This is a genomic window from Ruegeria sp. CDSC085 (assembly GCF_059610465.1).
On the sequence record NZ_JBXWNR010000024.1, the window covers coordinates 1 to 47,670 of the forward strand.

44 protein-coding genes, 1 tRNA gene and 2 pseudogenes are annotated in these 47,670 nt (G+C 53.1%); 27 read left to right on the forward strand and 20 right to left on the reverse strand.

The features are described 5' to 3' along the window. Nucleotides 1-210 (reverse strand): annotated as a pseudogene (locus AC2FJB_RS20765) (hypothetical protein); the annotation flags it as partial. 266 nt (nucleotides 211-476) lie between these two features. Here AC2FJB_RS20765 and AC2FJB_RS20770 point away from each other — a divergent pair. The 3 genes from AC2FJB_RS20770 to AC2FJB_RS20780 all read left to right on the forward strand — a co-directional run bounded on the left by AC2FJB_RS20770 (nucleotide 477) and on the right by AC2FJB_RS20780 (nucleotide 4,371). Then, nucleotides 477-1,757 (forward strand): tetratricopeptide repeat protein, encoded by a 1,281-nt coding sequence (locus tag AC2FJB_RS20770; protein WP_496727531.1) that lies wholly within the window; start codon nucleotides 477-479, stop codon nucleotides 1,755-1,757. Nucleotides 1,758-2,142: 385 nt separating this feature from the next. Further along, the gene (locus AC2FJB_RS20775) at nucleotides 2,143-3,789 is read left to right on the forward strand and encodes a hypothetical protein (RefSeq protein ID WP_496720543.1); all 1,647 of its coding nucleotides are present in this window, start codon (nucleotides 2,143-2,145) and stop codon (nucleotides 3,787-3,789) included. 186 nt (nucleotides 3,790-3,975) lie between these two features. Continuing rightward, nucleotides 3,976-4,371 carry a rhodanese-like domain-containing protein gene (locus tag AC2FJB_RS20780; RefSeq protein ID WP_496720541.1) on the forward strand — a complete coding sequence of 132 codons (396 nt, stop codon included), beginning with the start codon at nucleotides 3,976-3,978 and terminating at the stop codon, nucleotides 4,369-4,371. A 55-nt stretch (nucleotides 4,372-4,426) separates the two neighbouring features. Here AC2FJB_RS20780 and AC2FJB_RS20785 read toward each other — a convergent pair whose 3' ends face one another. Next, on the reverse strand, nucleotides 4,427-5,323 hold the full coding sequence (locus tag AC2FJB_RS20785) for a LysR family transcriptional regulator (protein WP_496819004.1): 897 nt from the start codon (nucleotides 5,321-5,323) through the stop codon (nucleotides 4,427-4,429). A gap of 159 nt (nucleotides 5,324-5,482) precedes the next feature. Between AC2FJB_RS20785 and AC2FJB_RS20790 the strand changes: the two genes are divergently transcribed. Continuing rightward, nucleotides 5,483-5,893, forward strand: coding sequence for a GFA family protein (locus AC2FJB_RS20790; protein ID WP_496720537.1), 411 nt, complete (start codon nucleotides 5,483-5,485; stop codon nucleotides 5,891-5,893). 31 nt (nucleotides 5,894-5,924) lie between these two features. Further along, on the forward strand, nucleotides 5,925-6,119 hold the full coding sequence (locus tag AC2FJB_RS20795) for a DUF1059 domain-containing protein (protein WP_282170805.1): 195 nt from the start codon (nucleotides 5,925-5,927) through the stop codon (nucleotides 6,117-6,119). A gap of 244 nt (nucleotides 6,120-6,363) precedes the next feature. Here the strand turns inward: AC2FJB_RS20795 and AC2FJB_RS20800 are convergent, their stop codons facing one another. Together AC2FJB_RS20800 and AC2FJB_RS20805 are read right to left on the reverse strand one after the other, a co-directional pair. Next, nucleotides 6,364-8,079 carry an adenylate/guanylate cyclase domain-containing protein gene (locus tag AC2FJB_RS20800; RefSeq protein ID WP_496720535.1) on the reverse strand — a complete coding sequence of 572 codons (1,716 nt, stop codon included), beginning with the start codon at nucleotides 8,077-8,079 and terminating at the stop codon, nucleotides 6,364-6,366. Nucleotides 8,080-8,265: 186 nt separating this feature from the next. Further along, the gene (locus AC2FJB_RS20805) at nucleotides 8,266-9,096 is read right to left on the reverse strand and encodes a class I SAM-dependent methyltransferase (protein WP_496720533.1); all 831 of its coding nucleotides are present in this window, start codon (nucleotides 9,094-9,096) and stop codon (nucleotides 8,266-8,268) included. A gap of 666 nt (nucleotides 9,097-9,762) precedes the next feature. Between AC2FJB_RS20805 and AC2FJB_RS20810 the strand changes: the two genes are divergently transcribed. From AC2FJB_RS20810 to AC2FJB_RS20855, 10 genes and pseudogenes are all read left to right on the forward strand, one after another. Continuing rightward, nucleotides 9,763-10,116 carry a hypothetical protein gene (locus AC2FJB_RS20810; protein WP_299669742.1) on the forward strand — a complete coding sequence of 118 codons (354 nt, stop codon included), beginning with the start codon at nucleotides 9,763-9,765 and terminating at the stop codon, nucleotides 10,114-10,116. Nucleotides 10,117-10,180: 64 nt separating this feature from the next. Further along, entirely contained in the window at nucleotides 10,181-10,945 is a 765-nt protein-coding gene (locus AC2FJB_RS20815) for a hypothetical protein (RefSeq protein WP_496819007.1), read from the forward strand. A gap of 83 nt (nucleotides 10,946-11,028) precedes the next feature. Further along, a complete protein-coding gene (locus tag AC2FJB_RS20820) occupies nucleotides 11,029-12,228 on the forward strand; it encodes an N-acetyltransferase DgcN family protein (RefSeq protein ID WP_496720531.1) in 1,200 nt (399 codons plus the stop codon). Next, the gene (locus tag AC2FJB_RS20825) at nucleotides 12,225-13,346 is read left to right on the forward strand and encodes an alanine/ornithine racemase family PLP-dependent enzyme (protein WP_496720529.1); all 1,122 of its coding nucleotides are present in this window, start codon (nucleotides 12,225-12,227) and stop codon (nucleotides 13,344-13,346) included. Before AC2FJB_RS20820 ends, AC2FJB_RS20825 begins: the two co-directional genes overlap by 4 nt. A 49-nt stretch (nucleotides 13,347-13,395) precedes the next feature. Then, nucleotides 13,396-13,608 carry a hypothetical protein gene (locus AC2FJB_RS20830; RefSeq protein WP_496720527.1) on the forward strand — a complete coding sequence of 71 codons (213 nt, stop codon included), beginning with the start codon at nucleotides 13,396-13,398 and terminating at the stop codon, nucleotides 13,606-13,608. 119 nt (nucleotides 13,609-13,727) lie between these two features. Next, on the forward strand, nucleotides 13,728-14,009 hold the full coding sequence (locus AC2FJB_RS20835) for a hypothetical protein (RefSeq protein WP_282154323.1): 282 nt from the start codon (nucleotides 13,728-13,730) through the stop codon (nucleotides 14,007-14,009). Nucleotides 14,010-14,494: 485 nt separating this feature from the next. Next, nucleotides 14,495-14,588, forward strand: a tRNA-OTHER gene (locus AC2FJB_RS20840). A gap of 19 nt (nucleotides 14,589-14,607) precedes the next feature. Beyond that, a complete protein-coding gene (locus AC2FJB_RS20845) occupies nucleotides 14,608-15,114 on the forward strand; it encodes a hypothetical protein (protein ID WP_496720525.1) in 507 nt (168 codons plus the stop codon). Nucleotides 15,115-15,444: 330 nt separating this feature from the next. Next, a complete protein-coding gene (locus AC2FJB_RS20850) occupies nucleotides 15,445-17,334 on the forward strand; it encodes a TniQ family protein (protein WP_496720523.1) in 1,890 nt (629 codons plus the stop codon). A 433-nt stretch (nucleotides 17,335-17,767) separates the two neighbouring features. Next, nucleotides 17,768-17,875: pseudogene (locus AC2FJB_RS20855) on the forward strand (integrase core domain-containing protein); the annotation flags it as partial. Nucleotides 17,876-18,161: 286 nt separating this feature from the next. On the opposite strand, the gene AC2FJB_RS20860 reads toward AC2FJB_RS20855, so the two are convergent. Together AC2FJB_RS20860 and AC2FJB_RS20865 are read right to left on the reverse strand one after the other, a co-directional pair. Beyond that, nucleotides 18,162-19,259 (reverse strand): Gfo/Idh/MocA family protein, encoded by a 1,098-nt coding sequence (locus tag AC2FJB_RS20860; protein ID WP_299637982.1) that lies wholly within the window; start codon nucleotides 19,257-19,259, stop codon nucleotides 18,162-18,164. A 12-nt stretch (nucleotides 19,260-19,271) separates the two neighbouring features. Next, nucleotides 19,272-19,982: a GntR family transcriptional regulator gene (locus tag AC2FJB_RS20865; RefSeq protein ID WP_299637980.1), complete on the reverse strand. Its 711-nt coding sequence runs from the start codon at nucleotides 19,980-19,982 to the stop codon at nucleotides 19,272-19,274. Between the two features lie 105 nt (nucleotides 19,983-20,087). Here AC2FJB_RS20865 and AC2FJB_RS20870 point away from each other — a divergent pair, with 105 nt between their 5' ends. Genes AC2FJB_RS20870 through AC2FJB_RS20895 form a run of 6 tightly spaced genes read left to right on the forward strand, consistent with a single transcriptional unit; the run spans nucleotide 20,088 to nucleotide 25,664 of the window. Beyond that, on the forward strand, nucleotides 20,088-21,242 hold the full coding sequence (locus AC2FJB_RS20870) for an LLM class flavin-dependent oxidoreductase (RefSeq protein WP_496720520.1): 1,155 nt from the start codon (nucleotides 20,088-20,090) through the stop codon (nucleotides 21,240-21,242). Next, nucleotides 21,242-22,132, forward strand: a complete 891-nt coding sequence (locus tag AC2FJB_RS20875) for an aldo/keto reductase (protein ID WP_496720518.1) — start codon at nucleotides 21,242-21,244, stop codon at nucleotides 22,130-22,132. The genes AC2FJB_RS20870 and AC2FJB_RS20875 overlap by 1 nt, the downstream gene beginning before the upstream one ends. Further along, the gene (locus tag AC2FJB_RS20880; RefSeq protein ID WP_162896908.1) at nucleotides 22,132-22,647 is read left to right on the forward strand and encodes a flavin reductase family protein; all 516 of its coding nucleotides are present in this window, start codon (nucleotides 22,132-22,134) and stop codon (nucleotides 22,645-22,647) included. Before AC2FJB_RS20875 ends, AC2FJB_RS20880 begins: the two co-directional genes overlap by 1 nt. Nucleotides 22,648-22,700: 53 nt before the next feature. Next, nucleotides 22,701-23,288 (forward strand): TRAP transporter small permease, encoded by a 588-nt coding sequence (locus AC2FJB_RS20885; RefSeq protein ID WP_299897877.1) that lies wholly within the window; start codon nucleotides 22,701-22,703, stop codon nucleotides 23,286-23,288. After that, nucleotides 23,289-24,578, forward strand: a complete 1,290-nt coding sequence (locus tag AC2FJB_RS20890; RefSeq protein ID WP_299897880.1) for a TRAP transporter large permease — start codon at nucleotides 23,289-23,291, stop codon at nucleotides 24,576-24,578. 24 nt (nucleotides 24,579-24,602) lie between these two features. Continuing rightward, nucleotides 24,603-25,664 carry a TRAP transporter substrate-binding protein gene (locus tag AC2FJB_RS20895; RefSeq protein WP_496720516.1) on the forward strand — a complete coding sequence of 354 codons (1,062 nt, stop codon included), beginning with the start codon at nucleotides 24,603-24,605 and terminating at the stop codon, nucleotides 25,662-25,664. Between the two features lie 30 nt (nucleotides 25,665-25,694). Here AC2FJB_RS20895 and AC2FJB_RS20900 read toward each other — a convergent pair whose 3' ends face one another. Next, on the reverse strand, nucleotides 25,695-26,165 hold the full coding sequence (locus tag AC2FJB_RS20900; RefSeq protein ID WP_496670467.1) for a tetratricopeptide repeat protein: 471 nt from the start codon (nucleotides 26,163-26,165) through the stop codon (nucleotides 25,695-25,697). Nucleotides 26,166-26,168: 3 nt separating this feature from the next. On the opposite strand from AC2FJB_RS20900, the gene AC2FJB_RS20905 reads away from it, so the two are divergent. Further along, a complete protein-coding gene (locus AC2FJB_RS20905; protein ID WP_496720514.1) occupies nucleotides 26,169-27,452 on the forward strand; it encodes a cytochrome-c peroxidase in 1,284 nt (427 codons plus the stop codon). 799 nt (nucleotides 27,453-28,251) lie between these two features. Here AC2FJB_RS20905 and AC2FJB_RS20910 read toward each other — a convergent pair. Both AC2FJB_RS20910 and AC2FJB_RS20915 read right to left on the reverse strand, forming a co-directional pair. Continuing rightward, nucleotides 28,252-28,629 (reverse strand): hypothetical protein, encoded by a 378-nt coding sequence (locus AC2FJB_RS20910; RefSeq protein ID WP_496720512.1) that lies wholly within the window; start codon nucleotides 28,627-28,629, stop codon nucleotides 28,252-28,254. 22 nt (nucleotides 28,630-28,651) lie between these two features. After that, nucleotides 28,652-29,017, reverse strand: coding sequence for a helix-turn-helix domain-containing protein (locus AC2FJB_RS20915; protein ID WP_496720510.1), 366 nt, complete (start codon nucleotides 29,015-29,017; stop codon nucleotides 28,652-28,654). A gap of 446 nt (nucleotides 29,018-29,463) precedes the next feature. Here AC2FJB_RS20915 and AC2FJB_RS20920 point away from each other — a divergent pair, with 446 nt between their 5' ends. Further along, complete coding sequence (locus AC2FJB_RS20920) at nucleotides 29,464-29,865, forward strand: helix-turn-helix domain-containing protein (RefSeq protein WP_496720508.1); 402 nt, start codon at nucleotides 29,464-29,466, stop codon at nucleotides 29,863-29,865. A 1,675-nt stretch (nucleotides 29,866-31,540) separates the two neighbouring features. Continuing rightward, nucleotides 31,541-32,689 (forward strand): mechanosensitive ion channel family protein, encoded by a 1,149-nt coding sequence (locus AC2FJB_RS20925; protein ID WP_281971843.1) that lies wholly within the window; start codon nucleotides 31,541-31,543, stop codon nucleotides 32,687-32,689. Nucleotides 32,690-32,744: 55 nt separating this feature from the next. Here AC2FJB_RS20925 and AC2FJB_RS20930 read toward each other — a convergent pair whose 3' ends face one another. Further along, nucleotides 32,745-32,978, reverse strand: a complete 234-nt coding sequence (locus tag AC2FJB_RS20930; protein WP_281971842.1) for a hypothetical protein — start codon at nucleotides 32,976-32,978, stop codon at nucleotides 32,745-32,747. 357 nt (nucleotides 32,979-33,335) lie between these two features. On the opposite strand from AC2FJB_RS20930, the gene AC2FJB_RS20935 reads away from it, so the two are divergent. Further along, complete coding sequence (locus AC2FJB_RS20935) at nucleotides 33,336-34,622, forward strand: AI-2E family transporter (RefSeq protein WP_281971841.1); 1,287 nt, start codon at nucleotides 33,336-33,338, stop codon at nucleotides 34,620-34,622. Nucleotides 34,623-34,683: 61 nt separating this feature from the next. On the opposite strand, the gene AC2FJB_RS20940 is transcribed toward AC2FJB_RS20935, so the two are convergent. From AC2FJB_RS20940 to AC2FJB_RS20980, 9 genes are all read right to left on the reverse strand, one after another. Continuing rightward, nucleotides 34,684-35,139 (reverse strand): hypothetical protein, encoded by a 456-nt coding sequence (locus tag AC2FJB_RS20940; RefSeq protein WP_281971840.1) that lies wholly within the window; start codon nucleotides 35,137-35,139, stop codon nucleotides 34,684-34,686. Nucleotides 35,140-35,149: 10 nt separating this feature from the next. After that, entirely contained in the window at nucleotides 35,150-35,449 is a 300-nt protein-coding gene (locus AC2FJB_RS20945; protein WP_281971839.1) for a hypothetical protein, read from the reverse strand. Nucleotides 35,450-35,718: 269 nt separating this feature from the next. Continuing rightward, nucleotides 35,719-36,579 (reverse strand): DUF1269 domain-containing protein, encoded by an 861-nt coding sequence (locus AC2FJB_RS20950; protein ID WP_496720506.1) that lies wholly within the window; start codon nucleotides 36,577-36,579, stop codon nucleotides 35,719-35,721. 39 nt (nucleotides 36,580-36,618) lie between these two features. Continuing rightward, entirely contained in the window at nucleotides 36,619-37,419 is an 801-nt protein-coding gene (locus AC2FJB_RS20955; protein WP_281971837.1) for a transporter, read from the reverse strand. 49 nt (nucleotides 37,420-37,468) lie between these two features. Next, complete coding sequence (locus tag AC2FJB_RS20960; protein ID WP_496720505.1) at nucleotides 37,469-39,172, reverse strand: alkaline phosphatase family protein; 1,704 nt, start codon at nucleotides 39,170-39,172, stop codon at nucleotides 37,469-37,471. A gap of 71 nt (nucleotides 39,173-39,243) precedes the next feature. Then, entirely contained in the window at nucleotides 39,244-39,927 is a 684-nt protein-coding gene (locus AC2FJB_RS20965; RefSeq protein ID WP_496694566.1) for an HdeD family acid-resistance protein, read from the reverse strand. A 41-nt stretch (nucleotides 39,928-39,968) separates the two neighbouring features. Beyond that, a complete protein-coding gene (locus tag AC2FJB_RS20970; protein ID WP_496720503.1) occupies nucleotides 39,969-40,379 on the reverse strand; it encodes a PRC-barrel domain-containing protein in 411 nt (136 codons plus the stop codon). Between the two features lie 90 nt (nucleotides 40,380-40,469). Further along, entirely contained in the window at nucleotides 40,470-40,973 is a 504-nt protein-coding gene (locus tag AC2FJB_RS20975) for a DUF1269 domain-containing protein (protein ID WP_413845006.1), read from the reverse strand. Between the two features lie 134 nt (nucleotides 40,974-41,107). Next, nucleotides 41,108-42,697, reverse strand: coding sequence for an arylsulfatase (locus AC2FJB_RS20980; protein WP_496694568.1), 1,590 nt, complete (start codon nucleotides 42,695-42,697; stop codon nucleotides 41,108-41,110). 303 nt (nucleotides 42,698-43,000) lie between these two features. Between AC2FJB_RS20980 and AC2FJB_RS20985 the strand changes: the two genes are divergently transcribed. Continuing rightward, nucleotides 43,001-43,999: an AraC family transcriptional regulator gene (locus AC2FJB_RS20985; protein WP_496720501.1), complete on the forward strand. Its 999-nt coding sequence runs from the start codon at nucleotides 43,001-43,003 to the stop codon at nucleotides 43,997-43,999. 100 nt (nucleotides 44,000-44,099) lie between these two features. Here AC2FJB_RS20985 and AC2FJB_RS20990 read toward each other — a convergent pair whose 3' ends face one another. After that, on the reverse strand, nucleotides 44,100-44,930 hold the full coding sequence (locus AC2FJB_RS20990) for a YihY/virulence factor BrkB family protein (protein ID WP_496720499.1): 831 nt from the start codon (nucleotides 44,928-44,930) through the stop codon (nucleotides 44,100-44,102). 344 nt (nucleotides 44,931-45,274) lie between these two features. Here AC2FJB_RS20990 and cls point away from each other — a divergent pair, with 344 nt between their 5' ends. After that, the gene (gene cls / locus AC2FJB_RS20995) at nucleotides 45,275-46,696 is read left to right on the forward strand and encodes a cardiolipin synthase (RefSeq protein ID WP_496720497.1); all 1,422 of its coding nucleotides are present in this window, start codon (nucleotides 45,275-45,277) and stop codon (nucleotides 46,694-46,696) included. Nucleotides 46,697-47,670 lie beyond the last annotated feature (974 nt).

A 47,670-nucleotide genomic window follows, 5' to 3' on the forward strand; every position in this document is an offset into this window, starting at 1 on the left:
AATCAATCCAGACAGATGAGCCAGATCCTCTCTTAGATTACGCCGCCATCTGTCCCAAAATCCCTGACGACGGACACTATCGTCATAGGCCACGCCCTTGCCGTTTTCCTCCCTAAACTTCCAGCGAACATCAATGATGCGCAGTTTCGGGTCAGTCAGGTTATTTGCCAACCAAGCCGTATCAATGAGTGGGCGATTGTGTATTACCATCCCTACGTTCTCCTCTAACCGGACGTGGGTCGAGCCGTATGGAATAATCCTCAAAATTGCTTTCGGAGTCCAATTTTGGAAAATCTGGATTTGGTGAAGCAACTATGGTTTGAACGAAATTTCGATGATTTTATGAGGCTTCTGAAAGAAACTGATGCTGAAATCATGGTGCCTCGTAACGTCGATTTCCTTTGACTCGTTTATGGCTAGGCATGCTCATATAGCTCGCTGACGGACAGGTTTGGTACAGATAGTGGAAGGTTTGGATGCTTGAAGATCGATACGAAAGCCCGCTAACGACCACATCACAAGCTGCGCGAGACGCCTACGTTGAAGGCATCGACCGTTTTCTAGGCGCTTTTGATGATGTTGAAGACGCTTACCGTTCTGCAATGCGGGCAGATGATAGTTTTGCTATGCCTCATGTTGGGCTTGCACGCTACCTTGTTACTGTCGGGCGTGGACAAGATGCAAAGCGTGAAATAGCCGTCGCAAAGGAACTCTCGCATGGCGTCAGCCCGCGCGAAGCCGCCCAGATCGACATTATCAGCGATCTCATTGAGGGGCGTGCACCGCAGGCCTACAGGCGCATTCGAGATCACGTCGCAGACCATCCGCGAGATATTTTGCTGGCTCAGACATGTACCAGCGTATTTGGTCTGATTGGGTTTTCAGGTCAGGCAGGACGCGAGGCGGAGCAGCTTGCGTACACAACCATGTTAAAGCCACACTATGGCGACGACTGGTGGTTTCTCTGCCAGCATGCATTTGCCCAGATGGAGGCCGGACAGATTGGCCTGGCCGCTGAAAACATTGAGCGCGCGCTTGAATTGAAGCCAGACAGCGCACACAGTGCACATGTCAAGGCCCATCTCTACTATGAGAACGGGGAGACGGACGCTGGCTACGCTTATCTGCGCGAGTTCTGGCAAGACTATCCCTTCACGGCGTATCTGCACTGCCATCTCAGTTGGCACGTTGCTCTGTGGGCGCTTGAGAGCGGCGATGTGGCGGGTATGTGGAAGCTGTTCGATGATTATGTTTCCCCCGACCGACCTCCTGCGCCACCACTGAACGTTCTGACTGATAGTGTGGCAATTGTTCACCGCGCCTTTTTGGCTGGTGAGCAAATTCCTCAGGAGCGTTGGCAACAACTCAGCGACTATGCTGTTCAGTTCTTTCCTTCACCTGGCTTGGCTTTTGCGGATGTTCACGCTGCTCTTGCGCATGCGATGGCTGGAAACAGAGAGCGTCTGGAAACAACCATTGACGGCGCAAAGGGCCCCGCAGGCCCCACCGTTGCTTCGGTCGCAGGCGCATTCCGTGCGTTGGCGGATGGAAATGCGGATGAAGCGATTGAGAAATTTGTAGGTGTCATGTCTGAGCACGAGCGCCTAGGCGGCAGCCGGGCGCAACGCGACTTAATTGAGTTTTCATTGGCGCATGCGCTGGCAATTTCGGGACAATCGAATGAAGCTCGACGCATTCTCAACATGCATCGACCCCATACCTCTCATGACCATGCAGTTGCCACGCTAGAAGGATAGGGTGCCTGAATCTTTGACGCCCGCAATGAGCCCAAATTACACGTTTTCAACACCACTTAGAACGGAAGCTGTCGCACGACGCTACCAAGCCCCAAAAGTGTTAGTTGGCGGAAAAGACCAATCTGACTGCTGACATCAGCTTTCTCAAAAGCCCGTCTTAGGTGTGTGCGAGCGGTGTTTGTGGTCTTGTCGGTGGGCTACAGTGGAGGGATTGGACGGCGCGTCACTCACGCGGCCGACAAGTTGATCAGTCGCCAAGAAGAGTGCTTCGATCAAATGGAGTTCATATAAGACGGGTCTATGCCTTGGGTCGGCTTTGATGGCGCCAGTATCGAGAAACAGCCCATTGTGGTAACCTCCTACCTTTAATTAGGGGGTTATTGTGATGGAATACTATGATCTCGGTAGCTACAGTCGAAAGATCACAACCTCGTCGGACGAAGCCCAGCTTTGGTTTGATCGTGGTTTGGCTTGGACTTACGCCTACAACCACGAAGAAGCGATTGTATGCTTTCAGAATGCTGTAGCTGCAGATCCAAATTGCGCAATGGCGCACTGGGGCATCGCGTATTGTATTGGGCCGAACTACAACAAGCCCTGGGAAACATTCGAAGAAGACGAAAAGCCTGACTGTATCGCCTTGGCGAAAGCGTCAATCGAGGCTGCTGCGTCGTTAAAGGAGCGGCTGACGCCTGTTGAACGCGCGCTAATCGATGCCATTCCAGCGCGTTATCCATCTTCATCGGATATTGAGGATTTCAGCCCGTGGAATGATGCCTTCGCTGATGCGATGCGAAAGGTTCACACCGAATTCGATCAGGACCTGGACGTGTCTGCGATTCTGGCCGAGTCGCTCATGAACCGGACACCTTGGCAGCTTTGGGATTTGCCGACCGGAAAGCCCGCCGAAGGGGCCGATACGCTCGAGGCAATATCCGTGCTCGAAAATGCGTTCAATACACTTTCCGGAGCATGGGAGCACGCAGGACTATTGCACATGTACATTCACCTGATGGAAATGTCGCCCCACCCCGAACGGGCACTGCGTCACGGCGATGTGCTCAGCACGCTGGTGCCCGAGGCCGGGCATTTGTTGCACATGCCGACCCATATCGACGTGTTGTGCGGAGACTACATGAACGTGGTACTGCGCAATCACAAAGCCATATTGGCAGATCGCAAGTTTCTGAAGCGCGAAGGCCCTGACAATTTCTATTCCGTCTATCGGTGCCACAACTATCACTTTAAAATATACGGTGCGATGTTCTTGGGGCAACCATCGGCAGCAATCGAAGCCGCCGATGAGCTGATCGACACCTTGCCGTCAGACACTCTTCGGCCGATGGCGGACTGGTTTGAAGGCTTCATACCAATGAAGCAACATGTGCTGATCAGGTTTGGTCGCTGGCAGGATATTCTCGATCAGGATCTGCCAGAGGATGAAGAGCTTTACAGCGTGACCATTGCCATGATGCGGTACGCAAGGACGGTCGCCTTGGCCAACCTACACAGGGTCGCCGAAGCCGAGAGTGAAAAAGCCAAGTTCTATGATGCTCTGGCCAGAGTTCCTAAGACCCGAATGCTGTTCAACAACACATGCCGGGACATTCTGAAGGTCGCTGAGCAAATGATGCTGGGTGAGTTGGCCTATCACGCAGGAGAGCACGAAACGGCCTTTGACCACCTGCGAAAGTCAGTCGAGATCGACGACAACTTGCCATACGACGAGCCCTGGGGCTGGATGCAACCCACCCGTCATGCGCTGGGTGCTCTTCTTCTTGAGCAGGGCCAGATGGAGGAAGCCGAAGCTGTTTACCGTGCAGACCTTGGCCTGGATGCAACGCTTAGCCGGGCCTGTCAGCATCCCGGCAACGTCTGGAGCCTGCATGGCTTGCACGAATGTCTCACCCGGCGCGGTGAAACGGTCGAAGCCGCCCATATTAAGCTACAACTGGACAAGGCCACTGCCCGCGCCGAGGTGCCGATCAAGGCATCGTGTTATTGCAGGCAGAAGGCTTTGGCCGCCGAGTAATCACTGATCAACAGCAATGGCTGGGGCATTTGCGAGGCCCGCTTCTGCCTTTGACCGGGACTTGTTTAACTTCGTTGATGGCAACCGCCTGGGCGACCACAAGACTGCCAAGCATCGCTTGGATGCCGTTTTACGGTAAACCAGCCGCATGGTAGCATAGCGCAGGATTTGCAGTCCGGGGGCAATATGGTCTTAACATTCGCACAAATGGAAGCTCGGGAAATATCCAAAGCAGATCCGATTTCAGCAACTGACGCACTGGCAGTACTGATCGAAGACCCCAACGTACTTGTAGTGGACGTGAGGGATAGCGCTGAAATGGCGGCTACAGGTATCAGCCCTAGAGCAATTCTGGCTCCTGGTCGCGCCGTCGCTTGGATGGCAGACCTTGAAAGTGAATACAGATCTCAAGAGTTACAGGATCGTGGAAGGCGAATTTTCACCACCTGTGGCGGCGCTCCTAGCTACCGAGGCGCGGCAGCGGCAAACGTATTGACTGCGATGGGTTTTCAAAACGTGCAGTTTATCGATGGAGGGATGGCGGCTCTGATCGCAGCTGGCTCCTCCACAGAGCAGCCTTAAGAAACGGCGAAACCAACGGTCTTGAGCAAACAGAGCAGGTGGAAATAGATACGTCTCAGCTTCCAGAGTTGTGTCTCGATACGACTTGCGACTGAGATTTTAGCCAGTTGACGAACACCTTAGCCTCGGGACGCTGAAATTCTACCTGCGTCTGGATGTAGTAGACGCCGAAGAGTGGCTCAGAGAACAACTCAATCATCCGACCAGATGACAGATCGTCCTCGAAAAAAGCTCTGGCGGAATACGTGATACCGTCGCCCCGGCGAACCGCTGTCATGATCAGGTTCCCCGGCATGTGATTTATGGTCAATGGCTCGGGAGGTACGACCCCATGATAGGTGAACCAGTCGGCCGCCTCATTTGTGCCCAGTTCCTGCAACCAGGGCAGCTTCGTTAAAGAGGCCGGGTCAGGCAAATCTTGGCCTCCCAACAGTGAAGGTGCCCCGATCACGACCATGTCGGAGACAAGAACAGTATCCTCTTCTTTTCTCGGCATGCGTCTGTCGTGATACCGAATGGCGACATCGATGCCACCTGGCTTTATCTGAACCAGTTCAGAAGTTGGGTTCAGCATCAAAGTGATCTCTGGGTGTTGTTGTTGAAACTCTGCCATTCTCGGCAATAGCCACTCCACCGCGAATGCTGGTGACATTGTCACTTGAACGGGACGGTGCGCTGCATGTTCCGCCAGTCGTTGGACACCCCTTCCGATAATTTCAAAGCCGATACCCAGTTCACGTGAAAGAATGATGCCTGGCTCAGTCAGTTCAATGCTGCGCCCACGTCTGGCAACGAGAGCTACACCCAAATGTCTTTCCAACGATTTCACCTGCTGGCTGACAGCCGCTTGGGTCACGTTCAAGCGTTCAGCCGCCACGGTGTAACTCCCTGCTTCCGCAACTGCTGAGAAAGCGCGCAAAGCGTTCATCGGGGGAAGGTGCAACCAATCCATACTGTAGATTTTCTAATGCTTGGTTAAACTATTTGAGTCGCATGATATCGGCATTCTTGACATTATTCACAGTGAAATCTGAGCGGCTATTATAAAATATTGGAGCGGATGCTTTAGTGCCGATGTCAACCTAGCCGCATGCCAGGAGATCTTGATACGATGGAAAAACTCCAAGGTGGATGTTACTGTGGTGCTGTTAGATACCAGTTAGCGACCCTGCCAGCGTGGTCGGGTCATTGCCATTGCCGTTCATGCCAAATGGCCCTTGGCGGTGCCTTTGTAACTTGGGCTAAGGTAGCCGCCGAAGACTTCGCCGTTATCAAAGGCGAAATCCAACACATTGAGAAAACTCCGGGTATTCGCCGCGGATTTTGTCGGGACTGCGGAACGACGTTGACCTATGCCGCCCTAAATGAAGTTGAGGGCCAAGACTGGAGCGCTGACGCGTGGTTTTCTGCTGTGACGTTGGACGACCCATCGATTACTCAGCCAAAAGCACATGTCTTCGTTTCGCATCAGCAGCCATGGATAAAACTCGACGACGGGCTGCCGACGTTTCTTGAGTTCTAACCAACTTTCCGAGCGCACGGAGGAGAAAGCGATGAACACTGCATACTCATATGCCTGCAAGGATTGCGAAGGCATGGAGGCCTGCCCAGGTAAAGTAGTTGCTGCGACCAAGGACGAAGTCTGGAAGCTCATGGAACTCCACGCGGTGGTCGCTCATGGAGAGGACCCCAGCTCGTGGGACGCCGACACTCGAGAATATCTGGAAACACTGATAAAGCCCGCGTGATCAAATAAATTAGGCCTCAAATTCCTAGGGATAATCGGCCAAAATTTTCGGCTTGGTTTGTTTAACCGCGAAGGGCAACTTTCCTCTGCAACTGGGAAATTGCTGGGCCCATTTGTGAGTATCCGGTTTGGGCTGCGGCCCACCGCCAAGGCACCTAGAAGCGCAAGGCCATCACGAACCCAAATCGGAAATGTGTGAGATCGGTTTCCATCACAAACCAACCTGCTACAGCGAAACCCTGCTCTTATTCAGGCAAACCGGCTAGTCGCAAAGACGCACAGTCTTTCTCCAGCCTTTTTCTGTTAGAGAAAAGTTGAGTTTTCGCCCAGTCCGATATGGAAAACTGAGGGCGGTATTTCATCACATTCCGTGCTTCATCGCGAGCGGCCTCAAAGTTCTCTGTCTCTACATGGACGATTACGAGGTCGAGGTGACCAAAGCCTTCAACCCTTTGACCATATTCGGTGAATGCTTTCTTGGCTTCCTCGTATTGACCGTCAAGTCGAAGGGCTAAACCCAGAACGCCTGCATACCAACCTGGATAGTGAGGGTTCAGGGTAATGGCTTGTTGTGCGACTTGGATCGCTTCATTTGCCTGGCCATTGAAAGCTAGGGTGATTGACAGTCTGGCAGCCACGTCAGCGTGGTTTGGATTTAGCGCTAGTGCCTCGTTGAACTTATCGATAGCCGAAACCAGCTTGCCATCGATTGCATCTGCAAAACCCGCAATAGCGTGAGCCTCTGGGTTGTAGCTGTCTATTTCCAGAGCCCGCTGAGCGCAGTCACGAGCCTCCGCTAGCGCGGCACGCCGGTCAGCAACAAATCCATGTCGTGCTTCGACAGTGCAAATGAATCCCAAAGTACAGTACGGAGCCGAGTAACCCGGGTCGAGTGCAATTGCCTGTTGTGCAAATCGGCGAGCGTCGGCGTGAGCTTCCCTAGTAATTCTGCGCGAAGCCTCCACGGCCTTTAGTTGAGCGGTCCACGCGCCTAGGTTTTTCGTGCCGGATCCTCTGAAACGAGCCATTTCTCCCGCCAAAAGTTCGACTTGTAACTCGGTTGCAATCCTAAGTGCGAGTTCATCCTGAACTTCGAATACATCTTCAATGAGGCGATCATAGCGGTCTGCCCAAATGTGCATACCGGACTTTGCATCGATTAGCTGTGCTGTGATCCTCACCCGGTTCCTGCTTTGACGGACACTTCCCTCAAGAACAAGATCGACACCCTGCTCCAGACCGACCTGTTTCACGTCAACGGAGCGACCTTTGTAAACGAATGTAGAGTTACGCGCGACGACCAGTAAATTCGGGAGTTTTGATAAAGTGGTGATGATCTCTTCGGTAATTCCATCTGCAAAAAACTCCTGATCGGGGTCAGAAGAAAGATTATCGAAAGGTAAGACGCCGATTAGCAGAGACTTTGTATGGCTAGCCGGAGTTACTCGCGGTGGGGCAGAACCTGGCGGCGACCATTGGAAAACTTCTATTGGTGACGGCGCGTTCTTAAACTGTCGCTCTCCAGCGCGATAAAATTGCTCAGCGAGGCGCTCGTCAAGGCTGCGATGGACGACATCTGAAATTAACACAGCCCCTTCGTTGGAAGCCTCTTGTAGACGTGCGGATAGATTGATGCCATCGCCGAAAATGTCATCTTCGTCGAATACGACATCTCCAAGATGCACACCCACTCGTAGTTTCAATGAGGACTGAGTTAACACCTGGCTTTGAAGATCAAGGGCGCATCGTACTGCATCAGATACCGAGTTAAACTCGACTATCCATCCATCACCCATCCTCTTAACGACATTACCGCGATGATCGCTAACTAAAGGATCAAATAACTCTCGACGTAGAACGCGAAGTTCGCCGAGAGTCCTATTTTCATCTGCCTTAATCTGGCCTGAGTAGTTTACTACATCGGCCGAGAGTACTGCGGAAAGTCTGCGGTCTCCATTCATGTCTAATGGTAGCGCAAATTACGCTGCTTGGAAAAGACAACATGATTTCCTGAACGTCGCGCATGTCCTAGTGAATGGCTTGGTGCAAAACTGAAAAGCGTGACTGTGATTGTCTGCTTCGGGCTGCCATCGGCCCATCCGCACACCGCAGAGAATGATTAATTCGAGCCCAGTGCGGACGCAAAGTTAGATGGGCAGACGGGCGTGGATCTCAATCGGGGCTATCAATCCGCCTTCTATGTTTCGCACCATGTTTTGGACCTTTATCGCTGTGTCGTCGCCCATGATCAGATGCAGGCCAAGATGTGGAGGACCATCCGCACGGCTTTGCGCAGCCGCCAAATCTTCAAAGAATTGTTTGGCAAACACGGTGCGGTCGATCCTATCGGTCAATTCGAAACCAACGGACTTCAAAGCCGCCTCATATGTCTCTGGTGGTGCAAGCGCACTCTGATCCGAAGTCGAAGCCCAAGGCGCTGGATAATCCATATTGCCCTCGCCGACTTGCATCACATCGTAAATCGCAAAAATACCCCCTGGTTTAAGCAAACGCATTGCCTCCCGCGCGATGCCAACTTTGTCCACAATATTCATGCCGACGTGGATCATGTAAGCAGCGTCCATCGAGTCAGATTCTAACGGCAGATCAAGTACGCTGCCTTCGATGAGTTGAACCCGATCCGACATGCCCGTCCATTCTGTAAGGGCGCGTCCTGTTTCAACAAACTCGGCGGTTAAATCGATGCCGGTCACATGAGCCCCAGTGGCCGCTGCGACATAGCGGGCAGGACCACCGAGGCCACATCCAAAATCGACAACCCGACTTTGGGGCGAAAGGTCCAAAGCCTTCACAAAAGGTTCGGTCGCAAGGCGTCCGCCAATGTGAAACTCGTCAACCGGCGCCAAAGCGTCGCGAGAAATCGGTGGGGTCAAGTCCAGTGCTGCGCAACCATCAGAAATTCGCTTTAGCAAGTGACCGGTGTGGTAGTGGTGCGCGACTTCATTGGGATCAGTCATGTTGAAGCCTCCCTAACTTATGCCGCTATGGTAGACTCGGTGATCTTGAATGTCAGCTTTGTCCGCAGAGTGGTCGTTCGTACCAACTGCCGCGAATGACCGCTTCGAGCCCAAACTACATGTTTTCTGTGATGCAGCGAATGTCGGCTTCAGAGTGGCATGCTATAGAGGCTACACAAGTGGTCACGAATTTGCCGATACACGAGGCGAAGGCTGGGTTGTAACCAATTCTTTCATCTGTATCGGGGCCGTGAAAAAAGCGTTAAGCCCATGAACGTTGTAATACCGTCGCCAAGTGGTTATATACACCCCACTAAGGTTCTGGTTTTCTGCGGCCTAGGCGTATCGCCTGCCAGAGTAAACTAAGTTCTTCCATCATGAAAATTCAGCTGTCACGTCCTCTACTTGGATCTGATGTTTGGGAAGGTTGCCGATGTTTTCGCGCACAACCACATCGCTTGTGACGTTTGTTGATCCGTTTTGGTGATCAGACGCACCGTCGGTTTGCCAAAGAACCACAACGCAACTGTTGATCAATTGAAATTCCAGTAGCCCGAACTGCGCCTATCGGTCATCACGCCCTGGGTATGGCGCGGGCACGAGATCAATGTTGCGCAAAAAGACACAAAACAGCGCGGCGGCGCTTTCTCCGCCAGAGGATCTAAAATGACATTTCCAGAATGGACGAAACCAGGCATCTACGGTGCTTTGTGTGGTGCGATTGCGGTCTCAATCCTTGGCTTTACCTGGGGCGGGTGGACAACCAGCGGTGGCGCTCAAGAATTGGCGAAGGACCATGCAAGCGAGGAAGTGACGCTCGCGATGGTGCCGGTTTGCCTGAACAGGTCGGCCGCTGACCCTAGGCGCGAAGAAATAATCGTAACCCTCCAAGAGGCCTCTGGCTTCAGTCGCCGCAAGGCTATGATGGATACGGGTTGGGCTACTCTGCCGGGATCGGAAACGCCAAGCCGCGACCTTGCAGATGCCTGCATCGCGGGGCTTGAGCTGGATGGATCATAACTCAAAGGCAATGCCGCAATTCTGCCGGACGATCTGGGGAGTACATCTGTTACCAGGCATTCAGATGATTGCAGCGCTGATTGTGCTCGCAATCTGTGCTCTGCTTCTGTTTTCAACGCCTGCACATGCTCAATCCACATCGCAATCTATGCCTGAAAATGCCACTGCAAAGAGCTACGGTGACGGCTGGAAATGTAACGCCGGGTATAGGCTGAGTGGCGATGTCTGCGCCGTTGTCATAGTGCCAGCAAATGCGTATCCGACCAACCGCACCTATGGCTCTGGTTGGGAATGTCTTCATGGTTTTCGCAAGAAGGATGATACCGCCTGTGTTGCGGTAACTGTACCCGATGGCGGGTTTCTTGATCCATCAGGTGAGCGCTGGCATTGCTCTCGCGGTTTTCAAAAAATCGACGACACGTGCCAAGAAATTGTCGTGCCTGCAAACGCCTACCTGGCAGCTACGACCTATGGGCCCGCGTGGGAATGCAAACGTGGGTTTGAAGCATTGGACGACCTTTGTGTTGCCATTGTAGTCCCGACCAACGCTTATCTGAATTCATCAGGATACGGCCGACCCTGGACATGCGAACGTGGATACTTTGTACAGGATGGATTATGCGCGCCCGTTGTAATCCCTGAACATGCCTTCTTTGACGATGCAAGTTACGGCACGGGATGGAAGTGCGAGCGGGGATACGCAGCCTCAGGTGTGAGCTGTGACGTAATAGACCTTCCTGCGAATGCCCATCTCGACAGGTCCGGAAACCGTTGGGACTGCAACAAGAATTTCAAGTTATCTAAAGGTCAGTGCGTTCTCGATAACTGACCGCGCGGCACGATTATTTCGACCTCATTACCCGATGGTGACGACAACGTTGCCTTCGGTGTCGACCACAAAAAGGAAACATCATGAAAACCGACTTTAGCGCGGCTAACACTATCCGTCGTCCCGTCAGCGGTGCACAAGCGCCGCCATTGACCAGCGATGAACCCATAAGATCAATCTCTACCACTAAGATCGTCTCGCCACCAACTGCGATTGTCTATTGCCAAGGTAACTTCGCCAACATTGATGGCAAAACTGCTAATGGCCTTGTTCGTCATTCAGAGGCCTACAGGATCCTGTCTGTCATTGATAGCAACCACGACGGCGAAGACAGCGGGCAGATTCTTGACGATGCAGTAAACCACATTCCGGTCTTTAGAAGTTTGGACGCTGCTATCGCCCATGAAACCGTCATCCCAGATACCCTCATTTACGGAATGGCACCATCTACGGGGAGACTCTCATCGACAGATCGCGACGTTGTTCTCGATGCGATTTCACTTGGTATGAACATCGTCAGTGGATTGCATGAGTATTTGAGCGATGATCTCGAAATCGCGTCTTTTGCAGTCGAACGCAAAGTCACCATTCGAGATATTCGAAAACCTAAACCCAGCAAGGATATGCGTCTGTTCGACGGAAGTATTGCAGGTGTGAAGGCACTGCGCATAGCGGTTCTTGGAACCGATTGCGCCATTGGAAAACGGACAACAGCGACCGTATTGGCCCGCGCCTTGAATGCAAGGGGCATCAAGACTGTTCTTGTTGGTACGGGCCAAACGGGTTTGATGCAGGGCGCAAAATTTGGAGTGGCAATGGATGCCGTGCCGCCGCAGTTCTGTTGCGGCGAGCTTGAAGGTGCGATTGTTGACGCTTCCGAGGCTGAACAACCCGATGTCATTTTGATTGAAGGTCAAGGAGCGTTGAGCCATCCGGCGTTCTGCACATCCGCCTTTATCCTGCGGGGCAGCCAGCCGGACGCCGTGATCCTTCAACACGCTCCAAAGCGCGCGCATCGCTGTGATTTTCCCAATATGTCAATGCCCAAGCCTGCAAGTGAGATTGCCCTCATCGAAGCGTTTGCTGACACAAAAGTCATCGGCGTCACGCTCAATCACGAGGGGATGTCTGAGGCCGAGATTACCGACACTATCGCCGCACAGTCACAAATGCTCGGGTTACCCGTAACGGATGTGCTCAGCCGGCCGGCATCGCATTTGCTTGCAATGGTTGTCGCCGCCTATCCTGGGTTGCATCAACCCACGCCTGTGGCTGCGATATGAGTACACCCCGCATTGAGGTGCATCTGAGCAAGATACGCCACAATGCAAAGACTGTGATCGGGCGCCTCAAGACACGCGGCATCAGCGTCACCGGTGTGACCAAAGCGGTGTGCGGGCATCCAACCATCGCTCGGGCCATGCTGGACGGTGGCGCTGTGGGACTTGCAGAAGCGCGTCTTAGCAACGTTCGGAAGTTACGCAATGCGGGCATGACATGCCCGATCACCTTGATCCGTACACCAATGCTGAGCCAGGTCGATCAGGTCGTCCAGTACTGTGAGGCAAGCTACAACACAGAAATCCTCGTGATTACTGCTCTAGCCGCCGCCGCAATCCGGAAGGACTGCATTCACGGCATTATCTTGATGGTTGAGATGGGCGATCTGCGCGAAGGGGTCATGCCCAAATACCTCGGTTCAATTGCACGGCAAGTGGTGGATATGCCAGGTGTCGCGCTAAAAGGCATCGGAGCGAACTTCGCATGCCTGAGTGGAATTGCCCCGAATGCAGCAGACATGGACGCCTTGTCTGTCTTGGCGAATGACACAGAGGGGCAGTGTGGCCCCTTCCTTCAGACGGTATCTGGCGGTAACTCGGCCAACCTTCCTTGGGCCTTCAGTGGGCACCCAGCTGGTCGCATCAACGATTTAAGGCTGGGGGAAGCAATACTTCTGGGCGTTGATCCGGTTTCCGGAGATCAGATAGGCGGGATGTATACGGATGCCTTTACGCTTGTCGCCGAGGTCATTGAAACAGGGTCCAAACCTTCATCTTACCCTCAGAGCATCTGCGACCCGGTATTCAAAAGACTTCACCTTGTTCCAAAAAGTGGACAGAGCACACAATTAGTTCTCGCCATTGGTCAGCAAGATACGGACGTTTTGGGGCTTTCTATGCCTCCCAGAAACAGACTCATCGGTGCAACAAGCGACCATCTTGTCATCGGCACACCCCATTCGACAACAAACGTAGGATCGGAAATGAGATTCCAAATGAACTATAGTGCGTTGATGAAAGCTATGTCCGCTCCTGACGTTAAAACAAAGCTGCTCCATCGCAGTCCTTTACGACACGCGCGTGTCTCTCAAGGACCAGGCAATCACCTGGCATCAATTTGAAATACTCAACTGACAAATGCGCCGTTGAAAACGGATAGGAGAATAACCATTGGCAAAGCTGAAAAAAACAACTGTCTTCAATGCACACGTTCCCAAGGCGGAAACGCCGATGGACAAAACAACGCGGGTCGTTAGGGAAATGGTCAACGAAGAAGCTGAGCAAAGACAGATCAAGAACGCCCGGCTTCGCAAAACTCGGCTCGAAAGGGATGCGACGACTCCATCTGAAGCCTGTCCGCCGAAGCCCGCCAAAAAGCGGTGACAGGATCGTTGGCCCTCCTCTCCGCGCGACTTGATTGAGCGAAACACAAACAAAGTGGCTAGCGAGCACTGTTTATCTCATGCATCAGTAGCGCCCGTACTCGTTTCAAGGATATTGCCATGACACTCTCAGATGAGAGCTCAGAAAAAGTTCACTACATCTGCCAAACATATGTGGAACGGAAGCCAGGACGCGGAGGGCAAGGAAGCTTGAAAATTGGCAAGCAATTTGAATACTCCACGGCAGCGGAAGCACAAAACAGAGCAGAAAGAGAAGCGCAATCCGACGATTGCGCTGGCGCCGATGCCTACATGGTCAGTGAAGATCCGAACAGTGGCGAAGTCGGGTCGCCAAGTTTCCTCATTAGGCTTGGCAACGTCCCGGAATTTGATGAGTTTTAGATATTTTGGACGTGGATTTTGCAAAGAAACTGGGCCATGAATACCAGAAAAAACGGTCATTGGTGCAAGCGCAGCGAAAGCTACTTTTGTCCGCAACCCGGAGCTGCAAAGCCTATTTTAGAAGGTTCGGTTTGGGCCGTCCGCGAAACTTTGCAAAGGTCGCTATCTGCGCTTTGCTGCAATTTGGGCACCGCGTAGCGTCTATTAAAGTGGCCTCGGTATCGACCGTCGCTGACTTTCGTATAAGTGGCTAGAGAAAGCCTTAGACCTCACATGCCTACTGTGCTTACAATTCTGCGATGCGGACAGCCTATTTGGCACTCGTTTAGCGAGAAGGTTCCCGGAACTACGCGGTGAATTTCGAAGTGCAGCACACTCCGTCTTGACATGGCGACACGATCTGGTTCAGCTTCGGCTCATGACGTACACACGCATCCACTGCCAACGAATATCGACCTGAGGTCGATAACCCACGCGAAATCCGTGGGAGGCAGCATTGGTATGCGGGCGAGGCTTATATCCTTGTAATTGCTCCAGATTAGAGTGCACGAGTCGGTTCGATTCCGACGCCTCCTACCATCCTCAGGAGGAGTCCGACATGGCGGACGACGTCACGAACACAATTGACTTCAACGATATCAAGCAATCGGTCGAGGAGAGCCTCGGTCGTACACCCGAAGGTTGGTCTGGGTTGGCGACGACGCTCTTCACAGAGATCAAAGAATACTGCGATCTGAAGGATGCCACCTACCCCTTCATCCTCCAGATCAAAGAGAAACTGGGAGAGCTCCGCATCTACCACCGGTGTGATGATCGACACATCCAGTCGATCATCACCGTCACGATTGCACGAGAAAATCGTACCTGTGAACGATGCTCAAACGCTGCCGAGACCCACATTTTGGATGGGTGGTACACGACCCTGTGCTGTTGGTGCGCGCATGATGTCGCGAGCAAGCGCCACCCTGAAAGGAAGAGGTTTTTTGGTGTTCGGAAAAAGCCTGTTCGGGATCGAATGACCTGTTCTGTTTGCGGCTACATCGGCCAGATCGACCGGACTGATGATCGGGGGCGCTGCCCTGCATGTGTGAAGAAAGGGTGGTGAGTGATGCTCAAAATCGTCGTCTTCGCAAACGAAAGAGAGATTGCCCGGGCCCATGCCGGGAACGTCAGCGATGATATTAGTGGGCTCTGCGACTACGAAGTGCGCGTACACTGACGCGACTTATCCATGGCAGCCGAGGTCTGTTCGGAAGAGCAATCGAGACTATCCTCGCGGCCATCGAACAAGCCCTCTACGAAGAGAGCTGCTGTTTGAAGCGATCTCACTTTGCTGAAGCTTGGAGCATCCAAGAAGGCTGTTCTTGGGATCAAAACGTGTTCGAGATCAATGATTGGGCAGCGCTGGAGATCGATAGCGACGCCGAAGAGTTTGATGCAGAACGAACCCGGCGGCAACATCAGCAAGTTGGACGGGGTTGATTCATTGAGTACAATTTTGCCAATGATGCCCATTTTGCCAGGTGAGAGCTTTGTTTCATGGGTCAGCCGGTTCGCCCGTGTTCAATGTGATATGTCTGCGAAAGAGTTTTATTCTTTTGTACGTATTCCGCTTCAGGACCTCGCAAGGACCCGAGACAACGCGGTTGAGCAGATGCGCCAGCTGACCGGCATTCCTGCGGAGCGACTTACTCAGGGCGGATACACACAGCTTGCCTTTCGCTACTACAAACATCGAGATGAAGAGTTTCATTCAGAATTCGTTGCGGGCAATCGGGTAAGTTATTGCCCGCAATGCATCTTGAACGACATCTCGGACTGCCATCAGTCGTTGAGAATGCCGGTTGGGAAGATCAATTGGGCTTTTTCACCTGTGAGAACTTGTCCCGTTCATTCCGTTTCTTTGGTCCGAGAGCCTGGGAGAGGCCGAGGTAATCTCTTTCTGGACTTGGCTGCCCATATGCCAGACGAAGTGCGGTTGGCGAAGCTGGCCGAAATTGGGAAACAGAGGCGCGTCTCTGAATTGCAATCTTACCTTGAAGCCAGACTTGAAGGACGCCCTGGGCCAGAGTGGCTAGATGGGCAGCTGATTGATCTAGCCTCACGTACATCTGAAATGCTCGGTGCGTGTATCGCATTTGGTCCAAATGCAAATCTTCCAAATCTATCGCAAGCGGATTGGGACTTGGCCGGGGCGGTTGGGTACGAGTTTACTCGATGTGGCCCTGAAGGCGTTCGAGAAGGGCTCGAAGCGGTGCAGAAGAAGACGCCATGCTCCAAGGTCCAAGCCGGGCCGCAAGGTGTGTTCGGTGTTCTTTATAAGTGGATTCAGTTCAAAAAAAACCGAAAACCGATTGGGCCATTTCGGGAGGTTTTCCGTGAACATATTCTGGAAACCATGCCAATTGGTGCGGGGACGATTCTGTTTGGAGAACCCGTTTTGCAGCGGCGGCGTCATTCTGTAGTGTCACTGAGCCAGAAGTTTGGTGTGCACCCCAGAACAGTTCGAAATGCGCTGATGGTCGCCGATCTGCTGCCTGCGGACTATGACGCGAAACGGGATTTCGGAGCCATTGACGTTGCTCGTTCTGAAGACCTTCTCAGCAGGATGCGGCGTTCGGTTCCGATTTCAGAGGTTCCAAAATACCTAGGCTGCAAACGGCCCCAAGTGGCTCAGCTGATCGAAGCCCGCATGCTTAAACCAATCGCGGGCCTTAGAGATGGTCGAAGGAGCATTGCTCAGGGAGTTGATGCAAATGACCTGGACAAATTTGTGAGCCGTTTGCGCAGTATTGGGCAGCCCGTTTCAGAATCCTCAGGGGGTGTGTTGGGAATTGCCAATGCGGCTGAAGCCTTGAAAGTGCCTGCTGTCAAGATTGTCGAACTGTTGCTCCAAAGGCAACTAACTGGAGTTCAGCTTCTCGACGAAGAACTCCGTTACCAATCTGTACTTGTTGACTTGGCAGAAGTGGGTGAAAAACTCGGTTGCCGAACTGGTTCTCCCGGGAAATCGATTTCGGATGTCGCGCGAAAGCTTGGCCTTTCTGCCACCTCAGTCGACTTCCTTCTTCGAACTCCACCAGACGGAATGGAACCGGTCCTGAAAATTTGCGGACAAACTAGACACATGGGGCAGATGCGCGATCTTGTTAGCCCTGCTAGCGTGGACCGTTTCAAGGTGGACTATCAAAAGATTACCGACGTTGCGACGAGAATGGAAACACCAGTTCCGGAAGCTCGAAGGAAATTAAAATCTCAAGGGATCTTGCCAGTTTGGGAACCCAAGGCGGCAGGAGTGGAGCTCTACAGAACCTCAGAATTCTAGAAGAACAAAAAGCTGAAGTAGCAGCCGCCCTTCGGGGCGGCTTTTTTGTTGCCAAAAATTTTTGTGGGCGACAATGAGTTGTCAAGAAGGGCGAAGTGGCCGCGGTATGACCAAGGGTGATATTAAATATATATAAAAATCAATGTTTTAGTTTTTGATGGCTGCCGATTATGGGCTATATATGCCCAACGGAACACCAGTTAAGAAAGGACGGGCAATTCAGAGCCGCTTTGGCTGAATTGTCTGCCACTTTTCAGGTCCGTTTCTTCCACTGCGACTTAAGTCATTGAAATCATTCAAAGTGAAATGCGCCGATCTGCGAGGGTCGGCGCATTCGTTGGGGGTCATACAATTCCCGGCCTCCACTTGAAGCTACCGAGAAAAATGATGTTTGTCTTTGGTATAAAAACGCATCGCTATATCCGCCGCAGCTGCGTTACGCGAAGCAAAAATCCTGATCGAACAACGGAGGAAACACTGCAAAACAAAACGCCCCCTTAGTGTTCTGGGCTATCGCCCGCCAGCGCCCGAATCCATCATCCCGGTGGATTACAGGCCGATGATGCACTTACAATCAAACTGGATCAGTCAGATGAGGCCGCACAGGGCCGCTGCTGCCAAAATTGCACCCAAAATATTGCACTCAGTTCGGACCAGTTTCTGGGGTCAAGACCAAAGTCTGGCCTTGCCGCCCTATACTGCAACGAGCCGGAGTCGCTCCCTAAACCAATCAAACGCTCGTATTCCAAATCGTTCGATGACAGACACTGCCTGCAACAATGGGGCTGTTTAGCGGTTGAAACCCGCACCCGTGACTCCGGCCCCAATCAATCGATCAAGTAAACCGTTTCACCAGTTTCTATTGCTTGTTGTGCCGCTTGCCCCATCCTAACGGCCCAGAGGCCGTCCTTCAAACTCACATCCGGTTTTGCCTTTTCGCCACGAAGCACGGCCAGGAACCCTTTATGCTGATAGTAGGTCGACCCATTGTGATCCCCGGCCGCCAAAAGGTTGGGGTCCACCGGAACGTCCATTGATACCGGACCTTTGGGATTGCGCGGGCTCAGGATCAACTGCGGCAGTGGCGGGGTTCCCAAATGATCGGGCCAGAATCGTCCGGGTCCGGGCACCAACGCCTCGATCTTGGCGTCCGGTCCGACGGCCGATATTTCTTCTTGATAGCGTGAGCCTTCGGCAAACATGCAAAGTTCCAACATCGCGCGCGCACCCGAAGCAAAGTCGACCAGAACATAGCCGTGATCCAGAATATCTGGGGTTTGACCGTCGTAACTCTCGTTCAAATGGTTCACCGCCTGCCCACCACTTGCCGTTATACGCACCGGATCGGATTGCAATATCAGACGCATCAGGTCGAAGAAGTGGCAGCATTTCTCGACAAAAGTACCACCAGTATTTCGGTTGAACCGGTTCCAGTTGCCGACCTTGTCCAGGAATGGAAAACGATGCTCGCGGATCGATAGCATTTTTACCCCACCTGTCGCCTCAGCCTTCTCGATCAGAGCAGCAATGGGGGGCATGTACCGGTATTCCATCGCAACCCAAATCCGGCAGGGATAGTCGCGCTGCAACTGCTCGAGTCGGGGCATGTCTTGCGGGTTGGTGAAGAATGGCTTTTCTACCAAAAGCGGTAGTGGACGTGTTTCAGCGATTTCGCAGATCTGGTCCACATGAAGATGGTTCGGGCTGACAATGACGACGCAGTCCAGCTCCTCTACCGCTAGAAGCTCTTGCACGGAACCTACCATGGTTGCAGTTGGCGCAATTGCCTTAGCGGCTTTTGCCATCTCCTGATCTGGTTCAAAGATCGCAGCCACACTGGTGCCTTCCAGCAATCCGATATTGTGCAGGTGCTCTTGCCCCATCATTCCGCATCCAATCAGCCCGTAATTGATGGTCCGGGTCATGTGCGATTCCTTTTACTTCAGACGTTGAACGTAGTTGGCCCGATCCGGGTCGAACCATGTTTTTGAGAATTCAACGGGTTCGGCGCTTTCCGACCAGCTGAACCGCTCGATATAACCTACCGCTTGGCCCGCTGGTTTGGTGAAGTTTGGGGGCGTCCAGTCCGGTAGAGGCCGGACCGAGACTCTGTCTTCGGCCCTTGCAATCCAAAAGCCCAATTGGTGCTGATAATAGCGATAGAGCGAGTCGGACAGCAGGCTCTGGTCGATTAGGCCGGCTGATTCGTCCAGCCAAATTTCTTCGACAGCGATGATTGTATCATTCAGGTAGCGCATCCGCCGGACACGCGAACCGGCATCAGAAGCACCGAATTTTGGCAGTTCGACTGGCTTCTTCAGATGGTCAACCGACAGGATATCTGCACGTGGCAGGCCACCTCCTTCAGGCAGTTCCAGCCTGAACATTGCATAGACGCTGTTTTGTGTGCCGGTCTCGCGGATGTAGTTGCCCGAGCCTTGGATACGCTCCAACATCCCCTTTTTTTCTAGCTCAGAGAGCGATTTTCGCAGCGTTCCAACCGAGACATTCAACTCCGCGGCCATCTCGCGCTCGGGTGGCAAGCGCTCACCTTCAATAAGGCGACCAGCCGCGATGTCACGGATCAGAAGTTCCGCGATCTGAATATATACCGGCAGGGCATTTTGGTTTCGGTTGGACACAGGCACAGTAGACGCTTCACTCGGCCGCAGGAAGAATTGATACACTATTGATCTACATCAAAGCGATTGCTACGCAAGAGGAAAGTCAAAGATGTACGGAGCGTGAATCAAATGAGCATCGTCCCCATCACATCCCCCGATCTGGATGCGGCCGAAGTTTCGTGGTTTGCCGCGCTGTGCTCGGATGATTACCAGTTCCTTGGCGTTCCCGATGGCGACCTGCGGTCGAGTTGGGAGCATTGTTCGAACATTGTGAAAGAGGCCGAAGCGCAGGGTTTTCGCAACATCCTCTGCCCGTCCTCCTATCAGGTCGGTCAAGACACGCTGAGCTTTGTCGCCGGCTGCGCTCCGATCACCGACCGGATCAACCTGCTGGCCGCCGTACGCTGTGGTGAGATGCAACCGATCATGCTGGCCCGCACCATCGCAACGCTGGATCACATGCTGAAGGGGCGGTTGACGGTTAACATCATCTCATCCGACTTTCCCGGTGAGAAAGCCGCCAGCGCGTTTCGCTATCAACGTTCGCGCGAAGTGGTGGAGATTCTGAAACAGGCCTGGACGCAGGATGAGATCAATCATGCAGGCGAAGTCTATAACTTCTCGGGCATGACCACTGATCCAGTCAAGCCATACCAGACTGGAGGGCCGCTACTCTATTTCGGCGGCTATTCTCCCTCCGCTTTGGATCTGTGTGGCGAGCACTGCGATGTCTATCTGATGTGGCCTGAAACCAAGGACCAACTGGCTCAACGGATGAAGGCTGTTCACGCCGTCGCTGAAAACTACGACCGCACGCTGGATTACGGCCTGCGTGTCCATATGATCGTTCGCGATACCGAGGCCGAGGCGCGGGAATACGCGGATTACATCGTCTCGAAGCTGGACGACGAATACGGTCGCGCCATCCGCGAACGGGCGCTGGATTCGACCTCGCTGGGTGTGGCGCATCAGGCCAGGAATCGCGACCTGGCGGATGAGTACGGCTATGTCGAACCCAGCCTCTGGACCGGTGTTGGCCGGGCGCGGTCTGGCTGCGGTGCCGCTCTGGTCGGATCAACCGATCAGGTTATGTCGAAGATCGAGGAATACCAGAAGATGGGCATCCGCGCCTTCATCTTCTCGGGCTACCCGCATCTGGACGAAGCCCGTCATTTCGGCGCCCGCGTGTTGCCGAACCTGAAAACCTGTTCCCTTCCCAAAGCTTACGGAAGGGTTCCAAATGCGACCCCGGCCACACCGCTGGGCAACGGAGAACGCCGCTGATGCAACGTGTGAAACTATCTGACTCGCTGGAAATGAGCCGCCTTGTCTATGGCATGTGGCGGTTGGGCGATGACAGTGACACGTCCGCGGGCCATGTCGAGGCCAAGATTCAGGCCTGCCTAGATCAGGGCATCACCACCTTCGATCAGGCCGACATCTATGGCCTCTACCAGGCCGAGGCTGTGCTGGGCACGGCCCTGCGCGCCAATCCAAGCCTGCGTCAGAAGATGGAAATTGTCACCAAATGTGACATCGTCGCGCCGGTTGGCCGTTACGCAGATGCGAAAGTAAAATACTACGACACCTCGCGCGCCCACATTCTGAAATCGGTCGACACGTCGCTGTCGGAAATGGCGATTGACCACATCGATCTGCTGTTGATCCACCGCCCAGATCCCATGATGGACCACCATGAAACTGGAGCAGCTCTGGATGAGGTTGTTGCCAGTGGCAAGGTCGGCGCCGTCGGTGTGTCCAACTTCCGCCCGTGGGATTGGTCGTTGCTGCAATCCGCGATGAAAACGCAGTTGGTCACCAACCAGATCGAAATCTCTCTCGGTGAGATCAGCCCCTTCACCAACGGAGACCTGGCGTTTCACCAACGGCATGGCCATCCGTTGATGGCATGGTCGCCGCTGGGTGGAGGTCTGTTGATGGCCGGAAACCCACCGGTTGGGGTCGTCGCTGATGAAATCGCAGCCGAGTTCGGCGTGGATCGCGCCGCCGTCGCCGTGGCGTTCCTGCTGGCCCATCCGGCCAACATCCTGCCGGTTCTGGGCACCAACAGTCTGGACCGGATCAAACGCGCCTCGGACGCATTGAAAGTCAAACTGGATCGGGAAAGCTGGTTCCGTCTGTACGAGGCGGCACTGGGGCACGAGGTTCCATGATGAACGCAATCTCAAAGGACATGACACACACCTTCGTTCCTCAAAAGGACGACACCCGCACCTTGCGCGATGCCTTCGGCCGCTTTGCGACCGGTGTCACCATCGTCACTTGCGACAGCGCGGACGGGCCGGTCTGCATCACCGCGAACAGCTTTTCGTCCCTATCGCTCGACCCACCGCTGATCATGTGGGCCGGAGACCGCAACTCGCGCCGCTTCCCCTATTTCCACAAAGCCCGTCATTTCAGCGTCCACGTGCTGTCCTCGGAACAGGCCGAGCTGTGCTTCGGCTGCTCGAAAGACGCCTTTGCACTGCGGGACATCAACCACGAGCGCTGTGAGAATGGGACACCTGTGTTGGCGGACTGCCTGGCTCGGTTCGAATGCGAACAGCACGCGTATCACGATGCAGGCGATCACGTTATTGTAGTTGGAAAGGTTCTCAAGGCCAGCATGTCTGATGGAGACGCGCTGACCTTCTATGCTGGGAAACTCGGCCAATTCGCGAAAGCCTAAGCGCGATTTGACGACCGTGGGACATACCCGCGGCTGAACAAGGGAGGATCCGCATGAGCGGACTGGCATCGGTGCTTGCGCCGATTGCATTCGTGAATGAAACCGTGCTGCGTCTGGGCCGCGCGGTTGGTGTTGTTGCGATTGCGCTCATGGTTATCGCAATTCTGATCCAGGTGTTCTTCCGATACGTTCTGGGCAACGCGCTGCCCTGGCCGGATGAGGCCGCGCGGTTCTGCATGTTGTGGATGACCGGTCTTATGGCGCCCACCGCCTTTCGGCGCGGCGGCTTTGTGGCCATAGACATGCTGGAACGCTTCCTTCCCCGCGTCATCGGCCAAACGCTGAATCTGTTCCTGCTTTTGATCGCGCTCTCCGTCTTGGTGGTCGCAGTCAACATCGGCTGGTCCGAGGTCACCGGCTTTGGCGGCAAATTCGCCACTGCCGCGCTGTATCTGCCCACCTCTTTCGGGTTCGACGAATGGTATCGCATTCCGCGCAGTTGGATGATGGCATCGCTGCTGGTGGGGATTATCCTGCTGATCTCGGTGAATATCGAGCTGATCCTGCGGTCCTTCATCACTTTGTTGGGCGGCGGCCACCTGTTGCCCGAAATTCCCGATGCGGCAGTGGGGGCCGAATAAATGCTGATCTGGTTCCTGCCCACCTTCCTGATTTTCCTGCTGATCGGCCTGCCGGTCTTTTTCGCTTTGCTCGCGGCGCCCGGAATCCTGCTGTGGCTGAACGGCCAGACGAACGACATCACGCTGCTCTATCGCAATGTCTATAACGGCATGGACAGCTTCCCTCTGATGGCTATCCCGTTCTTCATGCTGGCAGGGGAGCTCATGAACCGAGGCGGCATAACCATCCGCCTCGTCGAGTTTTCCCAGGCTTTGATGGGCCACCTGCGCGGTGGTCTGGCGCATGTGAACGTCCTCAGTTCGATCCTGTTCGCGGGCCTGTCCGGTTCTGCCGTTGCTGATACCTCCGCGTTGGGATCAATGCTGATCCCGGCGATGGAGAAACAGGGCTACACCCGCAAATTTGCCGCCGCGATCACGGCGGCGAGTTCCGTGATCGGGCCGATCATTCCGCCCTCGGGCATAATGATCATCTATGCCTATGTGATGGGCGAAAGCGTGGCCGCATTGTTCCTTGCGGGTATCGTTCCGGGCGTGATGGTCGGAGTCGGTCTGATGCTGATGATCAAACTGATGGCCGACCGCTACGACTTCCCCGTCGCCAGCCGCAAATACACATGGTCCGAGCGGCGTCAGGCCAGTTTAAAGGCCTTCTTCCCACTTATGACACCGGTGATCATTCTGGGCGGTATTCTGGGTGGTATCTTCACGCCAACTGAGGCTGCGGCAGTCGCCGTGGGTTATGCCTTCATCATCGGTTTCTTCGTCCTGCGCACACTGACATGGAAAGAAGTTCCCGAGGTGCTCAGCAACGCAGGCATGACCTCAGCCGTTGTTCTTCTGCTGGTCGGCGCGGCAATGGCGTTCAAGACGGTTGTCAGCCTCAGCCATGCGCCGGAACAACTGGCCTCGCTGATCCTCAGCCTGTCAGAAAACCCGCTGATCCTTCTGTTCCTGATCAACCTGCTACTGTTCATCGTCGGCATGTTCTTGGACGCAGGCCCCGCGATCATCATCCTTGGACCAATCCTTGGCCCGATCTTCACTAGCCTCGGCGTCGACCCGATCCATTTCGCCATCATCATGAGCGTCAACCTGACGGTCGGCCTCGCCACACCACCGATGGGTTTGGTGCTGTTTGTGGCAGCAGCCGTATCCCGCGAACGGGTCGAAACCATCGCCAAGGCGATCCTGCCATTCCTGGCGGTCGAAATCATCGTGATCTTCCTGATCACGTATATCCCCGCACTATCCATGACGATCCCGAGGATAACGGGATTTGCCAACTAACCAAGTTCCACAGGGAGGAAACGCATGCTCAGAGACTTTATCAAAACCGCAGCGGTGGCCACATCGCTGGTGGCGGCGTCCGCAATGGCCGCGACAGCCGCCGACTATACGCTGCGCGCAACTGCAAATTCGAACGAAAACGATGAGGATTATGATGGTCTGATCGTCTTCAAGAATTATGTCGAATCTGCCTCGAACGGCGCGATTGAAGTCGATCTGTTCATCGGCACACAGCTCTGCTCGAACGGAGCCGAATGCTTGCAGGGCGTGGCAGATGGCACAATCGACATCTACATCTCCACTTCCGGCGGTGCCTCAGGCATCTTTCCCTACGTGCAGGTTTTAGACCTGCCCTATCTGATGGCCGATGATCGCATTGCCGAGCATGTACTGTCGGGCGACTTCACCCGTACCATGCGTGACATGGCGCTTGAGGATTCCGGTGGCGCAATCCGCCTGATGACCATCGGCAACACCGGCGGCTGGCGCAACTTTGCCAACACCCAGCGCCGGATTGCTGAGCCTGCCGATATGGAAGGTTTGAAAATCCGCACCGTGGTCGCCGATCTGCCGCAGGAACTGGTCAAGGCGTTGGGCGCTTCGCCTACCCCGATCCCATGGCCGGAACTGTTCACCAGTTTCCAGACCGGTGTCGTTGAAGGATCCAAGAACGGCATCACCGACATTATGGGCATGAAATTTCCGGATGCGGGCCTGCAATATGTGACGTTGGACGGCCACGCCTATATGGGCGCACTGTGGTGGATGAACAACGCCAAGTTCCAAGAGATGCCTGAGGATATGCGCCGCGTCGTGGTCGACGGGTTCTATGCGTTGCAACAGGCCACTTTTGCTTCTCCCAAGCGCAAGTCGATTCAAGCCTATGAGGATTTCGTCGCCGGTGGCGGTGACCTCTATGTGCCGACACCCGAACAGAAAGCTGCGTTCAAAGAGGCCGCAACGCCAGTCTATGATTGGTTCCAGTCCAACGTTGCTCGTGGCGATGAGATCTTCGTTGCATTGACCGAAGCGGTTGCGGCGGCTGAGGCGGACGTCAACGCCGCTCGCGATGCGGACCTGAACTAAACGGAAGGGTCGGGCTTTACGGCCCGGCCCTCACCGAAACGGGTACATCCACCCTTTGTAGTCATTGACGAGAACATGCGCCCTTTCGATTTGCTCCGGCGACATTTTCTTTACCACTTCCTCAAGGCTGATCGCCGCGTCGGGGTCGCCGCCGATGGCGCTGAGCGTGTACCACATATACGCACGCACCAAATCGGGCGCAGGTATGCCCAGACCCAATTCGTAGTACCAGCCAACGCCCGACTGCGCCCCCGGATGCCCCTTCATCGAGGCGCGCAGATACCATTCAAAGGCCCGTTCGTAATCCTGCTCGACCCCGAGACCCAGCCCGTACATCACGCCGATCAACTCCTCGGCCTCGGCGTTGCCCGAGCGAGCGGCTGGAAGAAGTTCCTCGCGTGCGGCTGCAAACTGTCCGGCTTCCATCATATCGCGCGCTTGCTCCAGTTCAGCCAGAGCCGGAGACGCAAAAACGCAAAGGGCAAAAACAAGCTGGCGCATGGGATGATTGCTCTCTCCTGGGTCGCGGCCGCTGCGGCACAGGATTTGCCGCACCCGCTGACCGATGATGACTTTATCCCCTTTGATATGGAACAGGCCGCCATCGGTCATCAACTGTTTTACGACCCGATCCTGTCCGGCAACCGCAATATTACCTGCGCCCATTGTCACCACCCGGATTTCGGCACCTCGGACGGGTTGTCGCTGGGCATAGGAGAAGGCGGGCAGGGATTGGGACCGGACCGCACACCCGGCACCGGGGCCGACAAAATACGCAAACGCATCCCCCGCAACTCACCGGGCCTATGGAACCTTGGGGCCAAGGACATTCACACCGTCTTTCATGACGGCAGGCTGAGCATTTCCAACGACTACGGCAACGGCTTCAATTCCCCGGCGCAGGAGTGGCTGCCCGAAGGCCTGAATTCTCTGCTTGCGGCGCAGGCTCTGTTTCCCCTGACCTCACAATTCGAGATGGCGGGCAATGTGGCCGAAAATGAGGTCACGGGCGCGGTGCATGATCGTATTGACAAGGGTTGGCCGATTCTGGCGAAACGCGTCCGCACTGATCCACGCTATGGTCCGGCCATCGTCGCCGCCTTTGATGAGGTCGAGACGACCGAGGACATAACTATCACCCACGTCGCCAACGCTCTGGCCGCTTTCATGGCGATTGAGTGGCGTAGCACCGACAGCCCGTTTGACCACTACCTTGCGGGCGACACGAATGCCCTTTCAACAGCACAAATGGATGGGATGAAGCTATTCTACGGCGAAGCTCGCTGCTCCACCTGCCACACCGGACCGCTCTTGTCAGATCAGAAGTTCCATGCATTGGGTTTACCACCCATTGGGCCGGGTCGTACCCGGCAGTGGGATCCCTTCGTCCGGGATGTGGGCCGCATGGGTGAAAGCAACCGCCTGGAGGATGCTTACAGGTTCCGCACCCCGATGCTACGAAACGTTGCCCTGACCGCGCCCTATGGTCACAATGGCGCGTTCCCCGATCTTGAAAGCGTCATTCGCCATCATTTGGATCCGCAGGCAAGCCTGGACAAATGGACTCCTCAAATGGCTGCATTACCCGAGGTACCATGGTTACAAAAAACTGATTTCCTAGTTTGGGAGGACTACTATGAAATGGAACGTCAACGCGAAAAAAATGACATTGAACCGATCCAACTCACGGAAGTGGAAACCCAAAACCTGATTGCTTTTCTGCACTCGTTGACAGGTAGGAGCGTCGACTCGTCGAAATTCGGTGTGCCGAAGGGATTTGCTCCTTAATCATCCCTCATATCACCAAGATACGGCCAGAGAAATCGCATCCTGCCGTCCTTCTTGTCTCTCCCTTCTGACGCGAGCGTGGAATGAAGTGATCCGTAGAAAGAAAGTCTCTGTAGAGCGGCGCGAACAAAAAATACTCACTTCTGATATGGTATCGGACCGACTAAATCTGACAAGACAAACATCAGTATCTGGGGCGCTGTTCTTTAGGGCGGCATATTTCCGTTACCATATGAATTCAATCTCGACCGCGCGTCCTTATCGCCACCCCCGGATACGAAAAACCACCAACAAAGCCGTCATACGCACTTGCTGATCTATCGGGTATCGATCAGGAAAGCATACTGGTGGGATGCTCTTGTTGCGCTTCGCCTTTCTGAGTGCAGGTTTCAAATGTTGGCATTGTCCGCGATCTATGAGTCCGCCCCCATCATTTTTCGCGTCTGCAGCAAATGTCGTTGCTTACAGGTCGCACCGCAGCGAAGCCCACCGACCAAAGGCAGCAATGGGCCGACTGCCCTCAAGTGTGAGGAGCTTTCAAGTAGTGCTGTATCGCCTCTCGATTCGGCTCAGAGCCCATTTCGCGTGGTTTCTGCTCTGTTGGGAATGGCCGGATTGTCTAGCCTTTGGCAAATTTGATCTTCCACGCTTCAAGGCGCCTGAGAAGCGAGAGGTCCCAATCCAGGACACCTGTCTTCTCTGTCCAGTTTTCGTGCTGCCTGACAAGTTTGAACTGGCCAAGTCTGATAGCAGAATTGCCCTCATGTTCAAAAAAGATTGGTTCTTCGCGGGTCCAGTCCTATCCGCGAAACACGTCCATCAAAGATTGCCCTTGCATGGGTTGAATCGTGTGACCACCCACCTCAGATTGGTAGGCGCACCCCGACGCCTCCAGAATGGTGGGCAAGATGTCGGCCACATGACAGGCCGCATGCCCTTTAATCTTCGGTGCAATGCCTTTTGGCCAATGGGCAATGAGCGGGGTCGAGATGCCGCCCTCATGGACATAGTGCTTGAACAGGCGAAATGGCGCATTCGAGACATTTGCCCACTGATTGTCATCGCTCTGGTAGATCTGGGCATCACCCGGCATCACGTCCAGGCGGTTTCCTATTGTGATCTGCTGTCCATCCTGCGTCGTGTCCGGGAAAAATTTGGCCCATCCGTCTTCTGCCATGAACTCCGCGCAGCCGCCGTTATCAGACAAAAAACATGATCAATGTGTTCTCGAACTGTCCTATACTTTTCAACTCTGCGACCAACCTCCCAATCGATTGATCCATGCGGTCGATCATGGCCGCATACTCGGTGCAATTTCCCGCGCCACGTCCCTCGGTCCGATAGAGCCAGCCGAACTCAACAAGCTGACGAAGGCATCGTTTTATGGTCGCCAAAGACATACCCGCCAGAAACTCGTCCAAAGTATTCAGGGATGGATTGAGCTGGCCAGTTTTGTCGTTGGCGAACTGAAAAGAGAGCGCTGATGCGACCGCTTTTGTAGATGAGTTGAGGTCGGCACATTGCAGAACGGCCTTCAGCCATTCAAAACGATTGAGCTTAGACATGTGCGCCTCCCGCGATTGCGGTAAGGTCACCTTTTTGATAAGTTGAGCGCGCAGAAATATTTGCATTGCCGTTGAGGTGGGTGGCCGCCCCCTCAGCGGTTTTTCTTTCACCGTTAGGTGGAATCCAGGCCTCGAAAACAAAATAATCCGGACTAAGTCCGGGTATGCAGCGATAGCCGTACCGCTCAAACCCAACTAACTGGTTGATTTTATTGGTCGGAGTGAGAGGATTCGAACCTCCGACCCCTGCCTCCCGAAGGCGAGTTGCCTGGGTGCAAGTCAACAAAACAAAGGCATTGGAAGCCAGTCATTGCACTTAAGTGTCAGATAGCGCTGCAATAGCGTTGCGGTTTCATTGCGAGCAAATCCTGCGACGCATTCCCATTCTCACCGTCGCTATATCGAAGACATGTAGCGTGTGCTGCATCACTTCTGAGAGGATAGCGATGACCAAAAAACCGTATGAAGATTCCCGGATGGCGAAATTTGTCGAACGGAGGGTGCTCGAACTGAAACCGACCAAGAACCAGGCCGAGATCGCAGCGCAGGTGGGATACGTCAACCCGAACATGATCACGATGATCAAGCAGGGTAGTTCCAAGGTGGCGTTAGATCGTGTCCCGGCTTTGGCGAAAGCTTTGGAATGCGACGCCGCCTACCTTATGCGCCTCGCAATTGAGCAATCGATCGGCCTGACTGCTGCTGAGGCAGTTGTCGAGGTATTCGGAGAACCTGTCACGTCGAATGAACTTGGCTGGCTAAAAGCAATTCGCAAGGCCTCCAACAACACCGATCCTCGGCTGACCAGCCGGTCAGAAACGGCGATCAAGACTATCTTTGGGAGGTAGGAGCCATGTGTGACCAGAACGACGTCCTGACATTGAATGAGCGCGCCTGGTTGCGGTTTCTGCGTGACGTGAGCAACGGAAGTGATCCTGAGCCTACCTTACGGAGAGTGCAACTATTGAGGCGCCTTTGTCGATCTCACAAAGAAAAATGGAATGGGTTTTCGAGATTGCGGCGAGGAATGGCTGGTGAACCCTGCCTCGCCGGGTCCCTCGCTGATTGAATTGAGGTTGCACAAGGTTGACAAAGGTTTACATTCGCCTTCCCGGGATCGACGGAATGTAAACCTTATACCTCTCAAAACAGCCGATTTCAGGCCAAAAGGTTTACACTAAGTTTACATTAAGTTGACAGATCCGGCCCGAAATCAGGTTTTTCAGACCAAAATGTAAACCTATTAAGCGCACAAACACAATAAAACATGACTCTCTGGAAAAAACGCAACCGAACGCAAGCTAAAAAAGCTCTCTGAGCGACGAAACACATGTTGGGTCACACCTGACATAGAGAATAACACTTATTCAACTCTGGCCAGCGTACAGCTAGGCTCAGCACGAGCCATATAGAGAGCTTACGCGCCCGAACAAGCCAAGTAGACCTTTTGACGTTCCGAGATGAGAAACCTGCGAACACTCAAGAAGTAAAAAATCGTGCCGGGAAAAAAGAATATTCTCGACGGCTTAGGCTTTCCCGTGAGGAGGCAAGAATGCAGGGGCGCCCTAAAAGGCTTGGTGATTTCCAGAGATGTGTGAACAGAGATCGTCGGGAGGAGTGCTCCCGACCGATGGCCCGTATACTTCCACCTTTTCCCTACGCCGCTCTAAGCTCCTTCTGCCGTCTAGATGGTTCAGCACCATCCTTAGCTTGACATTTGGTCATTTTCCAAGATCTTGGGAATGTACAGTGGGGTCGAACGTCGATGGGCAGCTCACACGCGAGCTGGCAGACTTCATTCGATGGAGCGGCGAACATCACAGTGAGGTTTGATCAGGTCAACACCTTTCCTTCAGGCCCACGTTGTTCACGTTAGGACGGCCCATTGCAGCCTTTCACCGTGCCATCAAGTTTCTGCGGCTGCAGCCCGCTTTCCGGTCATTCGCTGCAATCGCAAAATCGCGAAAGGGTCGAACTCACAGGTCGCGGGACTTTTCAGACTTTCGTTGTTGCAGTTTCAACGGTCGTTTCCGGCACAAACTAGACTGCCATGCTTACTAAGGCGAAGGATTGGAAAGAACTCTTGGTTTCAGATGCAAATTCAACAACCGTGGGACGTTTAGGTGGGAAGCAGACAATTGGTGTTGGCGAAAGCATGATGAGTTCATGGTTTGAAGGCCGACGCCGCCATCCTCTTAGTCTGAATTTGTATTCATCGCTCTCTGGCTTGGTTTTAGCGCGAAAAAATGCGACGGTTCTTACTACTAAATATCCTAAATGCTCGCGTCAAAGCCACGTAAACCGGGAATCTGTCAGCCATTCTATATTTGTGATTGCCAGTCGAAGACGGCAATGTATAGACGTCGTGAACAAAATGCCTGCAATTGGCAGATAAACCATAAAAAACAAGGGCATTCTCCTCGAAAACATCACCCTAGGCGATGTTTGTAAAGCCGAACTCTGGTCAATGGTAGTCAAAAATCGCATTGTTAATCCCAGAGCTTAAATCGGGAGAGTTGATAAGTGGAGACGGAAGTAGGCCCGGTTCACGCGTTCCTTGAGACGACGGTCAAGTCATTTAAGCAATCATTGGGTTATTTGGATATGGGCTCAGTGGTTTGGTCGTTGATCGGCATTGCTTTGGTCTTCTTGATACGCAAACCATTATCCGCGTTAAGTTTGGTAGGTTTCAAAGCACTTCTGGCCCGGTTTGGAGTAAATCTTTCGGACGATGTGGAGGCACAACTAAAATCCGCCGCCGAAATTCTGTTCGTTACTCTTGCGGTTTACGTAGCTATCCGCCTAGCCTTTCCCACCGATGAAACGGGGCTCTTTCTAACCAGGGTTTTGAGCTCAGTTGCCATTGTTACTGTCTTTGGCGCTTGGTACCGCCTCAGCGGCCCTTTTGCGTCGTTATTGCGCGATGACACCTCCAGTCTGGTTGCCAGCGAAACAGATTGGGTTGAAAGAGTAACTCAATTTGCAGTCATATTGTTTGGCCTGACATCGCTTCTGAAAGTCTGGCAGATTGATATCTCAGGAGCGCTCACCGGTGTTGGCGTTCTGGGCGCTGGACTGGCCATTGCAACGCAGGATTTGCTCCGCAACCTTGTCGCAGGCATGACGAATATCAGCGAGAAACGTTTTGAGACGGGCGATGCTATTCAGGTGGAGGGGCAGTTTGTTGGCACTGTAAGAAGGATTGATTTACGCTCAACACTGGTTGTGGGCTTTGATCAAATCCCGCGACATATCCCCAACTCTGATTTGTCGAACTCAATTGTTCTGAACTACTCTGCGCTGAAACACAGGCGTATCATGCTGAAAGTGCCCCTTCAGCTGTCTGCCACCCAGTCGCAGATTGAGGCAGTGCGGGATGGGATACGACATCATCACCGGACGTCTGGGGACTTTGAACTTGGGGATGATGCGCCCAAGCATATCTTTGTCAGCGATTTCGGGCCGAGCTCAATTGATATCCTGATTTACGTTTTGACACGGGGACCAAACTATCAAGAGTATCTGCAAGTCACTGAACGCTTAACGTTAGCGATTCTAAGCATAACTCGCAATGCGGGCACGACACTCGCCTATCCTACCCAAACAGTGAAAATAGACGCCAGCATGGAAAGCCAAGGGCTACAGGACAACACATTTGATCCCAATTCCTAGAGCTGGCGTCTTTGGTTGACAGCTTGCAAAACCAGTCAGTAAAACGGGCTTGAACCTAGGTTGTTTTCATTTTGTCGTATGCGGCTTTCATTTTTAGCCCCAACTGGCGGGCAGATTCACCTACTTCTTCCGCTGACTTGTCAAACTCTGATCGAGATAGAAACTTGTCCCACTCGGCCTGAAGTTCTTCCCATTCGTCTTCGGCTTCTTTCGAAGCAAGATGAAGCTGCAGTTTGAGCTCATCGCGGCGTTGTTTAAGCTCTTTCACAATCTCGGTTACGTCGATCATTCGTTTGTCCCTTCGTTAATTAAATCCATGTGCGACGTTGTCCGCAAAACCTATAGAAGTCAAACAACTGCGGCCCCTCCTTGTGGCAATGAAGGCTTGCAGCGACGTGAGTCACGTCGGGCAATCTTGCCTTCGCCGCGAAAAGCCACCTGCACCGTTTACACTACTTTATGTTCTGCCACGCACCCACGACCATGTGAGCGACGGCTGAATACAAACGACACGCACACTTTTTTGGGAATGAGGGGCCTGGGAGCCTTTTTAGTTGGTCCTTTGAAACATGGGTAGTACAGTGTAAAGTAGTGTAATTACCGGTCAAACGATACGGCAACGACTTCAGAAGACGAGGCATATCGGATGACCAACGAAAAAATTATGGGCAAAAATACATCAAACACGTCGGCTGTTCCTACATGGTTTTTGACCATCGTCTCATTTCCCATCATAGTTGGATTGCTTTGGTTTGGCCGCGATTTCCTGATCCCACTCGCTTTGGCCACATTGCTTTTTATCCTCAATATCGCGCTGATCGAACGTTTGAACTCTGCAACATTTTTCGGGCGGGATATACCTCGCTGGGCGGCCTACATTGGGGTGACGGCCGGTTTGTTCCTTTTGCTTGTGGGTTTTGGTTACGTTTTATCAAACCAAGCTGCGGCGGTCGCAGATGCCGGACCCAGATACACAGAGCGCTTGCAGTCGCTGGAAACTCAATTTGACGCTTTCGTTGGAGCAGAACGAGCCGCCGCGATCGAAAAATCCATTCTGTCTATCGACATCGAAAGTTGGCTAACAGGATTTGCGGCGTCAACTGCTGGCGCAATTGGGAATATTGGGCTGATCCTGCTCTACGTCGCATTTATGTTGGGTGACCGAGGCGCGTTCGCTGAAAAACTTCCAAGGCTTTGTGCAACGCCGGATAGTGCCAGGCAGGTCGAAAATATCCTAAGGTCGATTTCAATCGGCGTCCGACAATATATGTGGATTAATGCATCCACCAGCGCGATGAGCGGTACACTGGCTTTTATCGTTATGACGGTTTTGGGAGTCGATTTCGCGCTTCCGTTAGCTCTATTGGTTTTTTTCCTCAACTTCATTCCCAGCATTGGTTCATTCCTCGCCGTATTATTCCCGACGACGGTGGCTCTTCTTCAGTTTGAATCTATCGTACCGGCTTTGACCGTTGTTGCAGTATACGGCGGCGGTGACGCTATTATTGGAAACATCGTGCAACCAAAGCTACAGGGAAAATCCCTTAACTTGAGCACCTTCGTTGTCATGGTGGCGCTCACCTTCTGGAGCCTTATGTGGGGTGGAATTGGAGCATTTATCGCCGTGCCACTGACAGTCGTCATTATGATTGTCTGTTCGGAAATTCCGGGCTTGCAACCCTTTGCCAGATTGCTCTCAAGCGACGGTGTGTTGCCAAAGGAACAAAATGTGAAAGTCGATGATACACCGCATTCTGTCGCACGGCCGTCGAGCCGCAAAAGCGTAAGCTCTGATGCTGGTACGAGACAGCCCCATTCTGAAACAGAAGAAGAGCTTGCGTTGATGAAACAAGAGTTGCTCGAGCGGAAAGAAGCCAGACAACGCAAGTCTGAACCGTCACCCGGCGCCAATCCCAAAACAGATACGAGCTGATTTAGCCTGTCCCCAAGAAGGAAAAATTACAGACATTCCGCCGCTGAAAAGCTTTCGCGTGTCAGCCCTTCTTTTTCAATGCGGCCGTCAAGACCGGCACCAAAAGCGCTGCAGCGGAACCAAGCGGATTAGATCCCAGTCCTTTGATTGCATTAACCGTCTGGCGTGCTTCCAGTGTCATTCCTTCGAGTTCTGCTTCGAGATCGGTTATTGCCATATCCCGCACTTCGATCGCTGGCGCGATCTCGTCATCCACACTCATGCGTCCGGCCACTGATGCAAGCAACCCGGCGAGTGCAAGATTGACGACAGCAAGCGTGCCAGCAGCAACTGCTGGGGAAAGCCACTTGGTAAGGACAAAGTAGAACGTGATATTCAATAAGATAAGTCCAGCTAGTGCCGCCAATCCAGCAAGCGCCATCAAGACCGTTTGTTGTTGGACTACTGCGATACGACGGCGTGTTATCAGCCGTTCTGTGCGATAGATTGTGGTTAGATTTCTGCTAATTCTATTCATGCATTCTATCCTACTTAAACGTCCGGCCAGCAACAAACCCAAGGACGAAGATGCTCAGGAGGACCGCTATTGGATACTCCTTTTGAAGCTTTGTGAATTCATCCGTCAACTGCGTGCGCAAGGCATCAATATTTTCACCATCGATGCCGTGCTCGTCCAGAAGCTGTTTCAGATCACTGATCGCATCTGTTTCGCCCGGAGGATCATCCGCCACATCCATCGTGGGTGAATCGCTGGTCTCCGAACGTAACGTTTCGTTTTGTGCGCGCAGGCGCTCAAGCTCCGCTTCCAACTCCATTTTGGTTGCCATGACGAAGAACTCCCACGATGAATTTCAAACTTTTCTGCGTTTCTCATCGGCGCCGACCAAACTTGAAGATCAAATCGCCAGTTGCGACAACACTGGCTGTCAGCACCTAGTAACCACAATCCGAGGCACACTGCGCTACGTCAAGTATCCAAAACCGAGGCCCCGCTTGGATGCTGTGTTCTGGTGGATTGGTGGACTGCTCCAGAATCCATAATGCAGCTTGTACAGGCGACAGCGTTCGCCCGTACAAGCTGTGTTTATTCGAGCAATCAGGCCTCAATCTTGGCCGCTGCCTTGCGCAAAGAGGCTGCGAGTTTGTTTTTGCGCTCTTGCCAATCTGCCTTGATCTCAGCTTTGCGTTTTTCAAACTTGGCCTTCGTTGTATCAGAGGCTCGTTCAATCTGCTCTTCGATGGCTTCGAGCCGGGCTTCAAACTCCTGATCGAGCTCTTCCATGCGAGTGTCGATCTTTTCACCACTTTCTTTCATTTTGGACTTAATGCCGTCCATCTTTTCTTTGAAAGCAGCTTTTCTTTCGTCACTTGCGGCCTGCCATTCTTCCTCCATCGCGTCCCATTCGCGATCCAGTGCGTCCATTTCCACTGCCATTTCGTCGTCAACTGCATCAGCTCGCAACTTTCGGAAAACAGTTCCACCAAACTCGCTCATCTTTGTGTCCATCGGCGTAGTCCAAACTTCGTCAACTGAAGCGACAACACAGGATTTTCCTGGTAGAAGTTCTGTGCTGATATTGTCCAGCATTACGGCGTCCATCCCCGAAACCCAAAGATCCCGGTATGCACCAAAGAGCCCGCCAGTCATGCCGCCAACAGCCATGCCACTCGCGGTGGCTGATGCTGCTGCCGCAGAACCGGCAAGTGCGGCGCCCGATGCAACTGCCACAGGACCAGCCAAAACCCCGACCATAGCTCCCAACATTAATCCAAATGCAGTCCCGATTGGGCCTTCATCTGCGCTCGATTTCAGTTCAACTTCTCCGTCTGCATCTTTTGTGATCACACCCGCTGCAAAGACAGCAAGCTCTCCGTTTTGATGAAGAGCACGCATTGCCTCTGCACCTTTAAAGGCGGCTTCCTCGGTGTCAAAGACAACCGCTACAAATTTGTCCAACTTAGTTCTCCATTTATTTTTCTGATTGAGGATTAGGTGTCATTTGAACTGCATATTAACGGCAAAGTAGATTTGCTGTTTCGGCAGCCCGCTACCGCTATCGCTCACCGACCACTGCGGTTCGACGAACACGTTGTAAACGGTCTTGTTCTTCTTGAAGACTTTGCCCAAGCGAATGCCCACCGGGACAGAATAGTTATCGTTTTTGAAGTTGTAGGACCAGATAGGCGCACCGCCCGTGTACCAGCCGTCACCAAGCTGGTAAAAGACGAATGGTTGAAATGCGCCGAGACTGACGCGCTCGCGACCATTTGTGTCACCCACTCCACCGCGCCATGTCAAAAGGTAGCCATATTGCACCTTTGCCGAACGAGCGTTGAAATAAACATTCGCGAGACCGAGCTGCCATTGTTCCGATCCCAGACGGTCTTCGGTTGCAGTAGGAGCAACGACCTGTGGACCTATAGCAAAGCTGACAGCGGGATCACCAGTGTTGATTTGATATGCAGCAAAAATATCGAAGTCACCGATCCCGCTTTCCGTCGATCCGCCATCACCAACAGGGAAACTATTGAAGGGGAGCGATGCTCGGACCAGCCAGTTGCTATTACCGATTTGAACTGGCTTGGCGTATCTCAAGACAAACTGGTTTGCATCGAAATCCCCCGGTCCGGTCAATTCGTTGATATAGTAATTCTGGATGTTAAAAGCAGTGATGTCGGCCAGTGGGTTGTTCGCCTGAGCTGCATCTGAAGCGGCATCTGATTGTGCTTGGGCCTGCGTGTTGAACAGGCATACAGACACTGCACAAACCAAGGACAAAATATGGAACATCTTCATGGTCAGTCTCCAAAGGGAACGAGAATCTATTGTCATCCGAGTATTCCAATCATTGTGGCATCACCTCGGGCAGTGGCACGCCGGTGGTCCCCGAAGGAGGTTTGGTGCCTAGATAAGCCGCTAGCGTTGGCGCGACATCAACCGTCTCGACGCGGCGTACAATTGTCCCCGGCGTAATGCCTGGGCCGGAAAATATCAGGGGGACGTGGGTGTCATAGGCCCAAGGTGAGCCATGTGCCGACGCAACCGTTAATCCGTCGAAATCGGCGACAAACCAGTGTGGTTCAAACACTACATAGATGTCACCGGACCTGTCAGGATGAAAGTTCGCCAAAACAGCTTCTGTGATCTTGGTGCGCGGGACTGATCCGCTGCGCAATGCAGAGCTGCCGACCGCATAGGCAATTCCGGGTAACTTCTGAAGCTCCTCGGCAATCGCCAGTTCAACGGCAGTTGGATCAAGCCCCCTTTGGCCAATCAATTCCTGATTCAGATAAAGATAGGGATTTGAAAAATTCTGGATGAGATCGCGGGAAGCTCCGAAATCCAGCTGCAAGCGTACAAACCCCGGTTCGGTGTCCACACGCTGAAAGTCAAACAACCCGGCCTCGATACCGACTGTCGCGAGATAATCCGGGTGTTCGGGTGCGCCGTGATCCGCCGACAAGACAATCAGGGTTTTGTCCAGCCCAACTGTGTTATCCACATGCGCCAACAGATCGGAGTTGCTTCGGTCCAGACGGGCAAAGTTGTCCTCCGCTTCCAGACTGGAAGGACCAAAAACATGACCAACATAGTCCGTCGAGGAAAGACTGATCGACAAATAGTCCGTCACACTGTCTGTTCCGATCTGTTCGGCATCCATCAGCGTTTTTGCGAAGTCGACCGTGATCTCGTCCCCTGCCGGGCTGAGAGTTAGGAATGTAGTGAAATACTTGTTATCGTCAGGGCCCCAGTTATGGGGAAATGTGCGACCAAAACCCGGCAATTCGGTTTCCCATGCTTGATCGTCGTGATCAGCAAAAGCGTAAAGCTCACGATCCCGCAACAGGGTCCAGTCCTGATTTGCGTACAACGCCACTTTGCCTTGCGCCTCCCAGTCCGCGATCCAAGCCGGATAGTCGTCGCGATAAAACGTGCTGGTGACAAATCTGCCTTCGGCTTTCGAAAACCAATAAGCCTGCCCCGCGTGGCCCGCCATTGCAATGGAACCGCGATCCTTGACCGAGACGCCAAAGATTTTAGAAGCCGGACCAAAATGAATGGCAATTTCGTCTGATATCGTTGAACTGATGATATTGCGCGGAGACCGCCCGTCAGTTGTCGCAGCGCGTTGCGTCGGGTCAATCTCATTAGATGGATCGATCCCTGCTGCCCCTACAAGTGGATACTCGATGTCTTGAACATTGTAGAACGGGGTGCCTGTTTTTCGATCGAACCACAGGTTGGCAACCATGCCGTGGATTGCAGGGTCCGTACCAGTGGACAATGTTGTATGACCGACAATGGTTTCGGTGTTAGCATGGCGATGATGGGCATTTGAAAAAATGACCCCGTTTTGCATCAGATATCGAAACCCGCCTTCGCCAACATGTGTCCGATATCTGTCAATCAGATCACCGCGCAACTGGTCCACCGTTATTTGGAGCACCAATTGGGGTTTTTCTCTCGCAGTTGCCGCCACCGCAAACGAGAACACAATTCCAACGGCGATCGTGCTGCTTACAGCTAGTTTCGAAAAGATGCCGATCATACTTCCCCCCAAGATAAAACAGCCGCGCTTTTGAGCGCGATTCAAAAGAGTTTGAGCTGCCGCACCAGCGCTTACGTTGCGATCGTCGTATTATTCTTGAGACCGTAGGCAAATCGGACGTATCCGGCGCCCTCACCAATCAATGAAAATCCGGCCATTAATCCAATCAGAGCAACACTGATTTCGGGATAGTTCATCATGAGATAGCCAGAAACTATAACAGACAGTATACCGCCGAATATCACCCAACTAGATCCAGTTTCCGGGCGTGCCGCGATACCCATTGCGATACGGATCAATCCGCTGACGAAAACGCCAGCAATCAAAATCAACGTCAAAGCCACAAGGCCTTCAAGCGGTCGGAACAAAAGCAATGCACCTGCCATTGTAGTGAACAGCCCCAGTATCAGATAGATCAACCGGGCATTCCATCCGTCTTTAGTGCTAAACACTTGGACCAGCATCAAGCCTCCACCTGCAACAAAAGAGATGCCTACGATCTGTTCAACAATCACAGAGACTAGGAAAGGAGCGAAGACTGCACTTACCCCACCGATTATCATCAGAATGCCCAAAGCAAGAAACCAACCCCAGTTTTTTTGTACATCTCCGGATGCGCTAGCCTTTATATCACTCATTCTCTTGGTCCCTTTGATTTCCGTGCGTTTGGTTTTGAACAATAAGCGGAGTTTTTTTCTTGGTCCGAAGGCGATTTGGGCCCAATTTCCAACCAATCGCCCAGCATGGTCAGACATGCCGGGCGTCAATGCTGTAAAAGCAACAGCGGTCTGAGGCCCTAGTTTCGTGCGTAGTAAAATCGTGGTAGGCTTTTCAGATTATCTTTGGTCGCGTTGGGCAACAGCAGATCGCCATCAGCGTTGATCTCGAAAGCGCCCGCAGGCAAAGCAATCAACTTTTCACCAATGTTGAGGAAGCCGGCGACATTGACGATCACAAAGGTCGTATCACCGTCCGGCAAAACAAGCGCATCATGAACGTAGCCCACAAAATCACCGCCAGTATTGTAAACATTGCCGCGCAAAAGCTCGACCACACTCCAGCCGGAAGCCACCACAGCGATATCCAGATTGTTGTACTCAACAACTACTCCGCCAGCCACATGGGGTGAGGACTGTGCGGATGCAGGCATTGGCGTTCCAAATGCGAATGCACACACGATCGCCGCGGTTGTCAGAAGCTCTTTCATTTCATTTTTTCCGTTCTCGACTTGTTGAACTTTGATTTTCCGGCGGCCAGATGCTGAGGCCGCCGGCCGCTCAAATCAACTTGGTCAGTTTCAAGACAGGGCTGCGCGAAGCTCTTTTTCATCGCTGATGGACAGGGACGTCTCGATGACCTCGCCCTTCATGCCTTCCAGTTCGCTCAACAACTTCGTGGGACGGTTGGACCAGCCGATCACAGCCAGTGCCGAAGAGTCTGGCCCCATCTTTGCACCAACCCGGGCCGCTAGCGCGTCTTCTTCGTCTGCCTGATCCAGCATTCCCGCCAGTGCTCCAGAACCGGCACCCACGGCTGACCCCGCAACAAAACCTGCTGCCGGGTTCCCGGCCATTGCGCCGATCAAAGTCCCGGTCAAAGCCCCTAGCGATGTGCCGCCTAGAAAGCCTGCCGCTGTCAGAGTATCGGAGTTGCGGGTCCGTACTACCCCATTTTTGTCACGGGTCATCACGACCACTTCGTCTAGGTCAACTTCCCAGTTCATGCTCATTTTTTGAAGGCGCAAAAGCGCTTCGTCTGCTGTGTGACGACCTTCAAATACGATGACTACTAAATCGCTCATAAGTTCATTCCTCAGATTGAGTTAAGTTTCGCTTCCCGAAGCCGCATGCCAGGCACGCGGCTCCAAGTTGTGTGAGCGCTGGGAAAAGTTCATCTTCACGAGCAAAGCTCCCAGCGGCTCAATGTTTGACCGCGTTATTGCCGAGCACCGGGCATGATGGTTTCCAGATTTTCCAGACGTTGAAGTGCCTGCACTTTGGTCAGGAAGTCATAGTTGATCCCGGCTGCCGACAAGCTTGAACCTTGCTGGAATGGGTAGCCCTTGAGCGAAAGTAGGAACTCTTTGATTTTCGCTTGAATTGGGACGAAGATCCACATCGTGTTCTCGGCATACCAACGCAGATACATCTCGGATTCATGAACGGCCTTTTCGTACGGGTCGGCCTTGAGATTAACCACGAGAGGCCAAGCAGGGACCTGCCGAACAGCGGTGTTGATTCCGCCTTCAAGTGTTGCAAAGTGTGCCTTGAAGTCCTGAACACGGACGGCGTTCAGATTTGCGCCCTGATCAAAATAGAAGATCGAGTCACGTGGGCTCTCGTCTGTTTCGCCAGACAGGTATTCGGTCAGATCATGACCATCCAGATGGACTCGGAAATCTTTGCCATTGAACGTTTTTCCCTCTTTGAGGTCCTCAACCAGTGTGGTCTCTCCAATCGCTGTGGCAAAGGTCGGCATCCAGTCTTCATGGCTGACAATCTCGTTAAACTTCTCTCCGGGCTCGATCAGGCCGGGCCACTTCACGATAAGCGGGACGCGGAATCCACCTTCCCAAGTTGTTCCCTTTTCACCGTGGAATGGGGTCGTACCGCCGTCGGGCCACGAAATAGTCTCGGCCCCGTTGTCGGTCGAGTACATGATGATCGTGTTGTCCGCGATACCAAGCTCATCAAGCAGGTCGAGAAGCACACCCACCTGATCGTCATGCTCAGCCATGCCATCTGGGTAGAGGCCAATGCCCGTGCGCCCAACGGCTTCATCTCTCAAATGAGTCCAGACATGCATCCGTGTCGAGTTATGCCACAGGAAAAACGGCTTTTCCTGATCATTTGCACGCTTAATGAAATCAACAGAAGCCGCGAGGAACTCGTCATCGGCGGTCTCCATGCGCTTGCGCGTCATCGGGCCTGTGTCTTCGATCTGACCGTCAGCAGACGACCTGATTACACCACGGGGACCAAATGTCTCTCTGAAGGCCGGGTCCTTGGGATAGTAATAGCTTTCCGGCTCTTCCTCGGCGTTCAGGTGGTACAGATTGCCAAAGAACTCGTCGAAACCGTGATTTGTTGGCAAGTGACGATCCTGATCACCAAAGTGGTTTTTGCCATGCTGAGCGGTCATGTAGCCATGCTCTTTCATCACATCGCCAATTGTGGGTGTCCAATCTGGAATCCCGTGCTCGGATCCGGGCATGCCGATCGTCAGTAGCCCAGTGCGAAAAGGATGTTGGCCGGTCATGAAGGCGGCGCGCCCGGCGGTGCAAGATTGTTGAGCATACGCATCTGTGAACATCGCGCCTTCATTTGCTATGCGGTCGATGTTCGGAGTCTTGTAGCCCATGATCCCATGGTTGTAGGCGCTGATATTGTGGACACCGATGTCATCACCCCAGATTACTAGGATGTTTGGCTTGTCTTGAGCGAACGCTGGGCCCGCAGCAAAGAGCGCGACAGCTGACATTACCGCCGTCACCGCCGTCTTTGTCGAATAAAGAATAGGTCGCATGTTTCCTCCAAAATGATCTCGATGTTCCGCGCCATTCACACCCAAACTTCGCGACATTTGAGTTGATCTGCTCCAAGAACCATGTGGAACTTAAGTGATGGAAAACTTCGCTTTGTCGGAAAATGCGAATCTAACAAACAAATATTCGAACACTGCCTCTTGAAACATTTGCGTCGCTTTGTTCATGCCTTGAGTGAGGGCTGACGAACGAACCGTCGGTTTCGAGACACCATTGCCAAGACCTTGACAAATTGGAGCATTCTAAGAGCAAGGTGTGAACCAGACAGCTGAATGAGGCTTTGCATGTCAGAAGAAACCAACGATTTTGCCATCAGAGCAGGTGCGTTTCACGGGCCAGCAGCAATTCTTGCCGGAGACCCGCGACGCTTCGCACGGACACTTCGATCACTCGGTTTGCCTACGGATGCGGAACAGATCATCGGAGCCGATGAATATCTGAAAGGCATCAGTGACGTTATTCGCTCGGCGGAAGACAATGACTTTTTTCTCCACGTCAGCCTTGAACAGGATGTGGGCGAACTGGGCGTTTTTGGCAGAGCAATCGTCTCATCGGATACGCTTTGGGAGGCCTTGCAAACCGCTACGACGGCGCTTCGCTATTTTCAGAACAACTCCGAACTCGTGATCAGAACGTATCGTGGGAAATGCCGTATCTGGTACTTTACGTTGTTGAATTCTCATGATGGCAAGCAGGACATCCAGTATACAATAGGGCTGCTTACAAAAGTTGTCCTGATAGCCCTCGGCGAAGTCGATCCGCAGATCACGGTGGCTTATCCTGGCGCCTCTTCGGAGCATTTTCAGAATAATTCAGCAGTTGAGTCAGTCAGAGACTCAAATCAGGGCTATATCGAATTTCACGAAGACTTGCTTCGGGCGAAAATGCACCGTTCAGACAGCATTCGAGCGGATATCCTTTCGCGCTATCTGCGTGGCAAGAAACTTATGCAAGCACCTCAAGTGAACAGGGCAGACCTAGTCGCCGGTTTGATCAAGGCGTCATTTGGCATTGCGCCATGGTCGCTGTCTGACACCGCACAGGTACTTGGAGTAGGCCCTCGGACTCTTCAGGTTCAATTAAAAGATGAAGGTACCGCGTTTAGGGATATCCAAAAGATTGAACGCCACAAAGAAGCCTGTCGCCTGCTCTCCTCTGGGGCCAGCATTGATGATACGGCAAATGCAATTGGTTTCGAGCATCGACAGAGTTTTTCGGAAGCGTTCGTTGGCTGGGAAGGCTGTGCGCCTTCGACATATGCAAAGAGCAAAGTTCTTTCCTAAAACAGCGCTCCCCAAGCTTCGACGTTCGTTCGCACCTGCGATGTCAGTTCATGATGAACAGGATCCATCCGCCGAAACCCACTACGTTTTCCTCGCCCTCTCACGCCTCTGCGTCGGACTGTTTAATTGCAATAAGTCGGCCATTAAACTCGGCTCCGATCACAAAGATCACCGCCATTAGATTCATAAATACAAGCGCTGACATTACCCCGGCCAAGCCAGCATACGTTATGCTGTACGACGAAAAATTGGTGACATACATCGCAAATATCTTTCCGGCAGAAATCCAGAGCGCAACCGTCAAGACAACGCCAGGATAAACTTGCGTCAGTGTGTGATGGCGGCCTGGAAGCCACAAATGGCAGGCAACGACCGAAAAAATCAGCAAGCCAAAAGAGACACCTAGCCGCAAAATATCGTAGGCCCCTTCGCCTTCGTCGCCTCTGTAAACGGTGTCGACATACAACGGCACCGCAAAGGTCAAAACCGCAGCCACGGTCAAAATCGCCGAGCCGCTCAGAACGAATACGACACTCAACGCACGCGATTTCCAAAGGGGACGCGGATCGTGGTCGCGATACGCATCCGTGAGGGCTTGGCGCACCGCATCAACGCCATTGGACGCAAAGAAAACCGCCAACAAGCCGCCGATGGTCATCGCTTTGACGCTACTGTCTTGCAAAACGGCCCGCACCTCTTTGACGATGGGCTCAGCGATGCTGTCGGGCCATGTCCCATAGATGAACTCAACGATATCCAGCGTCGAAAACTCTGCCGACACGGCTTGAGTCAACGACAGTGCAAAGATTGTAAACGGAAAGAGGGCCAGCATCATGGACATGGCAATGTGACTGCTTCTGGACCAGCCGTTCTTTGCATCGAACCGGACCAAAGCCGCCCAGAGTGCCCTTGCCGCTTGCCGTACCGTCATGTCACGGGTCCTCTCAATTTAAACTTTGGGCTTCGACTAGTACGCCGAAAGTCCAGTTTGAAACAGGCGCCTTCCTCGCGTCTCTCCGCGCCTGGCCAGTATTCGGATTTTAAAAGCTGCTCAGGAGTCCAATTTCATGTTGAACCAATGACCCTACGACACAGTGCACCAAGGGCGGGTCTGCCGCCAAAGATCAAAGAATGATTGCATTACCATCGGGCTACGGCACTGCCATATTCAGGGGATTACCTTGCAGATGGACATCATCTGTTGTCAATTAGTCCGTGCAAATGGTCGAAGATCCAACCGGAACCGTTAGCAAAAACCGCTAGAATGACCGACAATTGGGGATCTCGATGGGCTCAAATATCTTAATACTGGCGCTGATTTCCCTAGAAATTGTTGCCTTCTGGTTCGCTTGGCGCGCCGTTTCTTCCGCCCGAACGTCCCAAGGCGCTGTTGGATGGGTCGTGTTCCTGATCACTGCGCCATATCTGGGCGTGCCGTTGTACCTGTTTTTGGGACACCACAAATTCAAAAACTATCTGATAGCCCGGCGCGATAGCGAAGAAGTCATAGAAGGTCTCAGGACTTACCAAGTGGCCAATGCGCCCGTGGTTGCGCCTGAAATTTCAGTTCAACCCTTTGAAAAAATATCAGAAATGCCCGCAGCCCGCGGCAACAACATGACATTGCTTATTGATGGAAAAGCCACGTTTGACGCAATATTCTCTGCCATTGACGCTGCTGAAACCTATGTCCTCGTTCAGTTTTATATCATTAATGATGACGCACTGGGACAGGCCCTACAAGAACACTTGATTGGTGCTGCGGCGCGTGGCGTCACCGTCCGGCTTATGTTTGATGCTGTCGGCAGCGCCAAACTGCCCAAAGCTTACTATCAAAGCCTGCTTGAAGCTGGTGTACACGTCGTGGATCCCAAAAAAACACGAGGCCCCAAGAACCGGTTTCACATCAATCTGCGCAATCATCGAAAGACCGTTATCGTTGATGGAAAAGTCGGATTCACCGGCGGCCTGAACGTCGGCGACGAATACATGGGACTTAACCCAAAATTTGGCGATTGGCGCGATACTCACGCCCAGTTGAAGGGCCCAGTTGTGTCTCAACTACAGCTGGTTTTTGGCGAAGACTGGCATTGGGCTACCAATGAGGTGCTTATTAACGATCTGAATTGGGAAGCTCCTCATGCGACCGAAGACATGACGGCAATGATTGTTGCGACCGGCCCCGGTGACGAAATGGAAACTGGCGCGCTCTTCTTCTTCTCGGCCATCACTGCAGCCAAACACAGAGTCTGGATTGCATCGCCATACTTCGTTCCTGATACCGACGTACTGACAGCGATGAAGCATGCTGCACTGCGCGGCGTAGATGTGCGCATTCTTGTGCCCGAGGTAATAGACCACAAGATTCCTTGGCTGGCGGCGTTTGCCTATTTTGATGAGATACGTGAGGCGGGAGTGCAGGTCTGGCGTTACAAACCAGGGTTCATGCATCAGAAAGTGGTTTTGGTGGATGACAGCTTTGCCGCAATTGGCACGACAAACCTCGACAATAGGTCGTTTCGATTGAATTTTGAGGCAATGGCGACTTTCTTTGATGCCCGTCCTGCAGCCGCAACTGCTGCTATGCTCGAGAATGACTTTCATCGAGCTTGGATGCTGAACAAGACCCTTGCCGAACAACCCTTGGGCATCCGTGTAGGTGCCCCGATTGCCCGCCTGTTCGCGCCTGTGCTGTAGCTTTGGCCATTTGTTCGTGAGGTCGAGATTTCGGGCTAAGAATTTTCACTTGGCACACGCGGGCTTAAACTTTCAGTAGGGCCCGACCTAGCCCGCTGTATTCGGGTTGGGAGTTGAAGGAAATGTTCCTTAGGCAACCAAATTTCATCCTGATTACGGAGCAAGTTCGGACCCCGTATCCGAACACCAATGAAACAGTTCCTTATGTCCAAGGGTTGAAAACCGCTTCAGTGATTAAAACGATACCCGCTCTGTTAGCAAATTAGACACTCAACTAGAGGTCCAGTGCTGCGGTGCAGCTGACGATGGTTTGGTCCGCAACTTGGACATCGGCACCCAAAAACTCGCTGCGCTGTGAACGAACGGCCGGTTTTCTCTCTGCATCGCGGCTGACGCCTTTGTTGGTAGCCTTGCTGCACTTGCGAGTATTATAGCTGTGCCACTTCCGGTATGGGCTCGTTCCGGACCTCGGAGGCGGCGCAGCATCTGCGAGGGCTAGGCAGGAAGGACCGGCGAGGACGGCCCAAAGCCGCCGTCTAGCTCTGGTACCCAGCGCTGCGGATGCAGCCCGCTTAGCAGACATTCGCCCTGCGAACTGGTCTGGGCCGAAGTGTAAACTGGCTGTGTGACGTGATCTTAAGGCCAATTGTCTCCCACATGATCAGTTTTGCGACTGTATTCCCGATTTCCTCACGGATGGGGGCGGCTTCGATTATCTCTTCCTCATGCCAAGCAACATTCAGTTGCGAGGCAGAAAATGGATCAAAGAAAAGGAAAGAGAAATGGCAAATCCACGCCCTACGAACGGCCCATCAACCACCGGAAACAAATCTGGTTCTGGCCGCGGAAACAATCCGCCTAAGGGGAAATAAGTAGCCTTTAGCCAGCCGCGCGCAGTGTCTGACGTCAGCACCAATGGGACAGTTTAGGTTGATTTGATAAGAGAGGGTTTCTGGCTCATCGTAACCGCCAAG

Excerpts from the sequence above, each read along its gene's own strand:
- AC2FJB_RS20770 (WP_496727531.1), top strand. The coding sequence starts at position 477 with ATGCTTGAAGATCGATACGAAAGCCCGCTAACGACCACATCACAAGCT.
- AC2FJB_RS20775 (WP_496720543.1), top strand. The coding sequence starts at position 2,143 with ATGGAATACTATGATCTCGGTAGCTACAGTCGAAAGATCACAACCTCG.
- AC2FJB_RS20780 (WP_496720541.1), top strand. The coding sequence starts at position 3,976 with ATGGTCTTAACATTCGCACAAATGGAAGCTCGGGAAATATCCAAAGCA.
- AC2FJB_RS20785 (WP_496819004.1), bottom strand. The coding sequence starts at position 5,323 with ATGGATTGGTTGCACCTTCCCCCGATGAACGCTTTGCGCGCTTTCTCA.
- AC2FJB_RS20790 (WP_496720537.1), top strand. The coding sequence starts at position 5,483 with ATGGAAAAACTCCAAGGTGGATGTTACTGTGGTGCTGTTAGATACCAG.
- AC2FJB_RS20795 (WP_282170805.1), top strand. The coding sequence starts at position 5,925 with ATGAACACTGCATACTCATATGCCTGCAAGGATTGCGAAGGCATGGAG.
- AC2FJB_RS20800 (WP_496720535.1), bottom strand. The coding sequence starts at position 8,079 with ATGAATGGAGACCGCAGACTTTCCGCAGTACTCTCGGCCGATGTAGTA.
- AC2FJB_RS20805 (WP_496720533.1), bottom strand. The coding sequence starts at position 9,096 with ATGACTGATCCCAATGAAGTCGCGCACCACTACCACACCGGTCACTTG.
- AC2FJB_RS20810 (WP_299669742.1), top strand. The coding sequence starts at position 9,763 with ATGACATTTCCAGAATGGACGAAACCAGGCATCTACGGTGCTTTGTGT.
- AC2FJB_RS20815 (WP_496819007.1), top strand. The coding sequence starts at position 10,181 with ATGATTGCAGCGCTGATTGTGCTCGCAATCTGTGCTCTGCTTCTGTTT.
- AC2FJB_RS20820 (WP_496720531.1), top strand. The coding sequence starts at position 11,029 with ATGAAAACCGACTTTAGCGCGGCTAACACTATCCGTCGTCCCGTCAGC.
- AC2FJB_RS20825 (WP_496720529.1), top strand. The coding sequence starts at position 12,225 with ATGAGTACACCCCGCATTGAGGTGCATCTGAGCAAGATACGCCACAAT.
- AC2FJB_RS20835 (WP_282154323.1), top strand. The coding sequence starts at position 13,728 with ATGACACTCTCAGATGAGAGCTCAGAAAAAGTTCACTACATCTGCCAA.
- AC2FJB_RS20845 (WP_496720525.1), top strand. The coding sequence starts at position 14,608 with ATGGCGGACGACGTCACGAACACAATTGACTTCAACGATATCAAGCAA.
- AC2FJB_RS20850 (WP_496720523.1), top strand. The coding sequence starts at position 15,445 with ATGCAGAACGAACCCGGCGGCAACATCAGCAAGTTGGACGGGGTTGAT.
- AC2FJB_RS20860 (WP_299637982.1), bottom strand. The coding sequence starts at position 19,259 with ATGACCCGGACCATCAATTACGGGCTGATTGGATGCGGAATGATGGGG.
- AC2FJB_RS20870 (WP_496720520.1), top strand. The coding sequence starts at position 20,088 with ATGAGCATCGTCCCCATCACATCCCCCGATCTGGATGCGGCCGAAGTT.
- AC2FJB_RS20875 (WP_496720518.1), top strand. The coding sequence starts at position 21,242 with ATGCAACGTGTGAAACTATCTGACTCGCTGGAAATGAGCCGCCTTGTC.
- AC2FJB_RS20880 (WP_162896908.1), top strand. The coding sequence starts at position 22,132 with ATGAACGCAATCTCAAAGGACATGACACACACCTTCGTTCCTCAAAAG.
- AC2FJB_RS20885 (WP_299897877.1), top strand. The coding sequence starts at position 22,701 with ATGAGCGGACTGGCATCGGTGCTTGCGCCGATTGCATTCGTGAATGAA.
- AC2FJB_RS20890 (WP_299897880.1), top strand. The coding sequence starts at position 23,289 with ATGCTGATCTGGTTCCTGCCCACCTTCCTGATTTTCCTGCTGATCGGC.
- AC2FJB_RS20895 (WP_496720516.1), top strand. The coding sequence starts at position 24,603 with ATGCTCAGAGACTTTATCAAAACCGCAGCGGTGGCCACATCGCTGGTG.
- AC2FJB_RS20900 (WP_496670467.1), bottom strand. The coding sequence starts at position 26,165 with ATGCGCCAGCTTGTTTTTGCCCTTTGCGTTTTTGCGTCTCCGGCTCTG.
- AC2FJB_RS20905 (WP_496720514.1), top strand. The coding sequence starts at position 26,169 with ATGATTGCTCTCTCCTGGGTCGCGGCCGCTGCGGCACAGGATTTGCCG.
- AC2FJB_RS20910 (WP_496720512.1), bottom strand. The coding sequence starts at position 28,629 with ATGGCAGAAGACGGATGGGCCAAATTTTTCCCGGACACGACGCAGGAT.
- AC2FJB_RS20915 (WP_496720510.1), bottom strand. The coding sequence starts at position 29,017 with ATGTCTAAGCTCAATCGTTTTGAATGGCTGAAGGCCGTTCTGCAATGT.
- AC2FJB_RS20920 (WP_496720508.1), top strand. The coding sequence starts at position 29,464 with ATGACCAAAAAACCGTATGAAGATTCCCGGATGGCGAAATTTGTCGAA.
- AC2FJB_RS20930 (WP_281971842.1), bottom strand. The coding sequence starts at position 32,978 with ATGATCGACGTAACCGAGATTGTGAAAGAGCTTAAACAACGCCGCGAT.
- AC2FJB_RS20935 (WP_281971841.1), top strand. The coding sequence starts at position 33,336 with ATGACCAACGAAAAAATTATGGGCAAAAATACATCAAACACGTCGGCT.
- AC2FJB_RS20940 (WP_281971840.1), bottom strand. The coding sequence starts at position 35,139 with ATGAATAGAATTAGCAGAAATCTAACCACAATCTATCGCACAGAACGG.
- AC2FJB_RS20945 (WP_281971839.1), bottom strand. The coding sequence starts at position 35,449 with ATGGCAACCAAAATGGAGTTGGAAGCGGAGCTTGAGCGCCTGCGCGCA.
- AC2FJB_RS20955 (WP_281971837.1), bottom strand. The coding sequence starts at position 37,419 with ATGAAGATGTTCCATATTTTGTCCTTGGTTTGTGCAGTGTCTGTATGC.
- AC2FJB_RS20960 (WP_496720505.1), bottom strand. The coding sequence starts at position 39,172 with ATGATCGGCATCTTTTCGAAACTAGCTGTAAGCAGCACGATCGCCGTT.
- AC2FJB_RS20965 (WP_496694566.1), bottom strand. The coding sequence starts at position 39,927 with ATGTCTGACCATGCTGGGCGATTGGTTGGAAATTGGGCCCAAATCGCC.
- AC2FJB_RS20970 (WP_496720503.1), bottom strand. The coding sequence starts at position 40,379 with ATGAAAGAGCTTCTGACAACCGCGGCGATCGTGTGTGCATTCGCATTT.
- AC2FJB_RS20975 (WP_413845006.1), bottom strand. The coding sequence starts at position 40,973 with ATGAGCGATTTAGTAGTCATCGTATTTGAAGGTCGTCACACAGCAGAC.
- AC2FJB_RS20980 (WP_496694568.1), bottom strand. The coding sequence starts at position 42,697 with ATGCGACCTATTCTTTATTCGACAAAGACGGCGGTGACGGCGGTAATG.
- AC2FJB_RS20985 (WP_496720501.1), top strand. The coding sequence starts at position 43,001 with ATGTCAGAAGAAACCAACGATTTTGCCATCAGAGCAGGTGCGTTTCAC.
- AC2FJB_RS20990 (WP_496720499.1), bottom strand. The coding sequence starts at position 44,930 with ATGACGGTACGGCAAGCGGCAAGGGCACTCTGGGCGGCTTTGGTCCGG.